At 51.4% G+C, this 57,430-nt stretch carries 61 protein-coding genes and 1 other annotated feature (2 of these 62 cut by a window edge); of the genes, 45 read left to right on the plus strand and 16 right to left on the minus strand.

Going from position 1 to position 57,430, the window contains the following annotated elements; genetic code table 11:
- The 3 genes from T488_RS0102630 to T488_RS16800 all read right to left on the minus strand — a co-directional run.
- A protein-coding gene (locus T488_RS0102630; protein ID WP_028519449.1) for an MBL fold metallo-hydrolase crosses the window boundary here: on the minus strand, nt 1-687 show its 5' portion. Its footprint begins 99 nt before the window's first position; 687 of the gene's 786 nt are visible here — the first part of the coding sequence; its start codon is at nt 685-687; the stop codon falls past the left edge of the window.
- A gap of 165 nt (nt 688-852) precedes the next feature.
- Nucleotides 853-2,274 carry a cysteine--tRNA ligase gene (gene cysS / locus T488_RS0102635; protein WP_028519450.1) on the minus strand — a complete coding sequence of 474 codons (1,422 nt, stop codon included), beginning with the start codon at nt 2,272-2,274 and terminating at the stop codon, nt 853-855.
- Between the two features lie 134 nt (nt 2,275-2,408).
- A complete protein-coding gene (locus T488_RS16800; protein WP_051536173.1) occupies nt 2,409-2,786 on the minus strand; it encodes a hypothetical protein in 378 nt (125 codons plus the stop codon).
- A 462-nt stretch (nt 2,787-3,248) separates the two neighbouring features.
- Between T488_RS16800 and htpG the strand changes: the two genes are divergently transcribed.
- Nucleotides 3,249-5,150 (plus strand): molecular chaperone HtpG, encoded by a 1,902-nt coding sequence (gene htpG, locus T488_RS0102645; protein WP_028519451.1) that lies wholly within the window; start codon nt 3,249-3,251, stop codon nt 5,148-5,150.
- A gap of 83 nt (nt 5,151-5,233) precedes the next feature.
- Here htpG and T488_RS0102650 read toward each other — a convergent pair whose 3' ends face one another.
- The 12 genes from T488_RS0102650 to T488_RS0102705 all read right to left on the minus strand — a co-directional run bounded on the left by T488_RS0102650 (nt 5,234) and on the right by T488_RS0102705 (nt 17,135).
- Entirely contained in the window at nt 5,234-5,965 is a 732-nt protein-coding gene (locus T488_RS0102650) for a dockerin type I domain-containing protein (protein ID WP_028519452.1), read from the minus strand.
- Nucleotides 5,966-6,197: 232 nt separating this feature from the next.
- Nucleotides 6,198-6,584 carry a metal-dependent transcriptional regulator gene (locus T488_RS0102655; RefSeq protein WP_028519453.1) on the minus strand — a complete coding sequence of 129 codons (387 nt, stop codon included), beginning with the start codon at nt 6,582-6,584 and terminating at the stop codon, nt 6,198-6,200.
- A 28-nt stretch (nt 6,585-6,612) separates the two neighbouring features.
- Nucleotides 6,613-7,197 carry a CDP-diacylglycerol--glycerol-3-phosphate 3-phosphatidyltransferase gene (gene pgsA, locus T488_RS0102660; RefSeq protein ID WP_028519454.1) on the minus strand — a complete coding sequence of 195 codons (585 nt, stop codon included), beginning with the start codon at nt 7,195-7,197 and terminating at the stop codon, nt 6,613-6,615.
- Nucleotides 7,194-8,525, minus strand: coding sequence for a 30S ribosomal protein S12 methylthiotransferase RimO (rimO, locus tag T488_RS0102665; RefSeq protein ID WP_028519455.1), 1,332 nt, complete (start codon nt 8,523-8,525; stop codon nt 7,194-7,196). Before rimO ends, pgsA begins: the two co-directional genes overlap by 4 nt.
- Nucleotide 8,526: 1 nt before the next feature.
- Nucleotides 8,527-9,168 carry a regulatory protein RecX gene (locus T488_RS0102670; protein WP_028519456.1) on the minus strand — a complete coding sequence of 214 codons (642 nt, stop codon included), beginning with the start codon at nt 9,166-9,168 and terminating at the stop codon, nt 8,527-8,529.
- Complete coding sequence (gene recA / locus T488_RS0102675; protein ID WP_082320413.1) at nt 9,168-10,355, minus strand: recombinase RecA; 1,188 nt, start codon at nt 10,353-10,355, stop codon at nt 9,168-9,170. The genes T488_RS0102670 and recA overlap by 1 nt, the downstream gene beginning before the upstream one ends.
- Nucleotides 10,356-10,381: 26 nt before the next feature.
- A complete protein-coding gene (gene prmC / locus T488_RS0102680) occupies nt 10,382-11,251 on the minus strand; it encodes a peptide chain release factor N(5)-glutamine methyltransferase (protein ID WP_028519458.1) in 870 nt (289 codons plus the stop codon).
- Nucleotides 11,245-12,240, minus strand: coding sequence for a DUF1385 domain-containing protein (locus T488_RS0102685; protein WP_028519459.1), 996 nt, complete (start codon nt 12,238-12,240; stop codon nt 11,245-11,247). Before T488_RS0102685 ends, prmC begins: the two co-directional genes overlap by 7 nt.
- A gap of 36 nt (nt 12,241-12,276) precedes the next feature.
- Nucleotides 12,277-13,680: a sensor histidine kinase gene (locus tag T488_RS0102690; RefSeq protein WP_028519460.1), complete on the minus strand. Its 1,404-nt coding sequence runs from the start codon at nt 13,678-13,680 to the stop codon at nt 12,277-12,279.
- Nucleotides 13,680-14,381: a response regulator transcription factor gene (locus T488_RS0102695; protein ID WP_028519461.1), complete on the minus strand. Its 702-nt coding sequence runs from the start codon at nt 14,379-14,381 to the stop codon at nt 13,680-13,682. The genes T488_RS0102690 and T488_RS0102695 overlap by 1 nt, the downstream gene beginning before the upstream one ends.
- 59 nt (nt 14,382-14,440) lie before the next feature.
- Entirely contained in the window at nt 14,441-15,763 is a 1,323-nt protein-coding gene (locus T488_RS0102700) for a hypothetical protein (RefSeq protein ID WP_155267147.1), read from the minus strand.
- Nucleotides 15,764-15,773: 10 nt separating this feature from the next.
- Nucleotides 15,774-17,135 (minus strand): citrate synthase, encoded by a 1,362-nt coding sequence (locus T488_RS0102705; RefSeq protein ID WP_196243258.1) that lies wholly within the window; start codon nt 17,133-17,135, stop codon nt 15,774-15,776.
- Between the two features lie 129 nt (nt 17,136-17,264).
- On the opposite strand from T488_RS0102705, the gene spoIID reads away from it, so the two are divergent.
- From spoIID to T488_RS0102880, 35 genes are all read left to right on the plus strand, one after another.
- Nucleotides 17,265-18,287, plus strand: coding sequence for a stage II sporulation protein D (gene spoIID, locus T488_RS16805; RefSeq protein WP_051536177.1), 1,023 nt, complete (start codon nt 17,265-17,267; stop codon nt 18,285-18,287).
- 179 nt (nt 18,288-18,466) lie between these two features.
- The gene (locus T488_RS16810; RefSeq protein WP_082320414.1) at nt 18,467-19,855 is read left to right on the plus strand and encodes a sugar transferase; all 1,389 of its coding nucleotides are present in this window, start codon (nt 18,467-18,469) and stop codon (nt 19,853-19,855) included.
- Nucleotides 19,852-20,916 (plus strand): mannose-1-phosphate guanylyltransferase, encoded by a 1,065-nt coding sequence (locus T488_RS0102720; RefSeq protein WP_028519464.1) that lies wholly within the window; start codon nt 19,852-19,854, stop codon nt 20,914-20,916. The genes T488_RS16810 and T488_RS0102720 overlap by 4 nt, the downstream gene beginning before the upstream one ends.
- Nucleotides 20,917-20,983: 67 nt before the next feature.
- Nucleotides 20,984-22,021, plus strand: coding sequence for a GDP-mannose 4,6-dehydratase (gmd, locus tag T488_RS0102725; RefSeq protein ID WP_028519465.1), 1,038 nt, complete (start codon nt 20,984-20,986; stop codon nt 22,019-22,021).
- A 33-nt stretch (nt 22,022-22,054) separates the two neighbouring features.
- Nucleotides 22,055-22,327 (plus strand): hypothetical protein, encoded by a 273-nt coding sequence (locus T488_RS0102730; RefSeq protein ID WP_028519466.1) that lies wholly within the window; start codon nt 22,055-22,057, stop codon nt 22,325-22,327.
- Nucleotides 22,328-22,353: 26 nt separating this feature from the next.
- Nucleotides 22,354-22,866, plus strand: a complete 513-nt coding sequence (locus T488_RS0102735) for a hypothetical protein (RefSeq protein WP_028519467.1) — start codon at nt 22,354-22,356, stop codon at nt 22,864-22,866.
- 76 nt (nt 22,867-22,942) lie between these two features.
- Nucleotides 22,943-23,452 (plus strand): hypothetical protein, encoded by a 510-nt coding sequence (locus tag T488_RS0102740; RefSeq protein ID WP_028519468.1) that lies wholly within the window; start codon nt 22,943-22,945, stop codon nt 23,450-23,452.
- Nucleotides 23,453-23,481: 29 nt separating this feature from the next.
- The gene (locus T488_RS0102745) at nt 23,482-24,633 is read left to right on the plus strand and encodes a glycosyltransferase family 4 protein (protein WP_028519469.1); all 1,152 of its coding nucleotides are present in this window, start codon (nt 23,482-23,484) and stop codon (nt 24,631-24,633) included.
- Nucleotides 24,626-25,750: a glycosyltransferase gene (locus tag T488_RS0102750; protein WP_028519470.1), complete on the plus strand. Its 1,125-nt coding sequence runs from the start codon at nt 24,626-24,628 to the stop codon at nt 25,748-25,750. The genes T488_RS0102745 and T488_RS0102750 overlap by 8 nt, the downstream gene beginning before the upstream one ends.
- A 12-nt stretch (nt 25,751-25,762) precedes the next feature.
- Nucleotides 25,763-26,698: a GDP-mannose 4,6-dehydratase gene (locus T488_RS0102755; protein WP_028519471.1), complete on the plus strand. Its 936-nt coding sequence runs from the start codon at nt 25,763-25,765 to the stop codon at nt 26,696-26,698.
- A 36-nt stretch (nt 26,699-26,734) separates the two neighbouring features.
- Entirely contained in the window at nt 26,735-27,070 is a 336-nt protein-coding gene (locus T488_RS0102760; RefSeq protein WP_028519472.1) for a hypothetical protein, read from the plus strand.
- A gap of 263 nt (nt 27,071-27,333) precedes the next feature.
- On the plus strand, nt 27,334-28,056 hold the full coding sequence (locus tag T488_RS16815; RefSeq protein ID WP_051536180.1) for a F0F1 ATP synthase subunit A: 723 nt from the start codon (nt 27,334-27,336) through the stop codon (nt 28,054-28,056).
- A 2-nt stretch (nt 28,057-28,058) separates the two neighbouring features.
- Complete coding sequence (gene atpE / locus T488_RS0102770) at nt 28,059-28,286, plus strand: ATP synthase F0 subunit C (protein ID WP_037296843.1); 228 nt, start codon at nt 28,059-28,061, stop codon at nt 28,284-28,286.
- A gap of 24 nt (nt 28,287-28,310) precedes the next feature.
- Entirely contained in the window at nt 28,311-28,538 is a 228-nt protein-coding gene (gene atpE / locus T488_RS0102775; protein ID WP_037296843.1) for an ATP synthase F0 subunit C, read from the plus strand.
- Between the two features lie 34 nt (nt 28,539-28,572).
- On the plus strand, nt 28,573-29,061 hold the full coding sequence (gene atpF / locus T488_RS0102780) for a F0F1 ATP synthase subunit B (protein ID WP_028519475.1): 489 nt from the start codon (nt 28,573-28,575) through the stop codon (nt 29,059-29,061).
- Entirely contained in the window at nt 29,058-31,088 is a 2,031-nt protein-coding gene (atpA, locus tag T488_RS0102785) for a F0F1 ATP synthase subunit alpha (RefSeq protein ID WP_028519476.1), read from the plus strand. Before atpF ends, atpA begins: the two co-directional genes overlap by 4 nt.
- Before the next feature lie 14 nt (nt 31,089-31,102).
- Complete coding sequence (atpG, locus tag T488_RS0102790) at nt 31,103-32,014, plus strand: ATP synthase F1 subunit gamma (RefSeq protein WP_028519477.1); 912 nt, start codon at nt 31,103-31,105, stop codon at nt 32,012-32,014.
- 33 nt (nt 32,015-32,047) lie between these two features.
- On the plus strand, nt 32,048-32,416 hold the full coding sequence (locus T488_RS0102795; RefSeq protein WP_028519478.1) for a four helix bundle protein: 369 nt from the start codon (nt 32,048-32,050) through the stop codon (nt 32,414-32,416).
- A gap of 58 nt (nt 32,417-32,474) precedes the next feature.
- Complete coding sequence (atpD, locus tag T488_RS0102800) at nt 32,475-33,869, plus strand: F0F1 ATP synthase subunit beta (RefSeq protein WP_028519479.1); 1,395 nt, start codon at nt 32,475-32,477, stop codon at nt 33,867-33,869.
- Nucleotides 33,870-33,881: 12 nt separating this feature from the next.
- Nucleotides 33,882-34,292, plus strand: coding sequence for a F0F1 ATP synthase subunit epsilon (locus tag T488_RS0102805; protein ID WP_028519480.1), 411 nt, complete (start codon nt 33,882-33,884; stop codon nt 34,290-34,292).
- 315 nt (nt 34,293-34,607) lie between these two features.
- Nucleotides 34,608-36,026, plus strand: a complete 1,419-nt coding sequence (locus T488_RS0102810; protein ID WP_242838290.1) for a preprotein translocase subunit SecD — start codon at nt 34,608-34,610, stop codon at nt 36,024-36,026.
- Nucleotides 36,023-37,003, plus strand: a complete 981-nt coding sequence (gene secF, locus T488_RS0102815) for a protein translocase subunit SecF (RefSeq protein WP_028519482.1) — start codon at nt 36,023-36,025, stop codon at nt 37,001-37,003. The genes T488_RS0102810 and secF overlap by 4 nt, the downstream gene beginning before the upstream one ends.
- Before the next feature lie 247 nt (nt 37,004-37,250).
- Nucleotides 37,251-38,405, plus strand: a complete 1,155-nt coding sequence (locus T488_RS0102820; RefSeq protein WP_028519483.1) for an FHA domain-containing protein — start codon at nt 37,251-37,253, stop codon at nt 38,403-38,405.
- A gap of 21 nt (nt 38,406-38,426) precedes the next feature.
- Nucleotides 38,427-39,194, plus strand: a complete 768-nt coding sequence (locus T488_RS0102825) for a PP2C family protein-serine/threonine phosphatase (protein WP_028519484.1) — start codon at nt 38,427-38,429, stop codon at nt 39,192-39,194.
- Nucleotides 39,195-39,214: 20 nt separating this feature from the next.
- Nucleotides 39,215-39,448, plus strand: coding sequence for a hypothetical protein (locus T488_RS0102830; protein WP_028519485.1), 234 nt, complete (start codon nt 39,215-39,217; stop codon nt 39,446-39,448).
- Nucleotides 39,449-39,521: 73 nt separating this feature from the next.
- Nucleotides 39,522-39,893, plus strand: a complete 372-nt coding sequence (locus T488_RS0102835) for a hypothetical protein (protein ID WP_028519486.1) — start codon at nt 39,522-39,524, stop codon at nt 39,891-39,893.
- A 39-nt stretch (nt 39,894-39,932) separates the two neighbouring features.
- Nucleotides 39,933-40,622, plus strand: a complete 690-nt coding sequence (locus T488_RS0102840) for a hypothetical protein (RefSeq protein ID WP_028519487.1) — start codon at nt 39,933-39,935, stop codon at nt 40,620-40,622.
- Nucleotides 40,623-40,792: 170 nt separating this feature from the next.
- Complete coding sequence (gene purB / locus T488_RS0102845) at nt 40,793-42,232, plus strand: adenylosuccinate lyase (protein WP_028519488.1); 1,440 nt, start codon at nt 40,793-40,795, stop codon at nt 42,230-42,232.
- A gap of 244 nt (nt 42,233-42,476) precedes the next feature.
- Nucleotides 42,477-43,082, plus strand: a complete 606-nt coding sequence (locus tag T488_RS0102850; RefSeq protein ID WP_028519489.1) for a helix-turn-helix domain-containing protein — start codon at nt 42,477-42,479, stop codon at nt 43,080-43,082.
- 36 nt (nt 43,083-43,118) lie between these two features.
- Nucleotides 43,119-43,877 (plus strand): hypothetical protein, encoded by a 759-nt coding sequence (locus T488_RS0102855; RefSeq protein ID WP_028519490.1) that lies wholly within the window; start codon nt 43,119-43,121, stop codon nt 43,875-43,877.
- A gap of 13 nt (nt 43,878-43,890) precedes the next feature.
- Nucleotides 43,891-44,394, plus strand: coding sequence for a ribosome maturation factor RimM (gene rimM / locus T488_RS0102860; RefSeq protein WP_028519491.1), 504 nt, complete (start codon nt 43,891-43,893; stop codon nt 44,392-44,394).
- Nucleotide 44,395: 1 nt separating this feature from the next.
- Nucleotides 44,396-44,986, plus strand: a complete 591-nt coding sequence (locus T488_RS0102865; RefSeq protein ID WP_347496274.1) for a hypothetical protein — start codon at nt 44,396-44,398, stop codon at nt 44,984-44,986.
- Nucleotides 44,987-45,040: 54 nt separating this feature from the next.
- Complete coding sequence (locus tag T488_RS0102870; RefSeq protein ID WP_028519493.1) at nt 45,041-45,766, plus strand: hypothetical protein; 726 nt, start codon at nt 45,041-45,043, stop codon at nt 45,764-45,766.
- Nucleotides 45,767-45,817: 51 nt separating this feature from the next.
- Complete coding sequence (trmD, locus tag T488_RS0102875; protein WP_028519494.1) at nt 45,818-46,516, plus strand: tRNA (guanosine(37)-N1)-methyltransferase TrmD; 699 nt, start codon at nt 45,818-45,820, stop codon at nt 46,514-46,516.
- 364 nt (nt 46,517-46,880) lie between these two features.
- On the plus strand, nt 46,881-47,153 hold the full coding sequence (locus T488_RS0102880) for an HPr family phosphocarrier protein (protein WP_019679940.1): 273 nt from the start codon (nt 46,881-46,883) through the stop codon (nt 47,151-47,153).
- 59 nt (nt 47,154-47,212) lie between these two features.
- On the opposite strand, the gene spoIVB is transcribed toward T488_RS0102880, so the two are convergent.
- Nucleotides 47,213-48,439: a SpoIVB peptidase gene (gene spoIVB, locus T488_RS0102885; protein ID WP_028519495.1), complete on the minus strand. Its 1,227-nt coding sequence runs from the start codon at nt 48,437-48,439 to the stop codon at nt 47,213-47,215.
- A gap of 282 nt (nt 48,440-48,721) precedes the next feature.
- Between spoIVB and T488_RS0102890 the strand changes: the two genes are divergently transcribed.
- The 9 genes from T488_RS0102890 to leuC form a co-directional block, all read left to right on the plus strand.
- Nucleotides 48,722-49,237, plus strand: a complete 516-nt coding sequence (locus T488_RS0102890) for a hypothetical protein (RefSeq protein WP_196243259.1) — start codon at nt 48,722-48,724, stop codon at nt 49,235-49,237.
- Between the two features lie 188 nt (nt 49,238-49,425).
- Nucleotides 49,426-50,409, plus strand: coding sequence for a biotin--[acetyl-CoA-carboxylase] ligase (locus tag T488_RS0102895; RefSeq protein WP_028519497.1), 984 nt, complete (start codon nt 49,426-49,428; stop codon nt 50,407-50,409).
- A gap of 57 nt (nt 50,410-50,466) precedes the next feature.
- Entirely contained in the window at nt 50,467-51,141 is a 675-nt protein-coding gene (locus tag T488_RS0102900) for a TIGR00266 family protein (protein WP_028519498.1), read from the plus strand.
- Complete coding sequence (locus tag T488_RS19765) at nt 51,141-51,284, plus strand: WxxxWxxW domain-containing protein (protein WP_196243260.1); 144 nt, start codon at nt 51,141-51,143, stop codon at nt 51,282-51,284. Before T488_RS0102900 ends, T488_RS19765 begins: the two co-directional genes overlap by 1 nt.
- Before the next feature lie 39 nt (nt 51,285-51,323).
- Nucleotides 51,324-51,584 carry a hypothetical protein gene (locus T488_RS0102910; RefSeq protein WP_028519499.1) on the plus strand — a complete coding sequence of 87 codons (261 nt, stop codon included), beginning with the start codon at nt 51,324-51,326 and terminating at the stop codon, nt 51,582-51,584.
- A 157-nt stretch (nt 51,585-51,741) separates the two neighbouring features.
- Nucleotides 51,742-51,992 (plus strand) — a binding site (T-box leader).
- A 74-nt stretch (nt 51,993-52,066) separates the two neighbouring features.
- On the plus strand, nt 52,067-53,734 hold the full coding sequence (locus tag T488_RS0102915; RefSeq protein WP_028519500.1) for a 2-isopropylmalate synthase: 1,668 nt from the start codon (nt 52,067-52,069) through the stop codon (nt 53,732-53,734).
- A gap of 346 nt (nt 53,735-54,080) precedes the next feature.
- Complete coding sequence (ilvB, locus tag T488_RS0102920; RefSeq protein WP_028519501.1) at nt 54,081-55,763, plus strand: biosynthetic-type acetolactate synthase large subunit; 1,683 nt, start codon at nt 54,081-54,083, stop codon at nt 55,761-55,763.
- Nucleotides 55,764-55,773: 10 nt separating this feature from the next.
- The gene (gene ilvN / locus T488_RS0102925; protein WP_028519502.1) at nt 55,774-56,274 is read left to right on the plus strand and encodes an acetolactate synthase small subunit; all 501 of its coding nucleotides are present in this window, start codon (nt 55,774-55,776) and stop codon (nt 56,272-56,274) included.
- A 49-nt stretch (nt 56,275-56,323) separates the two neighbouring features.
- Nucleotides 56,324-57,430: the 5' portion of a 3-isopropylmalate dehydratase large subunit gene (gene leuC, locus T488_RS0102930; RefSeq protein WP_028519503.1), read on the plus strand. Its footprint extends 162 nt past the window's final position; only the first 1,107 of its 1,269 coding nucleotides appear in the window; it begins with the start codon at nt 56,324-56,326; the stop codon falls past the right edge of the window.

A 57,430-nucleotide genomic window follows, 5' to 3' on the forward strand; every position in this document is an offset into this window, starting at 1 on the left:
GTCCGCAAGCTGCGGACGGTTATTGTCCTGACTGAGATGTCCCAGCAGGAAATGTGTAGTTCCCCGCTCTATGAGCCTTCCCACCTGCACAGCGCAGTCATCGTTGGAGAGATGACCGTTCACCGAGAGTATCCTCTCTTTCAGATACAGCGGGTAAGGTCCCGTGCGGAGCATATAGTCGTCGTAATTGGCTTCGATGAGCACCATGCGGCAGCCCGTCAGAGCCTCGTCCACCTCCTGTGTGACGTGCCCCAGGTCCGTGCATACAGCGCAGTACTTGTCATCGGAGGTATGTATGCGGTAACCGCAGCTCTGTATGGCATCATGTGGAGTGTTGAAGCAGCTCACCTCACTGCCGCCGCAGCTTATGGTCTTTCCCGTCATGTCTATAACGGGAGAGTTCACCGCGATCTTGTTGCCGTCGCAGAGCCTTTGCAGGGTGCGCTTCTGCCCGTATACGGGCATACCTGTCTTCTTTGTCAACATTGCCAGCCCTGCGATGTGGTCGGAGTGCTCATGGGTGATGAACACTCCCTGCACGGCGCTGAGAGGTATGTGGTTCACCTCCAGAGCGGTGCAGAGCCGTCTGAAGCTTACGCCGCAGTCTATAAGTATACCGCCTTTTTCAGTTCCGATAAACGAGGAATTGCCCTTGCTGGAGCTGAAAAGGGGATAGAGTCTTGCCATTGGATATTCTCCGTTCAGTTTTTAATTCATAATTCATAATGCATAATGCTTAATTGATGTGTCGGCTTACGCCGACCTGTTTACAAGATCAATACTATCTGCCATAAGGCAAAAACTTTAATTATGAATTATGCATTCAGCATTATGCATTCAGTCACAGAACTATTAATTGATCTTATTAATTTCAGTGCCCTGACGGGTCTCCTTTACCTCGTAGCCCAGAGCTGCTATCTTGTCGCGGAGCTCGTCTGCGAGGGCGAAATTCTTGTCCTTGCGTGCAGCCTTGCGCTGCTCTACAAGCTCCATGACCTCATCGGGTATGTCATCGGAAGCGGAGTCCGCATTGTCTGCAAGCTCCTTTGCATTGGCAATGAGGTCAAGTCCCAGTACCTCATCAAATTTCGCAATAAGAGCCAGCTTTGTAGCTCCGTTTGCCTTTGACTTCAGAACGTCATACACAACAGTAATAGCCATAGCTGTGTTGATGTCGTTATCCAGAGCGTCTTTGAAGCTCTGCATAAGGCGGTCGTATTCAGCCTTGTCAATATCGCCTGCACTGTCCTTTGTGAGGGGGGCTATCTTCTCGATAAGCTTGTTGTAAGCCACAACAGCGTTGTCAAGGTTCTCCCATGTGAACACAAGGGACTTCCTGTAATGTGACTGTAAGCAGAAGAAGCGGTATACCACAGGCTTGTAGCCCTTTTCCTCAAGGAGTGATACTGTCAGGAACTCGCCCTTGCTCTTGCTCATCTTGCCGCTGTTGGTGTTGAGGTGGAGCACATGGAACCAGTAGTTGCACCACTTATGTCCCAGATAAGCCTCAGACTGCGCTATCTCGTTGGTGTGATGAGGGAAAGCGTTGTCGATTCCGCCGCAGTGTATGTCAAGGTACTCGCCGTTGTTCTTCATGCTTATGCACGAGCACTCGATGTGCCAGCCGGGATAGCCAACGCCCCAGGGGCTGTCCCATTTCAGCTCCTGATCGTCGAACTTTGACTTGGTGAACCAGAGAACGAAGTCAGCCTTGTTGCGCTTGTTCTCGTCAGCCTCAACGCCCTCACGGACGCCGACTGCAAGGTCCTCCTCGTTGAAATCGTTGAAAACGTAATACTTCTCCAGCTTTGAGGTGTCGAAGTAGATGTTTCCGCCTGCCTCATAGGCATAGCCCTTGTCCATAAGGCTGCTGATAACGCGGATAAACTCGTCTATATAGGTAGTTGCGGGAACTACTGTATCAGGCTTCTTGATATTGAGCTTTTCGCAGTCGCCGAAGAATGCGTCTGTGTAGAACTTTGCTATCTCCATGACAGTCTTATGCTCACGCTTTGCGCCCTTGAGCATCTTATCATCGCCTGTGTCACCGTCGCTGGTCAGATGTCCTACGTCTGTGATGTTCATGACGCGGTTCACCTCATAGCCCTCGAAGCGGAGAGCCTTCTCCAGTATATCCTCCATGATGTAGCTTCTCAGGTTGCCGATGTGGGCGTAGTGGTATACGGTAGGACCGCAGGTGTACATATTTACCTTGCCCTCCACATTGGGCACGAATTCTTCCTTTTTGTGTGATAATGAGTTATATAACTGCATACTTTTTCCTCCAGAATCTATTTTGTAGGGACGCCCATCGGGCGTCCGCATTTATTCACATTTTACTGAGATGTGTTGGACGTCGAGGACGCCGTCCCCTACAGATCAATTATCGTTCATGCAGCAATTACGCATCAAAACGACCATATCTCGGGCGGGGGATTTTTTATCTTCAGCTTTGAGAAATAGCCCAGCATTACCAGAAACTCGGGGATAACGCGAAGCCCGTCGCGGTAGTAGGCTCCCATGCGCTCATTGTCCTGCGCGATGCCCTTGTAGCTCTTAGGGCAGGAGAAGGTCCAGTCCGCGGTGATACTGTCGAAGTTGAGCCTGAAAAAACCCGAGGGGCTCTCCTCGCCCACAGCTTCAAGAAGTGCGATATGGTCGCCCACGGTCTCTGCCGCCCCCACATAGGCTGTGCTGCCGTCAAGGCTGACTGCGCCGAGAAGCCTGCTGTCGGACTTCATAGCCTCATCGAAAGCCTCGTCAGAGGGATATTTAATAATATTCATCTCCGCCTCCTTACAATACAAAAGCCCCCGAGGGTATACCTCGGAGGCGCAAATGCTCGTTCCCACTCCGTCTTGAACTCATCTTATCCTTAACGCGGACGAAACGCCGTCAGATACACACGCTCATGCGCTTCCCTGCCGAAGCTGACAGCCGCACTTCACCTCTCCCGACCGTGTACTCACACCGACCGCACACTCTCTGAATGTCCGCAGAAAAGCTACTCTGACTGCTACGCCTTTTGGTTATTGACGGTCAGCCGTATAACTATGCACTACGCACTGACCACTTATCACTATTATATACCATAGCGCAGGGTTTTGTCAAGACTGAAAAGGGAAAGCGTAAATATGAACAAATTGTAAACATTTTCTCTTCCACTTGACTTTGCACCTGCAAAAGTTATATACTTGTTTTAGCACTCTAAGAGATAGAGTGCTAATTTCACTATGGAGATGTTATAAATGGAAACCAAACAGTTCAAAGCAGAGTCCAAAAGACTTCTCGATATGATGATCCACTCGATCTATACTCATAAGGAGATCTTCCTCCGTGAGCTTATCTCCAACGCCAGCGACGCTATCGATAAGCTGTATTTCAAATCACTCACCGACGACAAGGTCGGCCTCAATAAAGACGATTTCGCTATCTGGATCTCCGCCGACAAGGACAGCCGCACACTCAAGATAACCGATAACGGTATCGGCATGACCGAGGAGGAGCTGGAGAACAACCTGGGTACTATCGCAAACAGCGGCTCATTCAAGTTCAAGAACGAGAACAAGCTTGAGGACGATAACCAGATAATCGGTCAGTTCGGTGTAGGCTTCTACTCCGCGTTCATGGTAGCCAAGAAGGTCACTGTCATCACCAAGGCTTACGGCAGCGACAAGGCTTATCAGTGGGAGTCCGAGGGCGTTGACGGCTATACCATTACAGAAGCCGACAAGAAGTCCGCAGGTACCGAGATAATCCTGGAGCTCCTTGACGACACCGAGGATGAGAACTACACCGAGTTCCTTGACCAGTACAGGATCAAGTCACTCGTCACCAAGTATTCCGACTATATCCGCTTCCCCATCAAGATGGAGGTATCACACAGCCGTCCCAAGGAGCAGTCCGAGGAGGACAAGGAGGCTAACAAGCCCCTTGAATATGAGGATTACATCGAAGTTGAGACCCTCAACAGCATGGTGCCCCTGTGGAAGAAGAACAAAAACGAGCTCAAGGAGGAGGACTACAAGCACTTCTACACAGAGAAGTTCTTTGATTACAACGAGCCTCTCAAATACGCTCATATCAGCAATGAGATGCCCTCATATAATGCCCTGCTCTACATTCCCTCAAAGGCTCCCTTTGACTATTACTCAAAGGAGTACGAAAAGGGACTCCAGCTCTACTCAAACGGCGTCCTCATCATGGACAAGTGCGCAGACCTGCTCCCCGACTATTTCAGCTTCGTAAAGGGTCTTGTGGACTCCGAAGACCTGTCACTGAATATCTCCCGTGAGATGCTCCAGCACGACAGACAGCTGAAGGTCATCGCAAAGAGCATAGAAAAGACCATCAGCAACGAGCTGAAAAAAATGCTCAAGAACGAGCGTGAGAAGTATGAGGAGTTCTGGAAGGCTTTCGGCTTACAGCTCAAATACGGTATATACAGCGACTTCGGCATGAACAAGGAGAAACTCCAGGATCTGCTGATGTTCACCTCATCAAACGAGCATAAGCTTGTAACACTTGACGAGTACGTTACCGCAATGCGCGAGGATCAGAAGTACATCTACTACGCAACAGGCGAGAGTGCAGCCCGTATCGAGCAGCTCCCCCAGACAGAGCTTGTCAAGGACAACGGCTTCGAGATACTCTATCTCACCGACAATATCGACGAATTTGCAATAAAGTCACTGATGAAGTATAAGGACAAGGAATTCAAGTCCGTATCCGCTGACGATCTGGGGCTTGACACTCCCGAGAAGAAGGAGGAACTCAAGGCTAAGGAGGAGGAGAGCGCAGACCTGCTCAAGGAGCTCCAGGAGGCTCTGAACGGCAAGGTAACAAAGGTAGCTCTCTCACAGAGACTGAAGTCCCACCCTGTATGCCTCACCAGCGAGGGCGAGATCTCACTGGAAATGGAGAAGGTGCTCAACTCCATGCCCACCGACCAGAAGATACACGCACAGCGTGTCCTTGAGATCAATCCCGACCACGAGATCTTCGGCAAGCTGAAGTCACTCAGCGAGGGCGGAGACAAGGAAAAGATCGGCAAGTACGCAAAGCTCCTCTACGATCAGGCGCTCCTTATCGAGGGCATGAGCATAGAGGACCCCGTAGAGTTCTCAAACCTTATCTGCGAGCTGATGTAAGCAGACGTCATATAAAAATAAATTCCCCCTTTGCGGAAAACCTGCAAAGGGGGATAATTTATTATATTCGGTTGTAAAAATGATTATCTCCAGGTGAAACAACGGTCACTGATATAGCATGCCAGTATAATAAGATCATCACCATCAACATTTCCGTCAAGGTTGAGATCAGCTCTTCTCAGTCCTACATCACTTACCATTACAGTACTGTCTTCAGCAACAAATCTTCCTAAAACTATCTGGTCGGAAATGTCTACATATCCGTCATTTGTAACATCGCCCCAATTTACGTACAGAGAGCTGATGTCTCCCAGTGCATAGCGAGCGATAAGTACATGGTCGAATGAGTTGATAACACCGTCAGCGTTAACGTCTGCTGCGATAAGGTTGATCTGATCTGAGCCGAATCCTGTACCAAGTCCGTCATTAACATAATCATATACTGTATAGGCATCGTAAATATCAACTTCTCCGTCACCATCAGCGTCACCGTACAGATTATAACCTAATGTCTTTTTCCTTACATAGTCTTTCGCAAGAACTGTATCGGCAGATGTAACATAACCATCGCCGTTTACGTCTGCTTTGATCTTCTGTCTATATGTCAGATTTGCGCCATTGTTTCGTGCTGCATCGCGGATAAGATTAACATCTGCTGTGGTCACTTTCCTGTCACCGTTGAGGTCGCCGAAGTAGTACTTGGGCTCGTCCCAGCCTGCGGGAGCTGCGTTTGCTGTAAGAGAACCTGCCATGGGGATAGCTGCCATAACAGCTGTAGTAATTGCTGCTGCGATTTTTTTCATTGTCTTATTCATTGTCTTGATTCCTTTTCAGTTATTTAGTAAAACGTAAATTATAAATATAGTGTTGAGATTGCGCAGTCTCTATCTGCCATTGTACACCGCGGGAAAGAAAATGAGCAGAATGTTGCACACGGTTAACAACTATTTCGTACAAAATATATTAAACTGTTGAATTTATTTTCGCATAATCATCAAAAAATAAGACGGTATATAAAAAACGGTACACCTTCGTGTACCGCTTTTCTTATGCGCTCTTTTTTCTGAGTGTGCGTTTAACTATGCCCTTGAGGCGCTCACAGGTGTCCTGGGGGAAGTCCGTGATGAACTTTATCGCCTGCTCGTGAGCCTCCTCCTTGGGAAGCTTCAGGAACTTGTGGAAGAACATATACACCTCGTTGAATGATGAGAATATCTCGTTAACAGCCTTTTCGCCCTCGGGGGTAAGTACCACGCTGTTGCAGAAGTCCTCATACACATATCCGCAGTTTGCCAGGCACCTGAGCATCTTGCTGACGCTGGGTCTGGAAACTCCCAGATGACGGGATATAGTTACACAGCGGACATACTCCTCTGTGTCGGACAGTTCCTTTATAGCAACCAGATATTTTATCTGACCTGCACAGTGTTTCATTTTTTACTCCTTTCAGAAATACAACGGCTCATTTATCAGAGTCGATAAGGTGCCAGTAGCCCTTGAGATATACAGCTCCCGAGATAACGGTGAGAACGGTGGATATCCATACCAGAACGGGAACGAGGATATTGTCCACAGCGTTTCTGAAACCGTCGGGGAAGTCGATACTGAGATCGAAGCAGAGACACAGCCAGAACAGTATAGCCACGATAGCTACCATGGTAAAGGCTGTCTTCAGCTTGCCCCAGATACCTGCGGCAACCACCACACCGCTGTTAGCGGCGAGGAGCCTGAGTCCCGAGACCATGAATTCCCTGGCGATGATGATGATGAGCGGTATTGCTCCCATGTTCACCTCGCTAAGCTCCACAAAGACCGTAAGTGCGGCGATTACCAGGACCTTATCCGCAAGGGGGTCCAGGAACTTTCCGAAATTAGTTACCAGATTGCGTTTTCTTGCTATTTTTCCATCGAGAGCATCCGTAATGGAGGCTGCTGCGAATATCACCAGAGCTATACCATAGTGGAAGGGTATGTCGATGTACATAAAGAGCAGAAAAAACGGTATAAGTATGACTCTCAGCAGAGTCAGCTTATTTGGCAGATTCATTTGCTTATCACCTCTCCTATAAGGTCGTAATCAAGGGTATCGGTGATCCTGATCGTGACGTATTCACCGATCTCAAGGGGCGTTTCGGACGTAAAGAACACCTTTCCGTCAATGTCGGGAGCGTCCAGGGGAGTTCTGCCGAACCAGCACTCGCCGAACCTGTCGAAGCCCTCCACCACGGCGGTGAGCTCCGCGCCCATGAGTTTTTCGTTGTTTTCGCAGCTGATGAGCATCTGCTGCTCCATAATTATGTCAGCACGGTGAGAAGCGGTCTCCTCATCTATCTGATCGGGCATATCGTAAGCCTTTGTGCCCTCCTCACGGGAATACGCAAAGCAGCCCAGCCTGTCAAAGCGGACTCTCTTCACGAACTCAGCCAGCTCCTCGAACTGCTCCTCGGTCTCTCCGGGGAAGCCTGTTATGAGGGTAGTCCTGAGTATGATGCCGGGCACCTTTTCGCGGATATGCCTGAACAGCTCCTCCAGCTTTTCGGTGTCGCCCCAGCGGTTCATTTTACTGAGGATCTCCCCGTTGCAGTGCTGAATGGGTATCTCCAGATACTTCACCAGCTTATCCTCTCTTGCGATAACGTCAAGGAGCTCGTCGGTAATGCGCTCGGGATAGCAGTAAAGGGTGCGTATCCAGCGTATACCCTCAATTTTGCAGAGCTCGGTGAGGAGCTCCGGGAGCTTCTGTTCGCCGTAGAGATCCTTGCCGTACTGAGCGGTATCCTGAGCGATGACCACCAGCTCGGTAACGCCATTCTCTGCAAGATAGCGTGCTTCCCTGAGTATATCCTCCATGGGTACGCTGCGGAACTTTCCTCTTATCAGGGGGATAGCGCAGTAGGTACAGCAGTTGGAGCAGCCCTCGGCTATCTTGAGATATGTGAAGAAGGGCAGAGTTGAGATGACTCTCTCTCCGCTGAGCTCCGCGTCCAGCTTGGGCGCGAAACAGACGTATCTCTCACCTGCCATGACGCGGTCCAGGACGTCAACGATGTCCTTGGTATTTCCAATGCCTATAACAGCGTCTGCCTCGGGAAACTGCTCAGCAGCCTCCTCCTTGTACCTCTCAACGAGGCAGCCTGTGATGATTATCTTTTTAAGGGTGCCCTCCTCCTTGAGCTTGCCCAGCTCAAGAATGGTGTCGATAGCCTCCTCCTTTGCGGACTTTATGAAGCCGCAGGTATTGACTACTGCCACATCGGCAAGTCCGGGCTCTGTCACCAGCTGATAGCCGTGACTTCTCAGCTTGTAGAGCATACGCTCCGAATCCACAAGGTTCTTTGAACAGCCAAGAGAAACCATTCCCACCTTGATCGCCATATCAGTTTTCCTCCTCGGGGTCATATCCGTTCTCGAAGTATTCCTTCACGGCATGGTTTATGTCTGTATAGTCGTAGCCGTACCTCACAAGAGCGTTCTTGACCTTTTCAATTGATTTTCTGTCCTCACGGTCTGTCAGATAGCGTGAGTGCTTTGTCCGCAGAAGCTCGTCAAGGTTCTCGCGGAAGCTGTCGGCGTAGGGCTCAAGAGCGTCCTCAGCGATGAATTCGCTTATCCCCTTCTGCATCAGCTCTCTTTTTGAGCGGCGGAAGCCGTAGTGCTTTGACTCCACCAGCTTTCGCGCCATACGCTCGGCATATCTCTCGTCGTCGATGAAGCCGTGCTCGGTGAGCCTTTTCATGACTGCCGTGCACAGTGCCTCGCTTTTATAGTTATCCACCAGCTTCTCCAGCATTTCCTTGTAGGTGTAGTCCCTGTAATCCAGCAGGTACAGCGCCCTCTGATAGGCTCTGCGAAAGTTGGAGGCGTAAATTATCTTTCTAAGGGTGTCGCGGTCGGTCTCCATGCCTGAGCGTATACCGAAATCGGTGATTATGTCCGCATGGAGATAGAGCTTGCGCCCGTCGTCCAGCTCTGCCTCAAAGGTAGAGCTCTTGTATCGTTTGACCGATAATATCTTCATTATTCCTCAGCAGGAGTGAACTCCTCAAAGTTCTCATCGAAGTTTGCGAGAACGTCGTCATTTGCGCCGCCGTCCTCAGCGGGTGCCTTCCCGGCAGCAGCGGGAGCCGCACTGTCGGCGTCCTTCTTGCCCTTCTTCGGAGCAGCAGCCTTAAGCTCGTCCTTACGGGCAAGGATCTGCTCCTCGATCTCCTTCATGAGGTTCTCGTCGTTCTGAAGGAGCTCCTTGACGTTGTCACGTCCCTGTCCCAGCTTCTGATCCTTGTAGCTGAACCATGAGCCGCCCTTCTTGATGATGTCAAGGTCAACGGCAAGGTCAAGCACCTCACCTGTACGGGAAATTCCCGTACCGTACATAAGGTCGAACTCGCACTCCTTGAAGGGAGGAGCAACCTTGTTCTTAACTATCTTGCAGCGTGTGCAGGCGCCGATAACGTCTGTACCCGACTTGATGACCTCGCCCTTTCTTACCTCGATACGGACAGATGAATAGAACTTCAGAGCACGTCCGCCGGGGGTAGTCTCGGGGTTTCCGTACATAACACCGATCTTCTCACGGATCTGGTTGATGAAAATAGCTACACAGTTGGACTTGGATATAGCCGCCGTCAGCTTTCTCATAGCCTGGGACATAAGACGGGCAAGCTGACCTACATGGAGGTCGCCCATTTCGCCGTCGATCTCGGCACGGGTAGTCATAGCAGCGATAGAGTCAAGAACTATCACGTCGATAGCGCCTGAACGGATAAGAGCCTCTGCGATCTCCAGAGCCTGCTCACCGCTGTCGGGCTGTGAAACGAGGAGGTCGTCGATGTTGACGCCGAGAGCCTGTGCGTACACGGGGTCAAGGGCGTGTTCAACGTCGATGAAAGCAGCCTCGCCGCCTGCCTTCTGAGCCTGAGCCACGATGGAGAGAGCAACGGTGGTCTTACCTGAGCTCTCGGGACCGTAGATCTCAACGATACGTCCTCTGGGGACACCGCCTATACCCAGAGCCATGTCCAGTGTCATGGAGCCTGTGGGGATAGCGTCAACGTTGAGGGTCTTGGTCTGTCCCAGACGCATAACAGCGCCTGCGCCGTACTTCTTTTCTATCTGCTTGAGAGCGCCCTCAAGAGCGGTCTTCTTGTCCTCTTTTGTGGTAACTCTCACAACGGTAGGCTTCTTAGCAAGTTCCTTCTTAGCCATTGGGATTTCCTCCTGTCCTGCCTGCGTCACGCAGGTCTGTTTACTATTATATTCCTTGCGGCGGCAGTTCTGATGATACCTCCGCCGTCCTGTCTCAGCTCCACATCGGTGAAGCTGTTTTCTTCCAGAATGTCCTTTACGTCCTCATGCTGACCCATGCCGAATTCATAGGCGATGAAGCCGCCCTCCTTCACGGATACCTTCCAGAGCTGAGTCAGCGCCCTGTAGAAGCCAAGACCGTCCTCGCCGCCGAAAAGCGCCTCCGCAGGCTCGTAGGTGACCTCGGTCATGAGCTCGCTCATATCCTTTGAAGTGAGGTATGGGGGATTGCTGACCAGTATATCCAGTCCCATGAGGGAACGGGCGGTCTCCCGCTTCAGCACATCTCCCTGTATTATATGTATGTCGCCGCAGCCGTTGAGCTGCGTATTCTGTCTGAGATAAGTGAGCGCCTTTTCCGACAGCTCCACAGCGTAGACCTCAGCCTCGGGGAGCTCCTTTTTCAGAGCCACGGCTATACAACCGCTTCCGCTGCAAAGGTCGGCTATTTTAGGCGCCTTCAAGCCCTCTCTGCGGCAGATGTCAAGCACCTGCTCCACCAGAGTCTCGGTATCGGGACGGGGTATGAGAACTCCCTCCCCCACCTTGAAACGGCAGCCCCAGAACTCCCACTGTCCCAGCAGGTACTGGAGGGGATAGCCCTGAGCTCTGCGCTCTGCAAGGGCAAGTATCTCCGCCGCCTTTTCATCGGGGACGGGCGTTTTCGGTGCAAACATGGGATTGCGCTCTCCCAGAAGGTCCTGAAAGATACAGTTTGTATCGAAATCGGCAGTCTCCTCATCGCGCTGAGCGATAAGACTGCGGACCTGTGCAAAGAGCTCTCCCCGGGTCACCACCTGTCCTCCTCCTTATTCTCGGGGATACAGGGCTTCATAGCTGCAATTGCTATCTCTATCATGCTGTCATCGGGCTCGCGGGTGGTTATGCGCTGCATAGCCAGTCCGGGAGCGGACAGTATCCTTGTGAACAGATTATCGTTATTTCCCGCTATCCTTATGCACTCATAGGAAAGTCCCACAACAACGGGAAGGAGCACCAGTGAAGCCACTATCCTCTGCCATGTTACCGTAAAGGGCACAAGGCACATCACCAGTATGCTGATTATGAGCACTATGAATATGAAGCTGGTGCCGCAGCGCTTGTGGAAGCGTGTCTGCTTGCGGACGTTCTCCACTGTAAGGGGGAGCTCCGCCTCATGGCAGGCAATGGTCTTATGCTCGGCGCCGTGGTACATATACTGCCTCTTTATATCCTTCGTAAGGCTTACGATCCACATATAGGACACGAAAAGCACTATCTTCACTATGCCCTCAAGGAGCGAACGGAGTATCCTGTGCTCCTTTATGGAGGGGATAAGTCCCACCAGCCACTTGGGCAGGAACACGAAAAGACCGATAGCCAGGGCAACTCCCAGGAAAATACCGATATACATTATTATATCGTTTGCGCTGCTCTCCTTTTTCTCTGCGGGAGCCTTCGGGGCTTCCACAGCGGTAGCAGCGGCAGCCTCTGTCTTATCCTTCTTTTTCTTGTCCTCTTCCTCGTCATCGTCTGTCATCTGCTTCTCCGCAGACTTCATCATGTACTTATATCCTTTGACCAGCGAGGTGACGAAGTTGGTGCAGCCCCTTACAAGAGGAGTTTTCTTGTACCAGGGAGCGCTCTTTCCGTTATTCTCATCCCAGGTCTCAAGGTCTATGGTGCCGTCGGGAAGGCGGCACGCCATAGCTCCCGTATTGGGTCCCAGCATCATTATGCCCTCGATAAGCGCCTGTCCGCCTATCTTGGACTTGAATTTTTCCTGTGAACTGTTGTTTTTACTCATTTTTCCACCTTGTTGAATATGGTAATGTAATGTGCCTTACTGCTTTACGGCAGGGAGAGTTATGGTCACGGTAGTACCCTTGCCCTCGCCCTCGCTGTCGATGTCGACAGAGCCGCCGTGCATACTGATTATCTCGTCCGCAACGGCGAGACCTATGCCCGAGCCGCGGCGTGTGTGGTTAGCCTTGTAGAATTTCGTCTTTACCTTGGCAAGGTCAGACTGCTTTATGCCGCAGCCCGTATCGGCTACGGAAACTATAACGCTGTCTCCCTTTTCGTAAGCCTTGATGGTGACCGTATCCCCGTCGGAGGAGTACTTCACCGCGTTGTCTATAACATTGATGAACACCTGTCTGATGCGGTTCTTGTCTCCGAATACGAAGGGCAGCATCTCGGGCTCATCGTAGATTATCTGCTTGTTCTCGCGCCTTGCCTTGTCGCTGTATATGAGGACCGCATCGCCCAGCTCAGCCAGAATATCCATATTGGCGTTCTGGAGGGTGAAATGACCGTTCTGCATACGTGAGAAGTCAAGGAGCTCCTCTACCATCTGTGAAAGACGCTCTGTCTCGTTGACGATGACGCCGACGCCCTTCTTCATGGTATCGGGACTTCCGCCGCCGTCTATCATGAGGGTCTCCGCCCAGCCCTTTATGGCGGTGAGGGGAGTTCTCAGCTCATGGGACACCGACGATATGAACTCATTCTTCATAGCCTCGGCGGTAGACAGCTCGTCAGCCATATTGTTTATGGCGGTACACAGGTCGCCTATCTCGTCATCGCTGTCATTATCGATACGGGTGGTGAAGTCGCCCATGGCGTACTTCCTTGCGATACCGCTTATCTGCCTTATGGGGCGGACTATAGACCCTGCAAAGTAAAGTCCGGTGATGATGATGATGAGTATTATCACCAGGCAGACTATGGTTACTGCCGCCGTATAGGTCTTGATGGTGTTGTCTATCTCCGTAAGGGAGGTGACCATTCTCACGGCGCTGTACTCATTGCTCATTGAGTTTATGGGCACTGACACCGCAAGCACCTTTTCGCCGCCGCTGAGCCTGTAAACATGGGAGCCCTCGTTCTTTTCGAGAGCCTCCTGGTAATCGGGCATGGGGTCGTCCTCATCAGGCGAGAAGCCCGATGAGGTGAGAACAACTCTTCCCTTGGAGTTTATAGCCATCAGCTCTATCTTGTCCTTCTCATTGAAGGTCTCAAGCATTTTTCTCATCTCTGCGGAGAAATTCGCCGAGCTGTCCTGTGAGTGCATACTCAGGATACTGGTGACGGCGTTTATCTTTGAGACGAGATACTGCCTTGCAGAGCTGTAGAAGTAGTTCTGTATCGCATAGACAATGACCATGTCTATGACGAGGAGCGCCAGCACTACAACGCCAAGGTTGTTGAATATCCAGCGCTTTGTGATACTCTTTTTAGCCATTACTGCATATCATTCCATTTATAGCCGTAGCCCCAGATAGTTATGATATACTTGGGGTTTGAGGGCTCTTCCTCTATCTTCATTCTGATACGTCTGATATTAACATCGACTATCTTATCGTCGCCGTAGTAGCTCTCGCCCCAGATGTGGTTGAGGATGCTGGCGCGGTCAAGGGCTGTATTCTTGTTGTTCATGAAGAACTCAAGTATCTGGTACTCCACCTGAGTGAGCTCTATCTGCTCGCCGTTCTTGGTGACGGTGCGGCTCTTGAGGTTCAGCACGAAGGGACCGCTCTCAATGACGGACTGCTTTTCGTTCTTGATGAAGCTCATGCACACGCGGCGGTAAATAGCGTCCACTCTTGCGGTGAGCTCAGAGGGCGAAAAGGGCTTGGTGATGTAGTCATCGGCGCCTATCATAAGACCGCTGACCTTGTCCATCTCCTGAGTCCTTGCGGTGAGCATGATAATGCCTATGGTAGAGCTTTTCTCGCGTATCTTCTTGCATACGGTGAAACCGTCGATACCGGGCATCATTATATCAAGGAGGACTATATCGAAGTTGCCGTGCTCAGCCTCAAAGGTCTTGAGCGCAGCCTCTCCGCAGTTTACATCCACAACGTCATAGCCTGCACGCTTGAGGTTTATGACAACGAATTCGCGGATAGTGTCCTCGTCCTCGCAGATAAGTATACGTTTCATCGGTTTTCCACTCCTTTTTGTGTGAGTTTCCTGTTATATCAGCAGCACTTGCTGCGTGGTCAGTCTCTGTATCTGAATCCTACCGCGGCATCTCCCGCAGTGATGGAAAGTCCGTCTCCGCCGGTGTCCGGGTCTGACGGCAGATAAGCAAGATAAGCAGCTCCGCCCTTGGTGTGCATGAGCATATATCCGCCTGAGATTCTGTCATCTCTTGAGGGCTGGTCCTCCGCACAGAAGATATTGAGCAGCTTCCTGCCCATTCCCTCATCGCTGTAGGTGCAGAAGACTATCTCATCGTTGACTATATCTCGCTTGACGGTGACCTTGTTTTCCCACTTTTCGGGGAAAAGGAAGATATAGCCGTCATTTACGCTGTAATAGGAGGTATAGTTCCTCTCCAGCCTGAAATCGTCGCTTACCTGCATCCAGTCGGTGAGCCTGAGCTGTTCGCCCTCCTCCGAGTCCTCATAGCCGGGAGCTACATACTGGACAGGTATCTCGGGGCTTCCGTCCCCGTCCACATCGAAGCAGGTACAGCCTGCGGGACGAACGGTGGCTTCCGACTCCTCGGGGGTAGTGAACACCTTGTGGAGGGCGCCGTCGTCCATATATACCACATCGGTCTGAATGGAACCCGTGCCCGAGACTGCGTCGATATACAGTCCCGTTTTCACGCTTCCCACCTTGCCGTAGCTGATGTTGTCGATTTCCGTGAAGCTGCCGCTGAGGGGCTGCCACGCTCTGTGATAGGCTCCCTTATCGTCCAGCTTGTAAGCCTCTACCGCAGCCTCTCCGCCGCCGGAGGCTCCCGTGAGCCGCAGAAACTCCATCTCCCCGTCCATGTCGAGGTCCTTGACATCGAAAAAGGCATAGGAGTCAGAGAATGTGGGCTCCTCAAGAACGCCGTCAACGCAGTTGTAGATAGACACGTTCTTTTCAGAACGGTTTATCATACTGGTACCGATGATGATATTGATCCTGTCATTGGCGCCCAGCTTTGAGATCATTACCTTTTCGATCTCGCTTCCTGCCGCAGCAGTATCGTACACCGAGCTCCACCTGCCGCCCTCCTTCTCGAGAAGCTTTATGCGCAGCGGGTTTTCGTCCGCGGCATGGTTGTTCCTCTCGTAGAAGACCAGGGCTTCGTTATCGCCGTCGCCGTCGATGTCCTCTATGATGAAAGCCGAGAGATATTTTCCCGACTTGGGGTATTTAAGGCTTATGGAAGCGCCGATAGAGTTTGTCAGCGCAGAGTATATCTGCTCCTCCTCGACGCTCAGCTTCGGCGGTGACATGAGAGTATCTATGCTTGCGCCGAAGGTACAGCCCGTAAGCGCAGCCCCCGTCATGAGGGCTGTGAAGAAAGCCTGTATCTTTTTCATATCCGTAAGATCACTCACGCTCGGTGAGCTTTATGTATTCCTTTTCCTTGGCGATAGCCTTGTAAGCGGGACGGATTATCCTTCCGCCCGTGAGTATCTCCTCCATACGGTGTGCAGCCCAGCCTGCCATACGGGCAACTGCAAAGAGAGGAGTGAACAGCTCGTCGGGTATGCCCAGCATTCTGTAAACCAGACCCGAATACATATCAACATTGGCACACATAACCTTGGTGCTGCCCTTCATTTCCTTGAATATCTCGGGAGTGAGCCTCTCGATGGTCTCAAGGAGGCGGAACTCAGCCTCTATCTCTCTGCCCTTTGCAAGCTCGAATGCCTTTTTCTTGAGAATGACCGCACGGGGGTCGGAAACGGTGTATACCGCATGGCCCATGCCGTAGATAAGACCCGAATGGTCGTTGGTCTCCTTGCGGAGGGTCTTGCGCATATAGTCGGCGACCTCGCCCTCGTCCTCCCAGTTCTTTATGTTCTCCTTGAAGTTATCCAGCATATGTATCACCTGGAGGTTTGCGCCGCCGTGACGGGGGCCCTTGAGTGAGCATATAGCCGAGGAGTAAGCGGAATAGGGATCTGTGCCCGATGATGTCAGTACGCGGCAGGTGAAGGTGGAGTTGTTTCCGCCGCCGTGCTCAGCCTGGAGCATAAGGAGCCGGTCCAGCATCTGAGCCTCGTCCTTGGTGTACTGTCTGTCGGGACGGAGGAGGGAAAGTATACACTGTGCAGTGTTCTCCTCATAATTTATGGGATGCATTATCATGCTCTGGTTGTCGAATACTCTGCGCTTTACCTGATAGGCGTTAGCCATGATGACAGGCATTTTTGCGATAAGGCTTACCGCTGTGCGCATCTCGTTCTCAAGTCCCTTGTTCTCGCACTCGTCATCGTAGGAATACAGGGCAAGTACGGAACGTGCAAGCTTGTTCATGATATTCTTTGAGGGAGCCTTGAGTATCATATCCTCAACAAAGCCGTTGGGGAGGTCTCTCTTTACGGAGATATAGGAGCTGAAGGTCTTGAGCTCCTTCACATTGGGAAGATGGCCGAAAAGAAGGAGGAACGCAGTCTCCTCATAGCCGTAGCGGTCATCGGCTTCTACGTTCTCAACGAGGTCGTTGATATTATATCCTCTGTAGATGAGCTGACCGGGGATAGGCTCTCTTTCGCCCTCATTCATAACATATCCGTGTACATTGCAGATATTGGTGATACCTGCCATTACACCTGTGCCGTCGCTGTTGCGAAGTCCTCTCTTGACATGATATTTTTCATAGAGAGACGGTTCGATAACGGTATTATCCGCAAGTCTCCCGCATAAATCTGTAATATTGGCGCCTGAAATGTATGACGGCATCATGATCACACTCCTAAAACATATTCATTTTCAATTATACACCATATTCGGAGTGATGTCAAATGTTATTTCCAATATAATGGTATAACGCAAAACGTATGTTCTTGTACATTCTGCCGAAAGGAGAAGCTTATGAAAAAACACTTTGCCGCAGCTGCGCTGCTCATACTCTCGGTGACGGTGTTCCCTGCCCTTCCTGCTGTCATGGGGAAGGGTCCTGCGAAGGGAGTCGGCGTTGTCCCCGTTCTGCCCGTGAAATCGCCCTTAACAAGCGGAAAAGCCGTCGATATCCCTTCGTTTTCCGACAAGCCCTACAAGGTGCTTGACACGGAGAGCGGACAGGTCATGGAGGTGTCCGTCCGCGACTACGTTATCGGAGCGGTCTGCGCGGAGATGCCCGCCTCCTTCGGGGAGGAGGCTCTGAAGGCACAGGCTGTTGCTGCCCATACCTACGCCGAGCGTCAGCGCCTCCGCGAGAGCGAGTCCCCCACTCCGGAGCTCATGGGAGCGGATTTCTCCGACGATACCTCCAAATATCAGGGCTTTTTCACCAAAGAGGAGATAAAGGAGCGCTTCGGTGACCGCTTTAAACGGGACTACGGGAAAATATCCGCAGCCGCCGATGAGGTGCTGCCCTATATCCTCACCTATGACGGAGCCCCTATCATTGCTGCTTTCCACTCCATGTCAGCAGGCTTTACAGAAAGCGCCGAGAACGCCTGGGGCTCCCCTGTGGACTACCTTGTGGAGGTGGACAGCCGCTCCGACCTGACGGCACCGAAATTTCGCGAGGACAAGCGGTTAACGGCAGAGGAGCTGAAGACCGCTCTGGAGACAGCCTTTGAGGGCGTCAGCTTAGGGGATAATAAAGAAGACTGGCTGAAGGTGCTCACAGTCTCCGGCTCGGGGACGGTGCTGGAGGTCTCGGTGGGAGACCGCACCGTCACGGGAAACCAGCTCCGCACAGCCCTTGACCTGCGCTCCGCCGCCTTCGATGTGCGCTGTGAGGGAGACGAGATCATCATCACCACCAAAGGCTTCGGACACGGCGTTGGCATGAGCCAGTACGGCGCCGACGCCATGGCTTCCGAGGGGCACAGCTGGCAGGAGATACTGGCTCACTACTATCCGAACTGTACCGTATCGGGCAGCTGAGTATTTGTGCAATATGCTGCAAAAGATGTGCATTTATTGCCCTTTCCGCCGTTCCGTATTGACATAGCTCCGACGATTTGTTATAATAACTTTGTGCCGCTTCATGCGGCTGAGCAGAAAGAAACAAACAAAAAGAACTATAAGGAGACTGTGTCCGTCACGGTAAACGGATAAGGATTATGAACAAAAACAAGGACCTTTATAAAAGATTTGTCACCTTTATCTCCAGTATGCTGCTTCTGGGTATGCTCACGGGCATATTCGCCTTTGTGTGGTACCGCAACTACAGCGAGGAGATAATCCTCCCCTACTACAGGCGAGGAAACTGGGTGCTCATCGCTATCTACTGCCTGCTGGTATGGCTGTTTTTCAGAGCCTACGGCGGCTTCAAGCTGGGCTATCTCAAGAAAACGGATATGCTCTATTCTCAGATGATCTCCATGATCTGCGTCAACACGGTATCGTACTTCCTCATCAGCCTTATCGGCAGACATTTCATGGCAGTTTCACCTGTCATATTCATGTCCTGCGTGGATATGGGAGTCATCGCCCTGTGGACCCTGCTGGCGGGAAAGCTCTACTTCATGATATACCCGCCGCGAAAGCTGGTCATCATCTACGGAAGCCATCAGGCGGCAGCTCTGGTGCTGAAAATGAGCCAGCGTGTGGACAAGTACATGATATGCGAGTCCATAAGCATAACCGAGCCCCCCGAAAAGGTGAGAGAGCTCATAATGAAATACGAAGGCGCTATCGTCTGCGATATACCTGCCGAGCAGAGAAACGACTACCTGAAATTCTGCTTCGAGCACTCAAAACGTGCGTATATAGCCCCAAAAATATCAGATATTATAATAAGAGGAGCCGACGATATACGTCTTTTCGACACTCCCCTCATGCTGTGCCGCAACTACGGTCTGGATTTTGAGCAGCAGCTCATCAAGCGCACCTTCGACATCATATTCTCACTGATAGCGCTGATACCTGCCGCACCCTTCATGATAATAGCGGCTATAGCGGTAAAGCTCTATGACCGCGGTCCCGTATTCTACAAGCAGAAGCGCCTGACCCTCCACGGCAGGGAGTTCTACGTATACAAGTTCCGCAGCATGATCGTCGACGCGGAAAAGGACGGCAAGGCGCGTCTCGCCACCGAGGAGGACGAACGCATAACTCCCGTGGGAAAGATACTGCGAAAGTTCAGAGTGGACGAATTCCCGCAGCTCCTCAACATACTCAAGGGCGATATGTCCGTGGTAGGACCGCGCCCCGAGCGTCCCGAGCTCACCGAGGAGTATAAGAAGGAAATGCCCGAATTCGGCTTCCGTCTCAAGGTAAAGGCAGGACTTACGGGCTATGCCCAGGTAACGGGCGCCTATGACACCACCCCCTACGACAAGCTCAAAATGGACCTGATGTATATCGAGAATTACTCGATACGTCTGGACCTTCAGATAATACTCATGACTATAAAGACCATGTTCTTCCCGCCAAAGAACAACGCCGAAATAGACGAGAACGTTCTGGCGCCGAAGTTCACAGAAGAAAAAAAGGAGAACAGCAGATGAAGATTACAGCAGTTATCATGGCAGGCGGCAGAGGAGAGCGTTTCTGGCCCAAGAGCCGCAACGCAACGCCAAAGCAGTTCCTATCGCTGACAAAGGACGGCGAGACCATGATACAGAAAACGGTGAAAAGGCTCCGCCCCATTGTTGAGGCTGAGGACATTTTTATCGTGACCAATGCAGCATACACCGAGCTGGTGCTTGACCAGCTCCCCGATATACCGAAGGAGAATATCCTGGCTGAGCCCTGCGCAAGGAACACAGCTCCCTGCATAGCCTTTGCGGCGGCAGTCATCGGCAGGAAATATGAGGACGCCATCATGCTGGTGCTCCCCTCCGACCACCTTATCGGCTATGAGGACATCTACCTCAATACGCTGAAAAAGGCTATAAAATCCGCTGAGAAGGGCAAGCGCCTCGTCACTATCGGCATCACTCCCGAATACCCCGAAACAGGCTACGGCTACATCAATTTCGGCGAGGAAAAGGGCGACGTCTATGCCGTTGAGCGCTTTGTTGAGAAGCCAGACCTCCCCACCGCCAAGGAGTACCTTGCCTCGGGCAGATACCTCTGGAACAGCGGTATGTTCGTATGGAAAATATCCTCCATCATGTTCAACCTGAAGGAACTCATGCCCGACATCTATGAGGGCGCAATGCGCATAGGACAGGCTTACGGAACTCCCGATTTCAATGAGGTGCTGGTTAAGGAGTTCACCGCCTTCAGAAGCGAGTCCGTGGACTTCGGCATCATGGAAAAGGCAAAGCATATCTACACTATCCCCGGAAGCTTCGGCTGGGACGACGTGGGAAGCTGGCTGGCTGTGGAGCGCATAAACGAGACCGATGACGACAAGAACTACATCGACGGCGACGTTATCGCCATCGACTCAAAGCGCACCACCGTATGCGGCGGAAAGCGCCTCATCGCCGCCGTGGGCACAAGGGACATAATCATCGTGGATACCGATGATGTTCTGCTGGTTTGCTCGAAAAACAACACTCAGGACGTGAAAAAGGTCATCGCTCAGCTTAAAGAGCAGGGCAGGGACGATCTGGTATGATGACACATCGGAGGCTCAGGTCTCCGGTATGATATATACGCTTAATTGCAAAAAAGGAGTAATATAAATGAAAAACGCACTTATCACAGGTATCACAGGACAGGACGGCTCTTACCTGGCAGAGCTCCTGCTCGAAAAGGGCTACAATGTTTACGGTATATGGAGAAGAAAGGCTACCGTTGACTACGGCAATATCGCTCACCTCAAGGACAAGGTACACCTTATCTACGCAGATATGACAGACCCCGTGTCCCTCATCTCAGCAATGAAGATCTCTCAGGCTGACGAGGTATACAACCTTGCCGCACAGTCCTTCGTTGCCACAAGCTGGGACACTCCTCTCGGCACAGCCGACATCGACGCTCTCGGCGTTACAAATATGCTTGAGGCTATCCGCATAGTTAAGCCCGAGGCTCGCTTCTATCAGGCTTCCACATCTGAGATGTTCGGTCTGGTACAGGAGATCCCCCAGAAGGAGACTACGCCCTTCTACCCCAGAAGCCCCTACGGAGTTGCCAAGCTCTACGGCCACTGGATCACCAAGAACTACCGCGAGAGCTACGGTCTTTTCGCCTGCTCCGGTATCCTCTTCAACCATGAGTCCGAGCGCCGCGGAATAGAGTTCGTAACCCGTAAGATCACAGACGCAGCAGCCCGCATAAAGCTGGGCGTTCAGGAATACATGGAGCTCGGAAACATGGACTCAAAGCGTGACTGGGGCCACTCAAAGGACTATGTACGCGCTATGTGGCTCATGCTCCAGCAGGATAAGCCCGATGACTATGTTATCGCTACAAACGAGACAAGAACTGTCCGCGAGTTCGTTGAGACTGCCTTCAGGCACGTCGGAATCGAAGTTCAGTGGCAGGGCAGCGGCGTTGACGAGATCGGTATCAACAAGGAAAACGGCAAGACCATCGTAAAGGTGAACAAGAAGTTCTTCCGCCCCGCAGAGGTGGATATCCTCCTGGGTGACCCCTCAAAGGCTGAGAAGGTACTGGGCTGGAAGCGCGAGATCGACTTCTCACAGCTTGTTGAGCGCATGGTAAAGAACGACCTTGAGCTGGTACAGAACGAGATAAAGGTCAAAGAGATACTCGGCTGAGTTTTCAGTAATCAATAAAAAGGGGGCAGTATTATGAGACCTGAGGTACTCAGAAGCAAAAAAGGCGGCTATAACAAAACCGATGTGCTTACTAAGATCGACGCTCTGAGCGCTCTGCTGATGATGGCGGAGGAAGGCGTGGACAGCTCAAAGATACTCCCCGAGCTGGAAAAAGTCCGTCAGCGTCCCATGAGGAAAGAAAAGAGCGGATTTTTCGGTACTATCGGCTTTTCCGCCGAGGATACGGACAATTACATTGCCGATCTGGAAGGACAGATAGCTGCCGCCCTGGCATCAGCCCGATAAAAGCAGCATCAGAGGAATAAACGGCTATGGATGAACGCAGGATACTGTTCAAAGTCGAACACGGCTATGACAGGAACGACTTTTACGAAAGGTTTCACGAATACCGCGACCTTCTCACAGGTCTGACGTATGACGGTCTTACCGAGGAAGAGGTACGGAAAAGAGTTGAGGAGCTGAAGGCTGTGCCTCTGGCTGAAAGCATAGGCGGCTTTGATATGGAAAAGGTGGATTTTATCCTTGACGAATTCGCGACCAGGCTCACCATGTTCAGAGCTGCGGATTTCGCAAAGATCGGCCGCGTCAGATCAGGCTATGACTGCGAGAGCGTTGAGGCTAAGATCTATGCCTACAATATGGTGATAGCTTCCTTCAATGGCGGTATGAACAGGAGCCTTGCAATGAATGAGCTGGAAAAAGCAAGACAGCTTCCCCTGCGGAAAGCAAAATTCCACCTGCTCTGGAAAACAGGCTACGACCGCGGACGCATCGACGCTTTTATCGCCGATCTGGACACCCATGTTTACGATACTATACGATGAATCCCTGTCTTCCCTTGAGGAAAAGCTCCCGGAAGCGTTAATGGGAAGATAAAGGACTCATAAGGAGGTACTCATAATGGAAGCGATCATCCTGAACAAAGTTCCTAACGGCTACGATCACAGTACTGTATTAGTAAAAATAGGAAGGCTCAACAAGCTGGTAGCAGATGTCAAGGATGGAAAGATCCCTCAGGTCAATGCTATACATCAGGCTGACGCTCTTATAGCTGAGCCTATACCTGTGGTCGCTGTCGGCACAGACCCGCAGAAAGTAGATGAATATATCGCAAAATACCGCAGAGAGCTTGAGGGATACAAGCTGGCTGTATACGGCAGGCTGAAAAGAGTCAAGTGCGGCTATTCCCTGAATGATTTCGATGCTAAGATAAGCGCCTATAACGAGCTCATCTACAAGCTCAGGAACGGCGCCGACAAAGTCTTTGCAATGACAGAGCTGGAGCGCATAAGACAGCTCCCCCTGACACATGAAAAAAAGGGACTTTTTTCCAGATACGGCTATGACTGCGAAGCTGCTGACAGCTTCCTTGCCGATATAGACGGCTATGCCCTCAGCCTGACATACTGATAAATACTTTCAAAGGTGGAGAAGTTGATTTGAAAATAACCTTCGACGCTGTGCCCATATGCAGCGATAAGATAACGGGAATAGGCTGGTGCGAGGTGGGACAGACACAGGCACTGGCTGAAAACTTCCCCGAAAACAGATACGAATACAGCTTCTTTACCAGCGGCGACGCCGAGAGAGTAAAGAGGGTAAAGAAGTTCGCAGGCAAGAGCATAAAGCTCAATACCTCGGGCTTTTCGGGCTATCTCTACCGTGCTGTCAGCACATTCCTGCCCGTACCCTATTCATTCTTCTTCGGCAGAAAGTCCGATATAACGCATTTTTTCAACTACATCGTACCGCCCTTTGTACGCGGGAAAAAGGTAGTCACCGTCCATGACATGGTGTACAAGGCATTCCCCGATACAGTCCGCGGACGCACCCGTTTCATGCTCGAAATGGGGCTGAAGCGCTCAATGAAAAGGGCGGACATCATCATTACGGACTCTGAGTTCTCCAGGTCCGAGATAGTGAAGTATTTCCCTCAGCATGAGAGCAAGATAAGGGTGATCCCCTGCGGCGTGGACCTTGAAAGGTTCCGTCCCTGCGAAAATCCGGAGCGGATACCCGAGGTCAAGAAGTCCCTTGAGATAGAGGGCGACTACTTCCTCTACCTGGGTACCATCGAGCCCAGAAAGAACCTGGAGCGCCTTATCACAGCCTATGCGGCTTTTGCCAAAAAAGCAGGCGAAAAGGCTCCGAAGCTGGTGCTGGCAGGCGGCAAGGGCTGGCTTGACCACGGCATTTACAGCCGCGTAGAGAAGCTGGGCCTCACCGACAGGGTCATCTTCACAAAATACGTCCCCTCAGAGGACATGAACCCCCTTATGTGCGGCGCCCTGGCATTCGTTTTCCCCTCACTTTACGAGGGCTTCGGTATGCCCCCGCTTGAGGCTATGGCGTGCGGAGTTCCCGTACTGGCGTCGGGGGAGGCTTCTCTCCCCGAGGTAACAGGCGACTGCGCGGTCATCTGCGACGCATACGACCCCAAAAGCATTGCAGGCGGTCTTTACAGGCTCTGGAGCGATGAGGCTCTCCGCAGAGAGCTGAGCAGAAAGGGCATTGAAAGAGCAAAGGGCTTCACATGGAAGCGCTCCGCAGAAATGCTCATGGAGGTATACAGGGAGCTGAAAAATGAGTAAAAAGCTTGAAATTCTTGAAGTCAACAAGGCTTATTATCCCCATATAGGCGGCATAGAGACCATTATCCGCCAGTATTCCGAGGAGCTGAGCAGGAACGAGAATGCTCATGTGAGAGTACTGGTGTGCCGCGACGGCAGAGGCAGGACTATCCGCGAGAAGATGCGGGGCGTTGATATAACCCGCGCAGGTAGCCTCGGGACGTACTTCTCATGTCCCCTGTCCTTCTCGTTCTTCCGCTATTTCCGCGCTATGGCGAAAAAAGCCGACGTTGTACACATACACGTCCCCTTCCCCCTTGCGGACGCAGCACTGCTGCTGTCGGGCTTTAAGGGAAAGGTGGCAGTCTCATGGCACAGCGACATCGTTAAGCAGAAAAAGCTCATGCTGTTCTACAAGCCCTTCATGCGGTATCTGCTGAAAAGGGCTGACGTTGTACTGACAGCTACGGAGGGCCATGTGAAGCATTCACTTTATCTCCCCGAATACAGCGAAAAATGCAGAGTCCTCCCCTACGGCATAGTCCCCGGGGACTATCTTTCAGTGCCGAGAAAGCCCGTCCTCACGGAAAGAGCGACGGACAAGAGCCGCGTAAAGGTGTTCTTTACGGGCAGACTGGTCTACTACAAGGGAGTAGATGTGCTGCTGAAGGCATTCACAAAAGTGAAGGGCTGCGAGCTCTTCATTGCCGGCACAGGGGAGCTGGGCGATGAGCTGAAAGCCTACACCGCTGCTCACGGCATGGAGGAAAAGGTCCATTTTCTGGGATTTCTCCCCGACGAGGAGCTCCGTCAGGCTTATGCGGACTGCGATATATTCGTGCTGCCCTCAGTCGCTCCCAGCGAGGCATTCGGCATTGTACAGCTGGAAGCCATGGTCTACGGAAAACCCGTTATAAATACCGCTCTCCCATCGGGAGTACCCTATGTCAGCCTTGACGGCAAGACAGGTCTCACGGTGAAGCCCAGGTCACCCAAGGCTCTGGCAGAAGCCATAAACCGCCTTGCAGGAGACAAAGAGCTCCGCGAAAGACTGGGCAGAGCTGCCGCAGTCCGCGTGGCTGAGGAATTCAGCGAGGAGAGCATCCAGAAACGTCTTTACGATATACTCAGCGAATAAGGAGGCAGACTTTTGAGAGCATTGATAATCGGCGCCGCAGGCTTCGTGGGAGGCTATCTCATCAGAGAGCTAAGCGCCTTCGGCTGGGACGTCCACGCCACCTGTCTGCCAAATGAGACCGTGAGCGAGAGCTGTCCCGTACACCATCTGGATATACTTTCGGCGGAGGATATAGCCCCCCTGCTGAACGAGGTGAAGCCCGATGTGGTCTATCATCTGGCTGCCCAGAGCTCCGTGGCGCTTTCATGGAAAAAGCCGCAGCTCACCGCAGAGATAAATGTCATCGGCACTATAAACGTCCTGGAAGCCCTCCGCACAGCCGAAAAACAGGACATCAGGACCATTCTCATAGGCTCGGGAGAGGAATACGGCTATATCCGCAGGGACGCCTGTCCCCTTTCGGAGTCTGAGCCCCTCAATCCGGGTAATATCTACGCCGCCACAAAAGCCTGTCAGGGCATGATAGGCGAGATATACGCAAGAGCATACAAAATGGACATCGTCATGGTGCGCGCCTTCAACCACTCGGGACCCGCTCAGAGCAGTATCTTCGTTGTCTCCGACTTCTGCCGCCAGATAGCTGAGATAGAAAAGGGCATGAAGGAGCCCGTCATCAGCGTGGGAAATCTGTCCGCAAAGCGCGATTTCACCGACGTCCGCGACGTTGTCAGAGCCTACAGGCTCCTGGGTGAAAAGGGCGTAAGCGGTGCCGTCTACAACGTGGGCAGGGGCAGGGCTGTGGATATACAGTTCATTCTGGATACCGCCCTTTCATTCGCAAAGCTGCCCATTGAGGTGAGACAGGACCCCGCCCGCATGAGAGCCTCGGATATACCGATAATAGAGCCCGATGTTTCGCGCATCGCCGCCGACACAGGCTGGTCCGCAGAGATAACCATGGAGCAGACAGTGGAGGATACCCTCGGTTATTGGAGAACCAATATATAACTATATAGACGATACAAAAGAAAAGGAGTGAACGGAATGTCCGATATGAAGCTTACAAACGAGAAAATGCTGACCTTTACGGGACATGAGAAGGTAGGCACCTTCAAGGCAGGCGAAAAGCTCATGGAATTCGGCGAAAAACAGAACGCCGCCAACGAAGCCCTCGCCGCAAACGTCAACGAACTTATCAAGAGAGTCTGCGCTCTGGAGGACAAACAGCTCCAGAATGAGGACATAATGAGGCGCATTGCCAATGAGCTTGCAGGGCTCAAGAAAGAGCTGGACAGAGTAAGACTGACAGAAAAGCTGAATTCAGGCGCCATAGAGCGGCTTGACCGCGCTGTAAAGCTTGCTGAGGGCGACGGAAAGTAATCTGCCTTTTTATATATAATATCATTCCCAATGATTATGCAAAATTTTTCGTCAGACTCTTGACAATGTAACCGTTTTGTTATATTATTATTATAGTGTGGACAGGGTATGCCCCGCAGCTTGAAAAAGTCCGTCGGACGTATATCTTTACCCATCAAGACTCAATCAACGGAGATTTGTGTAATTGCAGTCTCCGTTTTATTATTTTGGCACACAGAACTGTTTTCGCAAGTTCCTGAGCCATACTGAAAGAAGGTGTTATCATGGCAGAAGAGTTAATGGAACAGCTGGATAATCACACCGCCTTTGTCATACCCATTCTCGGCGGTATCCCCGTTCCCGATTCCTGTGTGGTGACTTGGATAATAATGGCGGCGCTTGTGCTGCTGTCGATAATTTTCACAAGGAAGCTGAAAAAGGTGCCCACGGGCTCACAGTGCATACTGGAAGCCATAATGGACTTCCTCGACAATTTCTTCATCAATATACTGGGAGAAAAGGGCAGGAAGTACGTTCAGATACTTGAGACCTTCATCATCTACATAGGCGTCTCAAATATCATCGGCGTATTCGGCTTTGTGCCCCCCACCAAGGACATAAACGTCACCGCAGGTCTTGCGGGCATGGCGATAATCCTGGTACAGGCGTCCTTCATCATCGAAAAGGGACCGCTGAAATGGGCAAAGAGCTTCCTCAACCCCATAAACCTGCTGGATCTGGTCACCCGTCCCCTGTCGCTGTGTATGCGACTTTTCGGTAACGTACTGGGCGCATTCGTTGTTATGGAGCTCATCAAGCACGTTGTCCCCGGCGGCGTACCCGTTATCGCCAGCGCTTACTTCGACCTTTTCGACGGCCTGCTCCAGGCTTATGTATTCGCCTTCCTCACCTCTCTCTACATGGCAGAGGCTCTTGAGGAGGAAGAGCATGAGGGCAAAAAAGTAAAAAAAGCGAAAAAAAAGCCACAACTTCACGGAGGTAAATAAATATGGGAATCATCGCATTAGGCGCTGCTGTTGCCGTTCTTACGGGCGCAGGCGCAGGTATAGGTATAGGTCTTGCCACAGCTAAGGCTACCGAGTCCATCGCTCGTCAGCCCGAGGCTAAGGGCGATATAAGAACAGCTCTCCTTCTGGGCTGTGCCCTTGCAGAGGCTACCGCTATCTACGGTTTCGTTATCGCACTTCTCATTATCCTTTCCCTCGGCGGAAAGTAATCAAAATACACGGAGGTAAATATCATGGGAATCATTGCATTAGGCGCTGCTGTTGCCGTTCTTACAGGTGCAGGCGCAGGTATAGGAATAGGTCTCGCAACTGCAAAGGCTACTGAGTCCATCGCTCGTCAGCCCGAGGCTAAGGGCGATATAAGAACAGCTCTCCTTCTGGGCTGTGCTCTCGCAGAGGCTACCGCTATCTACGGCTTCGTTATCGCACTCCTTATAATCCTTTCTCTCGGCGGCAAATAAGCCGTAAACAAAAAACATCCAAGGAGGGCATAGAATGCTTGATTTTAGTTTCTGGAGCATTTTCTGGGCAGTTTTCAACGTTATCGTGCTGTTCATACTGCTCAGGATATTCCTTTTCAAACCCATAAATAAGATCAGGGACGAGCGTACACGCACCATTCAGAACGATCTGGACTCCGCCCGGAAGTCTAAGGAGGAGGCTGAGGAGCTCCGTCAGCAGTATGAGGACTCTATCAGCGAGGCAAAGGAACAGGCTAACCAGATCATGATGAAGGCGCATGAGGACGCTGAGTCCGAGAGAGCTGCCATCATCAGGAAGTCTCAGGAAGAGGCTGACAGGATCGTTGCAGACGCTGACAAGACCATCGAAAACGAGAGGAAGCGCGTGCTCCGTCAGGCTCAGTCAGAGATCGCAGACCTGGCTATCGAGGCTGCTTCCAAGATCATCGGCGAGAACGTGGACGACGAGAAGAACCGCAAGCTCGTTGATAAGTTCCTTTCCGAAGAGGAGGGAAATAAATGAGAGATTCAGACAGAGAGTTCCTGAAGGAGCTTGTCCGTCTGGACGTTTCTCAGACAGACTGCTCCACAGCCAGAAAGGTCCTTGAGACCTGCGGCGACGTGGGAGATACACTTGCAAATCCCCTTGTTACCCACGACGAAAAGCGCGGTATCATAAATAAGCTCTTCCCCGAGTCCATGCACAAGTTCCTGCTCAATGTAGTCCGCGGCGGCGCCATTGAACGCCTTGAGGAGATACTTGACGAGTACGAAGAGCTGCTCCTGGACAAGCAGGGAAGCATCAAGGCGGTAGTCCGCTATGTTACGCCCCTTACAGAGGCTCAGCAGGCAGACCTCCGTCAGTTCATCATGGACAAATTCGTGAAAGAGGACGTTGACATAGAGTACAAGCATGACCCCGACATCATCGGCGGCTTCATACTCAATGCAGGCGACCTTGAATACGACAAGAGCTACCGTACAAGCCTCCGCCTTATGAAGGACAGCCTCCAGACAAAGGCTGCGGAGTACGTTGACGGCGGCGCTTCCGGAAATACAGGCAAGAACAGCGATATAATCTCAGTCCTCAAAACAGAGGTAAGAGACTTTGAGGTAAAGTCGGGAGCCACCGAAACAGGCTTCATTACCCGCCTCGGCGACGGTATCGCAAGAGTACACGGAATGAATTCCGTTATGTACGGTGAGCTGGTAGAGTTCGAGACAGGCATCAGAGGTATCGTTCAGAACCTTGAGGAAAAGTCGGTGGGTGTAGTTCTCCTGGGCGATGACCACGGTCTCACAGAGGGCTCATCGGTCATCAGAACAGGCAAGAGAGCAGGTATCGGCGTAAGCGACGAGCTCCTCGGACGAGTTGTTGACGCTCTGGGCTCCCCCATAGACGGTCAGGGACAGATAAAGGCTGACGATTACTTCCCCATCGAGCGCGAGGCTCCGGGCGTTATCGAGCGTAAGCCCGTAAGCACTCCTCTCCAGACAGGTATACTTGCCATAGACTCAATGTTCCCTATCGGCAGAGGTCAGCGTGAGCTCATTATCGGCGACCGCCAGACAGGCAAGACCTCCATCGCCGTTGATACCATTATCAATCAGAAGGGTCAGGACGTTATCTGTATCTATGTTGCCATAGGTCAGAAGTCCTCAACAGTCGCTCAGATAGTCAATACTCTCAAGAAGTACGGCGCTATGGACTATTCCGTAGTCGTATGCGCTTCTGCCAGCGACCCTGCGCCCTTCCAGTATATAGCCCCCTATTCGGGCACTGCTATCGCAGAATACTTCATGTCAAAGGGCAAGGACGTCCTCATTGTATACGATGACCTGTCAAAGCACGCTGTCGCATACAGAGCCATGTCACTTCTGCTCCACCGTCCTCCGGGACGTGAAGCCTTCCCCGGCGACGTTTTCTATCTCCATTCGAGACTTCTTGAGCGCTCCAGCCGTCTTGACGACGAGCACGGCGGCGGTTCACTGACAGCTCTCCCCATTATCGAGACACTGGCAGGCGACATCTCCGCTTATATCCCGACCAATGTTATCTCTATCACAGACGGTCAGATATTCCTTGAGAGCGAGCTCTTCAACTCAGGTCTCCGTCCTGCGGTGAACTACGGACTCTCCGTATCCCGTGTAGGCGGCGCCGCTCAGACAAAGGCAATGAAGAAGGCTTCGGGAAATCTCCGTATCGACCTTGCCCAGTTCAAGGAAATGGAGATATTCACACAGTTCTCATCAGAGCTTGACCAGTCCACAACAGAGCTGCTGGAGCACGGCAGAATGCTGACCGAGCTTCTCAAGCAGCCTCTGTACAATCCCCTGCCCCACTATGAGCAGGTAATACTCCTCTATGCGGCTCAGCACGGCTTCTTCAAGGGTATCCCCCTCAAGGAGCTGAGAGAGCACCGCACCGACCTGATGACCTATATCAGGAGCTACGGACAGGATATAATCACCGAGATAGAGGAGAATAAGGTCCTCACAGACGACCTTATGGAACGTATCGAAAGAATACTCACAGCTTTCGAGGAATAAGGCGGTGATCCTCTGTGCCTAATATGAGAGAGATCCGTGAAAGGATCGGAAGCATCCAGCAGATCCTGAAGATCACCAACGCCATGTACCTCATGTCCTCTTCCAAGCTGAAAAAGGCAAGGAAGTCGCTGGAGTGTACAGAGCCCTACTTCTACAAGCTCCAGTCAACTATCGAGAGCGTTCTCGAGCATACTCCCCATACCCGTCAGCAGTACTTCGACAGGCGTGAGGATATACCCGAGGATAAGCGTAAGAAGGGCTATATCGTCATCACAGGCGATAAGGGACTCTGCGGAAGCTATAATCACAACATACTCAAATATACCGAGCAGAAGCTGAAGGAAGCCGCCGACATCGACAACTGCTACCTCTTTGTAATGGGACAGGTGGGAAGAATGTACTTCCAGCGCCGTATCCAGAACGACAAGAAGGGATATGTTGACGGCGAGTTCCTCTACACCACTCAGAATCCCACCCTCTACAGAGCCCGTGAGATCGCAGAGCAGGTGCTGGAAAAGTTCGAGAAGCATGAACTGGACGAGGTCTATGTCATATACACGGATATGGTAAACTCCAGCCTCCAGGAAACAAGGACCCTGCGTCTGCTCCCCTTCGAGAGAAAGCACTTCGGAAAAGCAGCCGACGGTACGATGAAAAAGCTGCCGAAGGCGTCCTTCGTCCCCTCTCCCGAGGAAGTTATGAACTATCTTATCCCTCAGTACGCCAAGGGAATAATCTACGGCGCCATGGTGGAGGCATTCTGCTGCGAGCAGCAGTCCCGTATGACCGCTATGGACGCTGCTACCAACAGCGCCAAGGACATGATAAAGGAGCTTTCCCTCATGTACAACCGCGCAAGACAGGCGGCTATCACTCAGGAAATAACTGAGGTCTGCGGAGGCGCTGCCTCCATCAGTGAAGAGTAAGTAGTGAGTAGTTAGTAGAAAGTAGTAATATCCATGAACACTGATACAAACTATTACAAAAATCTCATTGTCTGGCAAAGATCAATGGATCTTGTCGAGGAAACATATCGTTTGATAAATTTCCTTCCGTCAGATGAAAGATTTGCTCTCGCTGATCAGATGCGCAGATCTGCTGTTTCAATTGTATCCAATATAGCAGAAGGCGCAGGCAGAAAAACCCAAAATGACTTTATACAATTCCTTTCAATCGCTCGCGGCTCAAAATATGAGCTTGAAACGCAGATCCTTATTTGCGTAAGATTGAATTATTTTAATGAAGAGCAATCGGGACTTGCACTTCAACTTTGTAGTGAGATAGGTAAAATGCTTAATTCTCTTATCAAGAAACTTACGGTGAGTTGATATAACTACTCACTACTTTCTACTCACTACTTACTCTTTTCCCTGAAAGGAGAAAAAAATGGAAAAAGGCAGGATAACTCAGGTCATCGGACCTGTTATAGATGTTGAATTCGGCGCGGGCAAGCTCCCCATGATAAAGGACGCTCTCACTGTCGAGGTCGACGGAAAAAAGCGCGTTATGGAAGTCGCCCAGCACATGGGCAACCACATCGTGCGCTGCATCATGCTGGCGTCCAGCGAGGGACTCAGCAAGAATATGGAGGTAACTCCCACAGGCTCCTGTATCAAGGTGCCCGTAGGCGAGCAGACCCTCGGACGTATGTTCAACGTCCTCGGCGAGCCCATCGACAAGAAGGGCGACGTTGAGACAGAGGAAAAATGGGAGATACACCGCAAGGCTCCCACATTCCAGGACCAGAGCCCCGTTGTTGAGGTGCTTGAAACAGGTATCAAGGTCATCGACCTTATCGCCCCCTATGCCAAGGGCGGTAAAATAGGTCTCTTCGGAGGCGCAGGCGTCGGAAAGACCGTCCTCATTCAGGAGCTTATCAGAAATATCGCCACCGAGCACGGCGGCTATTCAATATTCACAGGCGTAGGAGAGCGTTCCCGTGAGGGTAACGACCTCTGGAACGAAATGCAGGAGTCGGGAGTTATCTCCAAGACCGCTCTTGTTTTCGGTCAGATGAACGAGCCCCCCGGATCCCGTATGCGTGTTGCCCAGACAGGTCTTACCATGGCTGAGTACTTCCGTGACCGCGAACACAAGGACGTTCTCCTCTTTATCGACAATATCTTCCGTTACGTACAGGCAGGCTCAGAGGTATCAGCCCTTCTGGGACGTATGCCCTCTGCCGTTGGCTATCAGCCTACACTGGCAAACGAGGTCGGCGAATTACAGGAGCGTATCACCTCCACTAAGAACGGCTCCATCACATCGGTACAGGCTGTTTACGTCCCTGCGGACGACCTTACAGACCCTGCCCCTGCGGTGACCTTCGCTCACCTTGACGCCACAACGGTTCTTTCCCGTAAGATAGTTGAGCAGGGTATCTACCCCGCCGTTGACCCGCTGGAGTCCAATTCCCGTATCCTTGAGCCCGAGATAGTGGGCGAGGAGCACTATACCGTGGCAAGACGCACTCAGGAGCTTCTCCAGAAATACAAGGAGCTTCAGGACATCATAGCCATCCTCGGTATGGAGGAGCTGGACGAAGACGATAAGCTGGCTGTATACCGCGCAAGAAAGATACAGAAGTTCCTCTCACAGCCCTTCAACGTTGCCGAGAACTTCACGGGACTCAAGGGCAAGTACGTTCCCCTCAAGGACACCATCGAGGGCTTCAAGGCTATCATCGACGGCGATATGGACAAGTACCCCGAGGCAGCCTTCCTCATGGCAGGAACTATCGATGACGTTATCATGAAGGCTCGTCAGATGGACGAGGACTAAAGGAGGCGCCCTATGGCTAAGACCTTTCACCTTGAGATAATCGCTACCGACCGCATTTTCTTCAGCGGAGAGGTGGAGCACCTCGTCATCACCGCCATAGACGGTCTTCTCGGTATCATGGCAGGACATGAGCCCCTTGTTACCTCGCTCCCCACAGGAGAGCTGAAGTACCTTGTGGACGGCGAGTGGAAGTACGCCGCCATATCCGAGGGCTTCATACAGGTAATGCCAGATTCTTCCATAATCCTGGCGGATACCTGCGAGCTTCCCGAGGAGATAGACATCAAGAGAGCCCAGGAGGCGCGTGAACGCGCCGAGGAGCGTCTCAGACAGAAGCAGAGCATAAAGGAGTACTATGAGACTCAGGCTGCGCTGAACCGCGCCATGAACCGCCTGAAAATATCCCAGAAGCACTTCAAATAATATCAGAAAGCACTCCTTCGGGGGTGCTTTTTATTATTCCCGTGCAGGGGGCGGCTGTTTCATTATCCGCGTGCGCTCCATGGTCGTCTTTGCAAGCTAACGGCTAAGGGCTAACGTCTGTTTTGTTAATAACTCCGAATTTCGTCAGGTGTAATTGTGCATATTCTTGAAATGGGAATATTTTCAGCTCATATACTTGACTTTTTTATAAAAATATAGTACAATAATTGTAATTGTCAATGAGACAGGAATAAAGAACTCATGCCTTTTCCCCCTATGAGGATTTACGGCTCAAAGAGTTCGGAAACAGGAGGCATGACTGTGAAAAAGACAGGCAAATCAACTTTCTTCATTGTCGTTGCTTTTATCGCATTGTTCGCTGTTACGGCGGTGTTTGGTATTGACAAGCTCTTCGCCGACAAGAGGACTACTTACGTCAAGGGCGTTGACGATATCCGCCTTGGTATCGACATCAAGGGCGGTGTTGACGTTACCTTCGGTCCTGCCGGCGACTTTGACGCTGATGCCAATCAGCTCGACGCCGCTACCGCGATCATCAAGACAAGACTTTCGTCTCTCGGTATCACCGATAACGAGGTCTACAGCGATGAAAAGAGCGACAGAATCATCGTTCGCTTCCCCTGGCAGGTAGGCGAGACAGACTTCGACCCCGAAACGGCTGTCAAGGAGCTCGGCGAAATGGCTGAGCTGACTTTCCGTAAGGGCACAGACACAACAACTGACGCAGACGGCAACGAGGTCCCCTCAGGCGAGATCGTTCTCGTGGGTGACGACGTGGCAAACGCTTCAAGACAGCTCCAGCCCGACAGCGACGGAAAAAACTATGAATATGTAGTTGCTCTGGAACTCAACTCTGAGGGCGCAAAGAAATTTGCTGCCGCTACTGCTGAGCTTTCAGGTTCCGAGACACCCATCTCTATCTGGATGGACAATACAATGGTATCTGCTCCCTCTGTAAAAAGCACTATCACAGACGGACACGCAGTTATCTCAGGAAGCTTCGACGCTGACTCTTCAAAGAGACTGGCTGACCAGATAAACTCGGGTGCTCTCCCCTTCAAGATGGAGACCAAGAGCTTCAGGACCATTTCTCCTACAATGGGTGAAGGTTCACTGGACGCTATCCTCCTTGCAGCACTTATCGCATTCGTTTGCATCGCGATCTATATGATCGTTCTTTACAGACTCCCCGGCGTTGTGGCTGTTATCGCTCTCGGCGGACAGATCGCAGGCTCTATCGCCGCTATCACAGGCTGGTTCGGATTCATGAACGGCTCTACACTGACTATCCCCGGTATCGCAGGTATCATCCTCGCCGTCGGTATGGGTGTTGACGCCAATATCATCACAGGCGAGCGTATCAAGGAAGAGCTCAGAACAGGCAAGTCACTTGACGCCGCTATCAAGATAGCTTACAAGAGAGCATTCTCAGCTATCCTCGACGGTAATATAACAAACGTTATCATCGCCGTTATCCTCATGGGAGCTTTCGGTGTACCCGACAGCTTCTTCTCGAAGATCCTCAACAAGACTATCTTCTTCGCATTCGGCGCTACTGCTGAGGGCGTTGTTTACTCCTTCGGATTTACCCTGCTCGCAGGCGTTATCTGCAACTTCATCTTCGGAGTATTTGCTTCAAGACTTATGGTAACATCACTCTCCAAGTTCAAGTGCTTCAAAAACAGAAAGCTTTACGGAGGTGACGAGAAATGAGTAAGAAGAACACTCAGAAGGAAAACGTAACACTTCCAAAGAAGGTTTATAACTTCTGTTCAAAGAAAAAGCTTATCCTCGGCGTTGTGATCGCTGTCATCGTCGTATTTATAGCAGGCGCTATAATAAGAGGCATTCACCTGGCTATCGAGTTCAAGGGCGGTACTCTTATCACCTATACTTACCAGGGCGACATCAACACCAACGACGTTGCTTCAAACGTAAAGGACATCGTGGGCTCATCCGTTATCGTAAGAAAGGGCGAAAGTCTTGATTCCGGCGGAAAGCAGATCACCATCTCCTTCACCTCCGAGGAGGGACTCACTGCCGACAGACAGACAGAGCTCACCTCAACTCTCAGAGAGAAGTTTCCCGATAACGCTCTTGAGATCTACGATTCAAACGATGTAAGCCCCACTTCGGGACATGAGTTCCTGCTCAAGTGCTTCATCGCAGTGCTCTTTGCAGCCCTCATCGTTATCATCTACATCGCTATCCGCTTCAGAAACATCGGAGGCTGGTCCGCAGGCGTATGCTCCATCTTCGCACTCTGCCTGGACCTCCTGGTAGCGTTCACAACTACCGTTGTATGCGGTTTCAGCATCGACTCAAACATCGTTGCCGTATTCCTCACCATACTCGGTTACTCTATCAACAACACCATCGTTATCTACGACAGAATCAGAGAGAACCGCAAGCTCATGCCCAAGGCTTCTCTTAACGAGCTTATCAATGTAAGCTGCACACAGTCGCTTACACGTTCTATCAGAACATCGGTAACAACTATCGGCACAATGCTCATCGTTACTATCGTAGTTCTGGTAACAGGATATGATTCGCTACTCAGCTTCTCTGTACCGCTGATGATGGGTCTTATCTCAGGTACCTTCTCGTCACTCTTCGTTGCACCTGTTACATGGTCATGGTGGAAGAACAAGAAGGCAAAGAAAGAAAAGGAAGCAAAGAGCAGCAAGTAATGCTCCTTCCGCAATACAGGATCTCAGCCCCGGACGTCCGAAAGGTCGTTCGGGGCTATTTGTTTTTACGGGAGAGTCCGTGGGTGAGGCAGAACGCACCCCCGACGTGGGGCAATGCTGCTTCTGAGTCGGCTGCGGACGCCCCCTGAATTTTCAACTCATTTGTTATATATTGCTCCTTTCCCTTGACTTGACGGGAAGAATATTGTATAATTGTTGTATAAGAATGAGCAGAAGGGAGAAGACTATGGCTAAGCTGAAATTTTCAGAAAAGACCGACGGCGTCTGCATACACTGCCGCTTCACAGGCAGCGAGACCCTCAATGAAGCAGAATACAGATACTTTACCGATAACCGTATCAAGGGCTGGCTCACGCCAAGGTTCTCAGCTCCCGATAAGATAGAGTACACGGGCGCTCAGGGCGTCCCTCTCATAAACGTGCTGAAGCACGGCGTGGACAAGGAGCTTTACTACCGTATCGTTGCGGAGCTCCTGACTATAATGGACACCGCCGCCACCTGCGGCTTCAATATGCCCAATATCGTCCTTGACCCCAACTTCATCACCTTTGACACCGAGAGGAAGGAGCTTTGGCTTTTCTACCTTCCCCTCTGGTACAATGAAAGCACCAATGACGGCATCGTCAACTGCCTCAGAAGGATCTCCACCTATGCGGAGTACAAGTCCAAGGCGGACTTTCACAGCGTTGACGGCTTCATGAACTTCATCTGCCGCGCCGACGGCTTCACAGTGGGCGAGGCCATGGAATATATACGCAGAGAGGCTCCCGACGCGGTGCCTGCACCAAAAACGGCAGCAAGACCTGCATCACCACAGCCTGCGGCAAGACCTGCGGCACCCAGACCCGCTGCAAGACCCGAGTTCAGCCGTCCCGAGGCTACGAGAGTGGCTGAGCAGCCCCGTCAGGCAGCTCCGCAGAACACCGCTCAGGCTATCATCAACGAGATAAACCGCGGCTCACAGGAGTACCTCCACACTCAGGAGCCAAAGCTTCCCGAGCCAAAGGTCATTCCCTCTCTCAGCGAGGAGAAGCGGAGTGCAGTCCCCGAGCTGAAAAAGCGTGATATTCCCAGACCTGCGGTAAAATATCCCACACTTACAAGACGTGCCACTGGCGTTACCGTCAACATCGACAAGCCCGTTTTCAGAATAGGCAAGGAGCGCGACCGCGTTGACTTCTGCGTCACAGAGAACAGAACTGTCAGCCGCCTCCACGCCACTATCTACACCCGTAACGGCTCCTGCTTCGTCGAGGACAACAACTCTACCAACAGGACCTACATAAACGGCACTCCCGTTCTTCCCGACAGAGAGATAAAGCTGAAAAGCGGCGACGTGCTGAAGCTTTCCGACGAGGAATTCGACTTTATCGACGGTTGATACCGCCCTATGGGGGTAATTATGGATTACATCACAGCCTGCGATACCGACATCGGTATCTCAAAGAAAATAAATCAGGACAGCGTCTGCGTCAAGACCGCCAACACCGCCACGGGCAAGGCGGCTCTGGTACTGGTGTGCGACGGCATGGGCGGTCTCTCACGGGGAGAGCTTGCCAGCGCAGAGGTGGTCAGAAGCTTCGCTGAATGGTTCGATGCGGAGCTTCCCTTCGAGCTCCCGGACTGGGACTGGAAGACCGCCGCAAGAAACGTCATCAGCCGCCTGAGAAGGCTAAACGCCATACTCATGGACTACGGCGCCCACAACGGCATACAGCTTGGCACCACCGCAACAGGACTCATCGCCGTAAACGAGGGCTTCATGACCTTCCATGTGGGCGACAGCCGTATATACAGAATATCCGACAAGCTCAGCCAGATAACCGACGACCATACCTTCGTCAACCGCGCTGTGAAAATGGGAAAAATGACTCCGGAGGAGGCTCTCACCGACCCGAGAAGGAACGCCCTGGTGCAGTGCATAGGCGTAACAGGCGAGGTAGCTCCCGAGGTGAGACTGGGCACATTTGAAAGCAACACCAACTTTATGATATGCTCCGACGGCTTCCGCCATGTTCTTACGGAAAAGGAGCTTTTTGAGGAGCTGTCTCCCGAAAAAACACCCGACAGAAAAGCAATGAAGTCACAGCTCCGCGGACTTATCGAGACAGTCAAAAGCAGGAACGAAAACGACAATATCACCGCTGCATTGTTCCGTGCAGAGCTGTAACGGCAAAAAGGAGTGATCCTATGACAAGAGACGAATTGCTGGTCATCGCAGCAGCCGCTGCGGCTTTCGTCATTATAAACATCATCATGTGGAGCATTATCGCTGCAAAAGAGCGAAAGGCAAAGGGAATCGCCGCTCCGCAGACCGAGACTGCTGAGGACAACGTCAGCAGCGTACCTGCGTCAGCTGCCGCAGAGGGGTTCGTATTGGTAGACAATACGGTCATCGTCCACACCAAGGACAGGATCATCTGAGGATATAACCGTTCCTGTAACAAGGATGACGGTTTATCATATATTTTTTCATGATATAGGAGGAAAATCAAACATGAAACTGGCATTCAAGATCATGACTATCTTTATCCTGGTAGTCAACTGCATCGCCGCTGTAGCGGGTATAATCGCAGCAACGGCAGCAAACAAGGCAACAGAGGGCAAATCCGCGGGAGAAGCAGCTGTGGGAGGCTTCGCTGTTCTCCTGATAGTTCTCTCCCTCATACCCGTGGGGCTCACCATTTATATGGCGATATGCGGTCTGAGACGGGATTACAGCCTTTGCTTCAAGCTCTCGGCGGTACTTATGGTGCTCAACATCATCTCATTCATCGCTGCCGACAACAAGGGCTCAGCCATATTCTCGCTCATTCTTTCCGTGGCATACTGCTTCCTTTCAAAGAAAATGGACGACGGTGCCTATTAAAAACGCGCAATACATACACATCGCTGAAAGGAGAGACTAATGTATAATCAGTCTGAGGCAGAACAGATAGCAAGACAGCGCGAACTCGCCTTCAACAGAAATGCAAGGGGACAGGAATTCGCACACAATCTCGCTATCCTCAACCGCTGTAAAAAGAGCTATTCCATAATGGGCATAGTATACTTCATACCGCTCATCATATACTTTATCGTGAGCCTTGCCTACGGCTTTATCACAGGCTCATTCACAGCATCCGTAATAGCTGTCTTTGAATGTCCCCTGCTGGGATACCTGGCTCTCAGGAGCTTTTACAGCCATAAGGACATCACACTGATACTGATACTGGCTATACTCGGCGTAGTTCAGCTGATACTGTTCGTAGTGGCTCCACTTGAGCCGCAGGGCATATTCAAATTCAACATCGCAGGCAAATGCGGCTGGTTACACCTTATAATGGCTCTTATCGAGGGCAGTCTGGCGGTCTGGAACATGGTCACCAACATAGCCTATCACAAGCTTGAGGAAGCCGACGGCTTCCCCCACTTCAATGAGAGATTTTTCGAGCAGGAAATGGATATTCGCGGAAGCGCCATTAAGGACCCCTATCAGCAGAAGTTGGAGGACCGCATGAGAACAGCCTCCGACGCCATGAATGACGCCGGCGCTTCGGGTCAGGAGCTCAGCAGGTATACCGAGGTACACACTCCCAGCGAAATGGACAGTATATAGCGTACAGGCATCTGTCAATGTGTATTTTTCACAGAAAATCAGCAAAAATTTCTGTAAAGAAAGGCGGCACGGAGCCGCCTTTTTTATTGACATGGGCAGGTTATGATGATATAATTAAATTGATATTTTATGCGAAAAACGCAAATGAATTTTAAAGGAGAACATTTCAAATGAGCGGTAATATCAAAAGCTATGAAAGCCCTTTCTGTACACGTTATGCCAGTGAGGAGATGCAGTATGTCTTCTCTGCCGACAAGAAGTTCACCACCTGGAGAAGGCTGTGGGTGGCTCTGGCAAGAGCCGAAATGAAGCTGGGTCTCCCCGTTACCGAGGCTCAGGTAAAGCAGCTTGAGGAGCACATCAACGATGTGGACTATGAAATGGCTGCCGAGCGCGAAAAAATAACACGCCACGATGTTATGGCTCATGTTTTCACATACGGTCAGGCTTGTCCCGACGCCGCAGGTATCATACACCTGGGTGCTACATCATGCTATGTAGGCGATAACACAGACGTTATCATCATGCGCGACGCCCTGAAGATAGTCCGCAGAAAGCTCATCAACGTCATGAACAACCTGGCTAAGTTCGCAGAGGAGTACAAGTCTCTCCCCTGCCTGGCATATACTCACCTTCAGCCCGCCCAGCTCACAACCGTGGGCAAGAGAGCTACACTCTGGCTCAACGAGCTCCTCATGGACTTTGAGGACTTAGAGTACCGTATGTCCACACTGAAGCTCCTGGGCTCAAAGGGCACCACAGGCACTCAGGCTTCATTCATGGAGCTTTTCGAGGACGACACAGACAAGATAAAGCAGCTTGAGAAGATGATAGCCGAGGAAATGGGCTTCGATGCAGTAGTTCCCGTTTCGGGTCAGACCTACTCCCGTAAGGTGGACTCAAAGGTACTTGAGCTCCTCAGCGATATTGCTCAGACCGCAAGCAAATTCTCAAACGATATGCGTATCCTCCAGTCCTTCAAGGAGATGGAGGAGCCCAGAGAGAAGAAGCAGATAGGCTCTTCCGCTATGGCTTACAAGCGTAACCCCATGCGCTGTGAGAGAATAACCTCCCTCGCACGCTATGTGATGATAGACAGCCTCAACCCTGCATTCACAGCAGGTACACAGTGGTTCGAGAGAACTCTCGACGACTCCGCAAACAAGCGTATCAGCGTTGCCGAGGCATTCCTTGGCGTTGACGCTATCCTCAACATCATGATGAACGTCACCAACGGCATTGTGGTATATCCTGAGATGATACGCCGCCGCGTCATGGCAGAGCTTCCCTTCATGGCAAGCGAGAACATCATGATGGACGCTGTAAAGAAGGGCGGAAACCGTCAGGAGCTCCACGACCGTATCATGGATTACTCCATGGAGGCAGGCGCTAACGTAAAGGTAAGAGGTCTCGACAACAACCTCTGCGAGCTCATCGAAGCCGACCCCATGTTCATGGTAACAAAGGAGGAGCTTGACGCAGTTCTCAAGCCCGAGAACTACACAGGCAGAAGCTCACAGCAGGTGGACGAGTTCCTTGCTGAGTACATCAATCCTATCCTCGAAGCCAACAAGGACATTCTCGGTGAAAGCTTTGAGATGAAGAACTGAGCGCGGAGCCCGCGCTGCCTTGCCACGATGCCGCTCGTAAACTCGCTCACCTGTCATAAGAGGGCTTACCTGTACATCGCTTACGGTACAATCATATGGGACAGCTAAGGGCTAATGGCTCAGAATCGGCTATTTCACGCACTCTACGAAGCGTAGACTCCGCTTTTTATCATAATTCTACGGCTCATGGGTGTACTTTTTCTCCGCAGCATGATACACTTTTCTCAGAAAGGAGGACACATGAATGGATCAGGTAAAGATCGGTAAATTCATCTCTCAGATGAGAAAAGAAAAAGGACTTACACAGAAACAGCTTGGGGAAGAACTCCTTATCAGCGATAAGACAGTTTCCAAGTGGGAGACAGGCAAGGGTATGCCCGAGGTGTCCCTTATGTTACCCCTCTGTGAAAAGTTAGGTATCAATGTCAATGAGCTCCTCACGGGCGAGCGTATCCCCGACGAGGACTACAAAAAGAAAGCGGAGGAAAATATTATGAATATCATGCGTGAAAAAGAAGAAAGCATCAGAAAGATAATTGTTTCTGTTATTGCGGGAGTTACAGGTATACTCGCAGGCTGTACACTCATACTCGTTTCAGGTGTATTCAATATGGAGACATGGCAGAGAGGTCTGCTCTTAGCCATAGGCATTATAGTTATGATCGGCGGAATAGCCGTTGCAGCCATCGAGGATATGACCGCAGGCACTTACGAGTGCAAGTACTGCGGAACTCGCTTCGTACCGTCTGCAGCGAGCTATCTCTTCGGTGTTCATACAATAACAAGGAGAAGTCTCACCTGCCCCAAGTGCGGCAAGCGTTCTTACTGCAAGCGCAGACTTACACATTAACTACGATATATCCGTCCCTATGACCAAGGAGATAAAATGAAAAAAGCACTCACCATCGGCGGCGCCGTGCTGGGCGTCCTGCTGGCAGCTGCACTTGTTATATTTATATTCTTCCCGGGACTTCCCACATATTTAAAGGTAAAGCATAAATATGAGCATATCGACGACAGGGTCGCCGAATTCAAAACCGTATCCGCAGATGCGGATCTCGGAAGCTTTACTTTAAACGGCGTAAAGCTCAAAGCTCCCGCCGACTGGGAACCGAATACGACCGGTCACGGTCTTAGATCGTCAAGTGAAAAATCGTCGCTGCTGGTAATTAAAAACGATTATCAGAGCTACGAGAAAACTCTCAGCGATCTGGAAGCTCTCGGGTCCGAATACGATCTCGACCCATGGAGCGGCTATAAATATACCGAAGAGGATTACAGGCATTTCTACAGCACTATCGGCATTGAGCCCCCTCAATACGGCTTGAATCTCCGTATGCTGTGGTATATGCGTGACGATGTCACTGCAAAGGACTGCCTAAGGCTCCGAGGAAAAGACAGAAAGGTGTTCCTTGAGGTAGCCGAGAGCAAGGAGGAATCCGCAAAGCTCGAAAATATGTGGAAAATAAAGGGCAGCGGCTTCCTGGCTTATGTAGGACAGATAATGTACCCGGGCTTTGACGGGAACACATGGACGGTGAACATTTTTCCCGACGGAAATGAAAACGAACACTATACCGTGACCGTAAAATGCTCGGACGAAGCCCTGATAAAACAGATAATAAGCTCCATAGAGCTTGAATAACAGAGGAAAACCAATGAAAAAGGAATATCTGGAAGCGGGCAAGATAGTCACTACCCACGGTATACGGGGTGAAGTGAAGATAATGCCCTACACCGACAGCCCCGACCTCCTTGCGGAGTTCGACAGGCTTTTTATAGGAAAAAATCACGAGGAAGTGTTCATTGAGCGCTCACGCGTGTTCAAGAATACAGTCATTGCCAAGATAGAGGGCATTGATACTCCCGAGGCGGCGGAGAAGCTCCGCAACAAGGTGCTGTATATGCACCGCGATGACCTTGAGCTGGACGAGGACACCTACTTCATTCAGGACCTCATCGGTCTTGAGGTACGCGACGCCGATACGGACAGGGTCTACGGCAAGATCGCCGATGTCATGCAGACAGGCGCCAACGACGTATACGTCATCAAGGGCGAAGACCGCGAGTACCTTGTGCCTGCTATCGGAGATGTGGTCATCTCAACGGACATTGACGGCGGCGTTATGACTATCCGCCCTCTGGACGGGCTTTTCGACTGATATGAAAAAGAGCAATATCATCGCCATGACAGCGCTGTGCGCGGCTTTTGCAGCTATTGCAGCATGGTCTCTGTCAGTAAACGGCGGTCTCCCCGAAAGCTGGTACAGACTGCCCAAATGGGGTATTTCGGTTGTGGGGATAGTTTTCCTGCTCATGCTGTTCATACCCAATATCATCTGGAGCAAAAAGCAGCCCGAGGGCTACGAGGAGGCTTCAAAGCGTGAGAACAAGGTGCTTCTGGCACTTGAACGGGCAGGAGAAGCGCTGGTATCAACTCTGGTGCTTATCGACAGACGCCTTGACAGCTTCTCAATCTCGCCGAGAACGGGCTACATGATACTTGCGCTTATACTGATGATACTCTACGAGCTCTACTGGCGGAAATATTTCCGGAGCAGCCGCACTCTGGCGGATATGTACTCGGACTACTGCGGTTTCCCCCTGGCAGGAGCTTCACTTCCCGTTTTTGCTGTATTCCTTCTGGGAATATACGCCTGCAGCGTCTTTCTTACTGCGGCGGCAGTCGTACTCGGCATAGGTCATATAGGCATTCATCTCATGCATAAAAAAGATATAGAAAAAGAGATATAAAGAACAAAGAACAAAAGAAAAACGGCGGTATTCCGCCAAAAGGAGGCACTCATCATGAAAAAATTCTTAGGCATACTGTTTCTGCTCATCGTTATCGCTGTCGGGATCACGGCATATTTCTTCCCGGGCATACCTTATTACTATAAGTGTACCCACGATCTTGAGCTCCGCGATAACATCACCCATGAGCTGCCCGCAGACCTTGCTCCCCTGCCCGATGACTTTGCGGACTATGCAAATCTTGGTATCCGCATGACTGCGTGGGGCGATATGGAAGCTCAGCACACCGGTGACAAAAATCAGGCGCTCTGGGAAAACAAGGACAAAAGCCATTCAATATCAATATACGCCGAAACTCTCAGCGAAAACTACGATTTTCTTGACAGAACGGGCATTTCCCATGAGGACCTTGACCGCTACTGCAAGGCTGTCAAGAAGACAACTCCCGAGACCGGCTATGAATTTGTAAAGCTGGTAGGCTCAATTACCATGGACGACTTCGATATACATGATATGAAGAACTCCAAGACCTTCTACAAAATGATGAGCATAAAAAATGACCTGTACATGGGCGTGGAGCACCCTGTGGATCTGTACATCGTTGACGGCGTGGGCTATCACGGCTACATGGTCACCGCAGAAGCTCCCGAAAACCATAAGGAAGCCATTATCAATATCTATCCCGATAAGAACAAGCGCAAAAGATACGTTATCGATCTCAGCTTTACCGACAGGGACGAGATACTTTCCATTGCAGGAAATATAAAGCTTACGGAATAAACTATAAAAGGACCGCTTCGGCGGTCCTGTGTTCTTGAAAAGGAGAAAAAAATGCATATTGAGATAGCAACTCTCTTTCCCGAAATGTGCGAAGCCGTTCTCGGCGAGAGCATAGTTGGACGCGCACGACGTGCGGAAAAGCTCAGCCTTCACTGCCGCCAGATAAGAGAATACACCCAGGACAAGCACCGCCGCGTGGACGATACTCCCTACGGAGGCGGCATGGGTATGGTAATGCAGTGCGAGCCCATTTACAACTGCTACAAGGCGGTCTGCGAGGAGCTGGGTGCAAAGCCCCATACTATATATATGTCCCCCAAGGGCAGAGTTTTCGATCAGAAGCGTGCTGTGGAGCTGTCAAAAATGGACAATATCCTCATCATCTGCGGCCACTATGAGGGCGTGGATCAGCGTGTTATCGACAAGATCGTGGACGAGGAGCTGTCCATCGGCGACTATGTGCTTACAGGCGGCGAGCTCCCTGCAATGGTGGTGGCTGACGCTGTTGCCCGTATGTGCGAGGGCGTCCTCTCCGACGAGGTGTGCTTCACCGACGAGAGCATTTACAGCGGTCTGCTGGAGTATCCTCAGTACACACGCCCCGAGGTCTGGGAGGGTGAAGCCGTCCCCCCTGTGCTCCTTTCGGGTCATCACAAGAACATCGAGACCTGGCGTCATGAACAGAGCCTTAAAATAACAGCTGAAAGAAGGCCCGATCTTTTAGCTAAATATAAAGCAGAAAATGGCTGACCAAAATTTGCGGTGGAAAAATTCTCCTTTCATTTATTGCTGTTCCACACATTAACTGGCTGTATATACAAAAAAACATTCTCCGCTTAGAAGAATTCAACATATTCCTATGTTGAAAAATATGCACTTTCAACAATTACTGTCAACAATTTTTTGTGGTGATAATAAACAAGCTTGTTGATAAAATTTCATTCACATTTAATCTAAATGTAGAATTTAACGAAAAGATAGCTTTTAATCGCAAAAATCCGTTGACGGGGCGAAAAAATGATTGTATAATGATATCAGCAAGTGAAACATATTTGCAAACGGCAACGCAGTCCTGTTGAGAGGGGCTGTAATACAGAGAATAGGAGAGTTGTATATGTTTGTAAGAGAAGTAATGGTTAAGAATCAGGTTGGACTTCATGCAAGACCTGCAACCTTCTTTATTCAGAAGGCTAATGAGTTCAAGTCATCAATCTGGATCGAAAAAGAAGAACGCAGAGTAAACGCTAAGAGCCTGCTCGGAATTCTTTCTCTCGGTATCGTAGGCGGTACAAATGTAAAGGTTATCGCTGACGGAGCTGACGAGAAGGCAGCAGTTGACGCTCTTATCGAACTCGTTGACAGCGGTTTCAGCGAAGAAAACAGATAATCAACACAAAAAACTTGGGGCGTTACTTTCCGTAACGCCCGCTTTTATTCCCGAAAGGGCTATTTCATGCCCTCCGCCATATTTTCCGCAAAAATACCATAGCCCTGAGCAGGGTCGGCTACAAATACATGGGTAACAGCTCCCGCAAGCTTTCCGTTCTGGATAACGGGGCTGCCGCTCATGCCCTGCACTATGCCGCCTGTGCGCTCAAGAAGCCTCTCATCGGTTATGCGTATCACCATATTCTTGGAGGTCCCGACGCTGCCGTAGTCAACACTGACTATCTCGGCTGAGTACCTCTCGGGCGTATCACCATCGACCGTGGCGTATATCTCCGCCGCTCCCGTGCCGACCTCCTGTCGGCGTGCCATTGTGAATTCCTCACAGCTTTCAGAGATCCTGGCAAGTGCCTCGGGAGAAAGACGGCCGTATATGCCGCTTGACTTGTTACGGTCAAGGATACCGAAGCTTCCGCTCTTTGAGAATGCTCCCCGGAGCTCTCCCGGAAGTCCCCGCGCACCGCGCTTTACTTCGGTAATATCAACAGGAACAGCTTCACCGCTGTGTACAGGAACTATCCCTCCTGTGTCGGAATCGCATATGGGGTGCCCAAGTCCGACAAAGCTGCCTGTTTCCTTGTCAAAAAAGGTCATGGTGCCTATGCCTGCAATACTGTCGCGGACCCACATACCGCCCTTCCAGCCTCCGCTCCGTCGGGACATAACAGGCTGGAGGTATGCGGTAAAGCATTCTCCGTCACGATCTGCGGAAAGCTCTATGATTTTTCCGCAGGAGGACGAGATCAGCTCCTGAAGCTGGTCATTGGAGGTGAGCTCAACGCCTTCTGCACGGCGTATGACATCACCTTTCTGTATCCCTGCTTCCTTTGCAGGACAGATGCAGACACCATCGGCGGTCTCAACGTCCCCCAGACCTGTGACCATGACGCCCTCCATAAGGAGCTTTATGCCGAAGGGACGGCCTCCCACAGCAAAAACGGGAGCTTCCTCCCTGTGAACTTCAACATTTTTAACGGGAATTGCCCCGAAAAGCGAGAGCGTGACCCGTTCCGTATCCGAACAGGTCTGTGCGGCAGGTATAGCCGCCTCTGTGTCAGTACAGCAGCTCAGCTCGGGAAATCCCGCTATTTTTATATCCTCCGACCGTTCCGCAGTGATCACGTCGGGCAGTCGGGCGGAATAATAGCCTGCTGTGCCGTATAATCCTAAAAAAGCCGCAGATAATAGTGCCGCAGCAGTTTTTATAATTTTTCTTTTCAATCGCATTTTTCTTTCCTTTCATGTTCCCGCGGGAACTCATGGGCATCTCTGAAAACCCGCTTTGAGAAAAAACAGCTATGCACGACATACGCTGTGTCAAACTCCCTCGGAGTGCGTCAGCACGCCTTCGGGAGCTTTCCTTGCATCTGCCGCACCTATCCGTTTTTTCCTGACCAAATAGGTTTTCAGAGATGCCCATATCTATTATGCGGCGGCGGACTGTGTTTATGTCTGAGAATTACACACAGCCGTAATATTCATATGGAGTAAAAAATGAACGCAAAAAATATGAAAAAATTGCCGCGTAAGCGCTCTCCCCTTATGACTGCCGCAAAAGCGGTGATGCTGGTGCTGAGTCTTGTTTTCTCCTGCGCCATGCCTGTCCTTGCAGGCTCGGGACTTCTATATAACCGCGAAAGCTACGGAGAAGACCTGGCAAAAACAGGAATATTCATGATAATTTCTGCCATACTTATGACAGCAGGGGCAGTTTTGTGCCTTTTCAGGAAAAATCTTCCCAATTTGCTATCGGCAGTCCTCTCCGTGGGAGGACTTATCCTCTGCCTTGCCATGCTGAAAATACTCACAGACCACGCCGACGCAAGCGGCTGGACGGACAAGTACACCCTATCCCCTGTCAGCGGAATGTATACCGCAAGGATACTGCCATGTATCCTGCCTGCCGGCATGGCAGTCATCATAGCGGTGGTCCAGCTCTGCTCCTACGACCTGAGAGAGCAGCGCCGCGCCAAAAAAGCCCGTAAGCTTGCAGAGGAGAACGCTCCATCGCCGCCCATCGTCTGAGAGCCCGAACTGTGTATCCCCGGGATATGACTGCTTCTGATAAAATTATATACCATAAAGGACGGGAAATCCGTCCTTTTTTGTTTGGCATAACTGTTTTTTACCCTCTTTTTTCTGTATCTATCTTGCATTATATATTTTTTTGTGGTAGAATATTGTTAATAATACCGAAAGGAACATCCTACATCATGAACGTGAAAACCGAATTGCTCTCAACCCTTGCCGGTGCAGGCGATCAATTCATTTCGGGAGCAGCCCTTGCCGAGAAGCTGGGCGTAAGCCGAAATGCCGTCTGGAAAGCGGTGAAATCCCTGGAGGCAGAGGGTTTTTCTATCACCTCAGTTACATCAAAAGGATACAAACTCAATAACGACAACAATATTCTTTCGGAAAGCCTTATCGCGCCCTATCTCAATACCAAGGAGATAGGAAGGAATATGAAGGTGTTCGACACAGTTGACTCCACAAACAATATCTGCCGCGAACTGGAGACGGAAAAGGCTCCCCACGGTACCACGGTCATCGCCGACAGGCAGACTGCGGGAAAGGGCAGGATAGGCAGACAGTTCGTTTCCCCGTCGGGAAAGGGCATATATCTCAGTGTGCTGGTGCGTCCCAATTTTGACCTTAGCTTTGCACCCATGATAACTGCGGCTGCTGCCTGTGCGGCGGCTGAAGCCGTTGAGACCTTCTGCGGCGGTCAGGTCATGATAAAATGGGTCAACGACCTGTATATGAACGGCAAGAAGATATGCGGCATACTCACGGAAGCCTCTCTGGGTCTTGAGATGAGAATGCTTGACTGCGCCGTCATTGGCATCGGCATCAACGTCAGAAAGGTGGGGGACAGCTTCGACAGCGACCTGAAAAAGACCGCTACCTCCATCGAGGACGAGACGGGTCTTGTAATAAACAGAAACAGGCTATGCGCAGAGCTCCTCAACAAGCTGGAAATATACCTGGGCAGGATAGAGGACAGGAGCTTCCTTATCCGCTACCGCGAAAGGGAAATGCTCACGGGAAATATCATCACAGCAAATGTGGGCACGGAGACTATCGTGGGGGAAGCCCTCGGTATAGGCGATAACGCCAACCTTATCGTAAGAATGCCCACAGGCGAGATAAGAGAGCTCAGCTCCGGCGAGGCAAATCTTTGCAGGATAAAAGTGTGAAGGAGCTCAGCTCCTCCGCTTTAATATAATTTTATTTAATAAGGAGGGTATGTCCGTATGAGATATACTATCATCGGTCAGACAGTTCCTGCTGTTGAATGTGAACTCAACGCAGGCGAATCCATGTACACACAGTCAGGCGGTATGATCTGGCAGTCACAGGGTATCAAGATGACAACAAACGCAAGAGGAGGCCTCGGAAGAAGCCTCGGAAGAATGTTCACAGGCGAATCGATCTTCATGGCTAATTACACCGCAGAGGTAGCAGGAGCTAAAATAGCTTTCGGCTCAACAGTTCCCGGCTCTGTGGTCCCCGTTAATATATCTCAGGGCGGTCTTGTATGCCAGAAGGGTGCTTTCCTCTGCGCAGAACAGACCGTTGACCTCAAGGCTGTATTCACAAAGAAATTCACAGCAGGTCTTTTCGGCGGAGAGGGCTTTATCCTCCAGCAGCTCTTCGGACAGGGCATGGCTTTCCTGGAAGTAGACGGCGATATGGTAGAGCGCTTCCTTAACCCCGGCGAGGTCCTCAAGGTGGATACAGGCAACGTTGTTGCCTTCGAGCCCACTGTTCAGTACGAGATCGAGACCGTAAAGGGCCTCGGCAATATCTTCCTGGGCGGCGAGGGACTCTTCCTCACACGCCTTACAGGTCCCGGAAAGGTAATTCTCCAGACCCAGAACTTCAACGACTTCGCAGGAAAGATCCTTTCACTGGCTCCCAAGCGCTGATGAAACACTGGCTCATAGCCGTTGCAGTTGCGGTGATATACCTGCTTTTCAGCGTATTCACAGGACTCTGGGCGATCTCATGGATCATCTGGGTGTTCTATGGAGTATACAGGCTGGTGGACTACATAAAGTCACAGCAGTAGTTCCGCCCTGCCGTTTTCAGCTCAAGTGAGGTGAAGCTTATGTTTATCTATGGTTTTCCCGTTGTGGGACTTCAGTATATGACACGAGCCGACGACCTGTTCCGCATGGCGGCGGAAAACCGCACTCCCCCCTCATGGACGGGCAATGTGTGGAACTGCTCCTGCGGCAGGACGAACGAGACTAAACTCTGTCCCGACTGCGGTGCAAAGGCGCCCGTAAAGCCCTGGAAATGCACCTGCGGAAAGGACTGCACTACAAATTTCTGCCCCGACTGCGGCTGCAAAGCCCCTGAAAAATAAAGGAGCTCCGCTCCTTTATCAGAGCCGACAACCTTCAGCCCCTTCTTCTTCGCGGCTTGCCGCCTTTTTGCGCTGAAGGCTGTCGGCTCAGTATTTTTTCGCAGAAAATCACCTCAGGTACTTGACAAAAGGGATTTTTCGTTGTACAATGAAATCAATAAATGCGATGAAGGGAATAAAAGCTTGTATCATGGCTTCACAGAGAGCTGCCGTTTGGTGAAAGGCAGTATGCAGGTATGAGAAATAACTCCTCCCCGAGCAGCCGACCCAAAGAAGCACAGCTTCAAGTAGGCTCGGACGGGCGCTCCCGTTACAGAGATATGCGTTGATCCGACGCAGATGAGTGGGTGTATACTTACATCAAGAAGAGTGGTACCACGGAGTATTGCAAGTAACTTCGTCTCTTCCATGCCGCGCATGGAGGAGGCTTTTTTATTACCCTTCATACAGTCGGCAAAACGGATCGGAATGGAGGTTTTTATATGAATAACGTAAGCAAGTACACAAGACAGTTTTTTGAAGCACCTGCAACGGAGATGAAATGGACAAAGCGTTCCTACGTTGACAAGGCGCCCATATGGTGCAGCGTAGATCTCCGCGACGGCAATCAGGCACTGATAATCCCCATGAGCCTGGGTGAGAAGCTGGAGTTCTTCCAGATGCTGGTGGACATCGGCTTCAAGGAGATCGAGATTGGCTTCCCTGCGGCTTCCGAGACCGAATATGACTTCTGCCGCACCCTCATCGAGCAGGACCTCATACCCGACGATGTGACCATTCAGGTGCTGACGCAGTCAAGAGAGCACATCATCGAAAAGACATTTGAGGCGCTGAAGGGCTGCAAGAACGCCATCGTCCACCTCTACAACTCCACCTCTGTGGCTCAGCGAGAGCAGGTATTCCGCAAGAGCAAAGAGGAGATAATCGACATCGCTGTCAGCGGCGCAAAGCTCTGCAAGGAGTACCGCGAGAGGTACGAGGGCAATTTTCGCTTTGAATACTCTCCCGAGAGCTTCACAGGCACCGAGCCCGAGTTCGCTCTGGAGATATGCAACGCCGTGCTGGACGTATGGGAGCCCACTGCTGAGGACAAGGTGATAATCAACCTCCCCGTAACGGTGCAGCTGTCCATGCCCCATGTCTACGCAAACCAGATAGAGTATATGTGCGATAACCTGAAATACCGTGAGAACGTCATAGTCTCCCTCCACCCACACAACGACCGCGGCTGTGCAGTTGCGGACACGGAAATGGGACTGCTGGCAGGAGCCGACAGAGTCGAGGGAACTCTCTTCGGAAACGGCGAGCGCACGGGCAATGTGGATATAGTTACCCTGGCTATGAATATGTACTCACAGGGCGTTGACCCTCAGCTGGAATTCGGTGATATACCCTCCATATCCGAGCTGTACACCCGTGTGACCCGAATGAACATCAACGAGCGCCAGCCCTATTCGGGCAAGCTGGTGTTCGCAGCCTTCAGCGGCTCTCATCAGGACGCTATCGCCAAGGGCATGAAATGGCGGGAGGAGGGGCACACTCAGTACTGGACCGTCCCCTATCTGCCCCTGGACCCCGAGGACGTGGGCAGAGAGTACTCCGCAGACGTTATCCGCATCAACAGCCAGTCGGGCAAGGGCGGTATCGGCTATATCCTGGAGACCCGCTTCGGCTACGACCTTCCCAAGAAAATGCGCGAGAGCGTGGGCTATCTGGTCAAGAGCGTTTCCGACCACAAGCACAAGGAGCTTCTCCCCGACGAGGTCTACGAGATATTCAAGACCAACTATGTGGACATAATCACTCCCATAAATATCACCGAGACCCACTTCGTTCAGCGTGACGGCATCGAGGCTACCATCAGCTTCAGCTATAACGGCAGGAACGTCACCGTCACCGATATGGGTAACGGACGTCTTGACGCCGTCAGCAACGCTATCCGCTCATATACGGGAGCTGAATACAGCCTGAATACCTACTCCGAGCACGCCCTTGAAGTGGGCTCGGCTTCAAAGGCTGTGTCCTATGTGGAGATAATCGCAGGAGACGGAAAGAGCTTCTGGGGAACAGGCATAGACAACGATATTATCACCTCCTCCGTAAAGGCTCTCGTCAGCGCGGTAAACAATATGCTGACAAAAACTCGTTAAATCGCACAAATAGAACCGTTGAAAATCACATACACAGAGAATATTCCCCGAAAAATACCGCTTCTTATTGATTTTGCACCTGCAAAGTGTTATAATTCAGATATATTATCAGAAGGGAGCGAAGAATAATGAAGATCGCTGTTATGAAAACAGGTCATGTCATTATTTCGGGCGCAGTCAGCACTATTTATGACTGTAGTCTCTTTTCGTTCTGTCCGAACGGCGCTCTTGCCTGATATATAGCTGTATATCAGTTGTTACAAAGAAGCCTTGCCCTCCGACAGAATGTCGGAGGGCTTTTGTTTTTCATCAGATACAAGACATTAAAGTAAAGGATTTTGATACTATGAAAATTTCAGGTGCAAAAATCGTTGTTGAGACACTTATCGAGCAGGGCTGTGATACTATTTTCTGCTATCCGGGTGGTCAGGTCATCGACCTGTTTGACGAGCTCTACACCGCCCGCGACCGCATAAAGCAGATACTCTCCGCCCACGAACAGGGCGCGGCTCATGCCGCAGACGGCTACGCAAGGGCTACCGGAAAGGTGGGTGTTGTCATCGCCACATCGGGCCCCGGCGCTACGAACCTCGTAACGGGCATAGCTACGGCAGCTCTGGACTCTGTCCCCATGGTAGCTATAACGGGAAACGTCCCCTGCGAGCTCATCGGAAGGGACAGCTTCCAGGAGGTGGACATCGTCGGTGTGACCATGCCTATCACCAAGCATAACTTCATCGTAAAGGATATAAGCGAGCTTGCGGACACCCTCCGCACAGCCTTCAAGATAGCCAAATCGGGACGTCCCGGTCCTGTACTGGTGGATATTCCCAAGGACGTTCAGACTGCACTTTTTGAATTTGAGGCAAATCCGCAGCCCGTTATCCCCTATCCTATCACCTTTGCCTCAGAGGAAAAGCTGAAAAAGGCTGCCGAGATGATAAACAACGCCGAGAGACCCTATATCTACTTCGGCGGCGGAGTCATCAGCGGCAAGGCTTCCGCTCAGATAATCGCTCTGGCGGAGCAGATAGACGCGCCTATGGGCTGCTCACTTATGGGACTTTCCGCAGTTCCCTGCGACCACCCGAAATTCCTGGGTATGCAGGGTATGCACGGACATTACGCCTCCTCCATCGCCGAGGACGAAGCCGACCTGGTAATAGCTATGGGAGCTCGCTTCAGCGACAGGGCTACGGGAAACAAGTCCCGCTATGCAAAGCATTTCAGCATAATCCATATTGACATAGACGGAGCGGAGCTCCACAAGAACATCAACGCAGACCTTGCCATAAGAGGCGATATAAGGGACGCCGCAGAGCGCCTTATCGCCATGACAGAGGAGAAAAAGCGCCCTCAGTGGGCTCAGCGCATCGAGGAGCTGAAAAAGGAGGAGGCTGCAAGGACTACCTCCGCAAGGAAGAACAAAAGCGGCTTCCTTCACCCCTATGACATCGTTGACATCATAAGCGCTCACGCAGGAGATGATACCATAATCTCCACCGACGTAGGTCAGCACCAGATGTGGACCGCCCAGAGATACCCACTGAAAAAGCCCCGCACCTTCCTCACCAGCGGCGGTCTCGGCACCATGGGCTACGGTCTGGGTGCAGCCGTCGGAGCCTGTGCAGCTACGGGAAGACGCGCTGTACTTTTCACAGGCGACGGCAGCTTCGGCATGAACCTCAATGAGCTGGCTACTGCCGTATCACAGCAGACTCCCGTTACCATCGTCATCATGAACAACGGAGTGCTGGGCATGGTGCGCCAGTGGCAGACACTTTTCTTCGACAGACACTACTCCTGCACCACTCTCAACAGAAAGACCGACTTCGTAAAGCTGGCTGAGGCTTTCGGCGCAGAGGGCGGCAGAGCCGCGACCAAGGAGGAGCTTGAAAAGCTGGCGGAGAGGGCCTTCGCCTGCAAGGGACCATTCGTCATCGACTGTGCAGTTGACTGCGACGAGTTCGTTCTTCCGATGCTTCCTCCCGAGGGCTCGGTGGACGACATAATTACTGAGGTAAAGTGAGGTGACAGTTATGGATCAGTATGTAATAGGAGTTATAGTTGCCAACGTTTCGGGTGTTCTTTCACGAGTTTCGGGAATGTTCACCAGACGGGGCTTCAACATCGACAGCCTTACCGTGGGAGAGACTGAGTCAAGCGGTTTTTCCCGTATCACCATAGCCTTCCACGGCGACGAGGACATCAAGGAGCGCATACTCCAGCAGCTCCAGAAGCTCCATGACGTCAGAGAGGTAGAGGTGCTGGACAGCAAGGATACCGTTATCAGGGAGCTCCTCCTCATCAAGGTAAGGAACAAAACAGAGATAAGACAGGACATCATGACAGCAGTTGAGATATTCCGCTCAAAGATAGTTGACTATTCCCCCACGGCTCTCGTATGCGAGCTCACAGGGGAGACATCAAAGATAGACGCTTTTATCCAGCTTCTCAAGCCCTACGGCATCATGGAGATGTGCCGCACGGGTATCGTGGCTATCGAGAGGGGCGAGAACTGCCTCAAGACAGTGAAATAACAAAGTGGAACAGCTCCGCGGCAAATATATACGAAAGAAGCGTGTAAAAATGGCAATGACAATGACGCAGAAGATACTTGCGGCTCACTCGGGCAGAGAGTCCGTCAGCCCGGGAGAGCTTATCTTAGCCGACTTAGATCTGGTCCTCGGCAACGATATCACCTCTCCCGTAGCTATAAAGGAGTTCGCAAAGCTTGGCAAAGACAGCGTGTTCGACAAAGATAAGATCACCATGGTCATGGATCACTTCGCGCCAAACAAGGACATAAAGGCGGCAGAGCAGTGCAAAATGTGCCGCGATTTCTGCGGAGAAAAGGAAATAACCCATTTTTACGATGTGGGAGAAATGGGCATTGAACACGCCCTGCTCCCCGAAAAAGGACTGGTCACCGCAGGAAATGCAGTCATCGGCGCCGACTCCCACACCTGCACCTACGGCGCTCTGGGAGCCTTCTCCACAGGCGTCGGCTCCACGGATATGGCCTGCGGCATGGCAACAGGCAAGGCGTGGTTCAAGGTGCCCTCTGCCATTAAGTTCAACCTTACGGGAAGCCTCCGCAGATACGTTTCGGGCAAGGACGTTATCCTCCACATCATTGGAAAAATAGGCGTTGACGGCGCCCTCTACCGCTCTATGGAGTTCACAGGCGAGGGACTCTCCTCACTGTCCATGGCCGACCGCCTCTGCATCGCCAACATGGCTATAGAGGCAGGCGCAAAGAACGGTATCTTCGAGGTGGACGAGATAACCCTTGACTATATCCGTCAGCACGGCGGCGCAGAGCCCGTTGTGTACAGTGCCGACCCCGACGCTGAATACGACGAGGTCATGGACATAGACCTTTCGGCAATTGAGCCCACCGTGGCTTTCCCCCACCTCCCCGAAAACGCAAAGACCTTCGGCGAAATAGGCGATGTGAAGATAGACCAGGTGGTCATCGGTTCCTGCACCAACGGCAGACTTGAGGACCTTATCGCCGCCGCAGAGATAATGAAGGGCAGAAAGGCGGCAAAGAACGTCCGCGTCATAGTTATCCCTGCGACTCAGCAGGTCTACCTTGACGCTATGGAAATGGGACTCCTCCGCACATTCATCGAATTCGGCGCAGTAGTCTCCACCCCCACCTGCGGACCATGTCTCGGCGGATACATGGGC

The organism is Ruminococcus flavefaciens ND2009 (assembly GCF_000621785.1).
In the GTDB taxonomy this organism is placed as follows: domain Bacteria; phylum Bacillota; class Clostridia; order Oscillospirales; family Ruminococcaceae; genus Ruminococcus; species Ruminococcus flavefaciens_C.

Coding starts and splice junctions, on each gene's coding strand:
- cysS (WP_028519450.1), bottom strand. CDS start 2,274: ATGCAGTTATATAACTCATTATCACACAAAAAGGAAGAATTCGTGCCC.
- T488_RS16800 (WP_051536173.1), bottom strand. CDS start 2,786: ATGAATATTATTAAATATCCCTCTGACGAGGCTTTCGATGAGGCTATG.
- htpG (WP_028519451.1), top strand. CDS start 3,249: ATGGAAACCAAACAGTTCAAAGCAGAGTCCAAAAGACTTCTCGATATG.
- T488_RS0102650 (WP_028519452.1), bottom strand. CDS start 5,965: ATGAATAAGACAATGAAAAAAATCGCAGCAGCAATTACTACAGCTGTT.
- T488_RS0102655 (WP_028519453.1), bottom strand. CDS start 6,584: ATGAAACACTGTGCAGGTCAGATAAAATATCTGGTTGCTATAAAGGAA.
- pgsA (WP_028519454.1), bottom strand. CDS start 7,197: ATGAATCTGCCAAATAAGCTGACTCTGCTGAGAGTCATACTTATACCG.
- rimO (WP_028519455.1), bottom strand. CDS start 8,525: ATGGCGATCAAGGTGGGAATGGTTTCTCTTGGCTGTTCAAAGAACCTT.
- T488_RS0102670 (WP_028519456.1), bottom strand. CDS start 9,168: ATGAAGATATTATCGGTCAAACGATACAAGAGCTCTACCTTTGAGGCA.
- recA (WP_082320413.1), bottom strand. CDS start 10,355: ATGGCTAAGAAGGAACTTGCTAAGAAGCCTACCGTTGTGAGAGTTACC.
- T488_RS0102685 (WP_028519459.1), bottom strand. CDS start 12,240: ATGAGTAAAAACAACAGTTCACAGGAAAAATTCAAGTCCAAGATAGGC.
- T488_RS0102690 (WP_028519460.1), bottom strand. CDS start 13,680: ATGGCTAAAAAGAGTATCACAAAGCGCTGGATATTCAACAACCTTGGC.
- T488_RS0102695 (WP_028519461.1), bottom strand. CDS start 14,381: ATGAAACGTATACTTATCTGCGAGGACGAGGACACTATCCGCGAATTC.
- T488_RS0102700 (WP_155267147.1), bottom strand. CDS start 15,763: ATGAAAAAGATACAGGCTTTCTTCACAGCCCTCATGACGGGGGCTGCG.
- T488_RS0102705 (WP_196243258.1), bottom strand. CDS start 17,135: ATGATGCCGTCATACATTTCAGGCGCCAATATTACAGATTTATGCGGG.
- spoIID (WP_051536177.1), top strand. CDS start 17,265: ATGAAAAAACACTTTGCCGCAGCTGCGCTGCTCATACTCTCGGTGACG.
- T488_RS16810 (WP_082320414.1), top strand. CDS start 18,467: ATGAACAAAAACAAGGACCTTTATAAAAGATTTGTCACCTTTATCTCC.
- T488_RS0102720 (WP_028519464.1), top strand. CDS start 19,852: ATGAAGATTACAGCAGTTATCATGGCAGGCGGCAGAGGAGAGCGTTTC.
- gmd (WP_028519465.1), top strand. CDS start 20,984: ATGAAAAACGCACTTATCACAGGTATCACAGGACAGGACGGCTCTTAC.
- T488_RS0102730 (WP_028519466.1), top strand. CDS start 22,055: ATGAGACCTGAGGTACTCAGAAGCAAAAAAGGCGGCTATAACAAAACC.
- T488_RS0102735 (WP_028519467.1), top strand. CDS start 22,354: ATGGATGAACGCAGGATACTGTTCAAAGTCGAACACGGCTATGACAGG.
- T488_RS0102740 (WP_028519468.1), top strand. CDS start 22,943: ATGGAAGCGATCATCCTGAACAAAGTTCCTAACGGCTACGATCACAGT.
- T488_RS0102750 (WP_028519470.1), top strand. CDS start 24,626: ATGAGTAAAAAGCTTGAAATTCTTGAAGTCAACAAGGCTTATTATCCC.
- T488_RS0102760 (WP_028519472.1), top strand. CDS start 26,735: ATGTCCGATATGAAGCTTACAAACGAGAAAATGCTGACCTTTACGGGA.
- T488_RS16815 (WP_051536180.1), top strand. CDS start 27,334: ATGGCAGAAGAGTTAATGGAACAGCTGGATAATCACACCGCCTTTGTC.
- atpE (WP_037296843.1), top strand. CDS start 28,059: ATGGGAATCATCGCATTAGGCGCTGCTGTTGCCGTTCTTACGGGCGCA.
- atpE (WP_037296843.1), top strand. CDS start 28,311: ATGGGAATCATTGCATTAGGCGCTGCTGTTGCCGTTCTTACAGGTGCA.
- atpF (WP_028519475.1), top strand. CDS start 28,573: ATGCTTGATTTTAGTTTCTGGAGCATTTTCTGGGCAGTTTTCAACGTT.
- atpA (WP_028519476.1), top strand. CDS start 29,058: ATGAGAGATTCAGACAGAGAGTTCCTGAAGGAGCTTGTCCGTCTGGAC.
- T488_RS0102795 (WP_028519478.1), top strand. CDS start 32,048: ATGAACACTGATACAAACTATTACAAAAATCTCATTGTCTGGCAAAGA.
- atpD (WP_028519479.1), top strand. CDS start 32,475: ATGGAAAAAGGCAGGATAACTCAGGTCATCGGACCTGTTATAGATGTT.
- T488_RS0102805 (WP_028519480.1), top strand. CDS start 33,882: ATGGCTAAGACCTTTCACCTTGAGATAATCGCTACCGACCGCATTTTC.
- T488_RS0102810 (WP_242838290.1), top strand. CDS start 34,608: ATGACTGTGAAAAAGACAGGCAAATCAACTTTCTTCATTGTCGTTGCT.
- secF (WP_028519482.1), top strand. CDS start 36,023: ATGAGTAAGAAGAACACTCAGAAGGAAAACGTAACACTTCCAAAGAAG.
- T488_RS0102820 (WP_028519483.1), top strand. CDS start 37,251: ATGGCTAAGCTGAAATTTTCAGAAAAGACCGACGGCGTCTGCATACAC.
- T488_RS0102825 (WP_028519484.1), top strand. CDS start 38,427: ATGGATTACATCACAGCCTGCGATACCGACATCGGTATCTCAAAGAAA.
- T488_RS0102830 (WP_028519485.1), top strand. CDS start 39,215: ATGACAAGAGACGAATTGCTGGTCATCGCAGCAGCCGCTGCGGCTTTC.
- T488_RS0102835 (WP_028519486.1), top strand. CDS start 39,522: ATGAAACTGGCATTCAAGATCATGACTATCTTTATCCTGGTAGTCAAC.
- T488_RS0102840 (WP_028519487.1), top strand. CDS start 39,933: ATGTATAATCAGTCTGAGGCAGAACAGATAGCAAGACAGCGCGAACTC.
- purB (WP_028519488.1), top strand. CDS start 40,793: ATGAGCGGTAATATCAAAAGCTATGAAAGCCCTTTCTGTACACGTTAT.
- T488_RS0102850 (WP_028519489.1), top strand. CDS start 42,477: ATGGATCAGGTAAAGATCGGTAAATTCATCTCTCAGATGAGAAAAGAA.
- T488_RS0102855 (WP_028519490.1), top strand. CDS start 43,119: ATGAAAAAAGCACTCACCATCGGCGGCGCCGTGCTGGGCGTCCTGCTG.
- rimM (WP_028519491.1), top strand. CDS start 43,891: ATGAAAAAGGAATATCTGGAAGCGGGCAAGATAGTCACTACCCACGGT.
- T488_RS0102865 (WP_347496274.1), top strand. CDS start 44,396: ATGAAAAAGAGCAATATCATCGCCATGACAGCGCTGTGCGCGGCTTTT.
- T488_RS0102870 (WP_028519493.1), top strand. CDS start 45,041: ATGAAAAAATTCTTAGGCATACTGTTTCTGCTCATCGTTATCGCTGTC.
- trmD (WP_028519494.1), top strand. CDS start 45,818: ATGCATATTGAGATAGCAACTCTCTTTCCCGAAATGTGCGAAGCCGTT.
- T488_RS0102880 (WP_019679940.1), top strand. CDS start 46,881: ATGTTTGTAAGAGAAGTAATGGTTAAGAATCAGGTTGGACTTCATGCA.
- spoIVB (WP_028519495.1), bottom strand. CDS start 48,439: ATGCGATTGAAAAGAAAAATTATAAAAACTGCTGCGGCACTATTATCT.
- T488_RS0102890 (WP_196243259.1), top strand. CDS start 48,722: ATGAAAAAATTGCCGCGTAAGCGCTCTCCCCTTATGACTGCCGCAAAA.
- T488_RS0102895 (WP_028519497.1), top strand. CDS start 49,426: ATGAACGTGAAAACCGAATTGCTCTCAACCCTTGCCGGTGCAGGCGAT.
- T488_RS0102900 (WP_028519498.1), top strand. CDS start 50,467: ATGAGATATACTATCATCGGTCAGACAGTTCCTGCTGTTGAATGTGAA.
- T488_RS19765 (WP_196243260.1), top strand. CDS start 51,141: ATGAAACACTGGCTCATAGCCGTTGCAGTTGCGGTGATATACCTGCTT.
- T488_RS0102910 (WP_028519499.1), top strand. CDS start 51,324: ATGTTTATCTATGGTTTTCCCGTTGTGGGACTTCAGTATATGACACGA.
- T488_RS0102915 (WP_028519500.1), top strand. CDS start 52,067: ATGAATAACGTAAGCAAGTACACAAGACAGTTTTTTGAAGCACCTGCA.
- ilvB (WP_028519501.1), top strand. CDS start 54,081: ATGAAAATTTCAGGTGCAAAAATCGTTGTTGAGACACTTATCGAGCAG.
- ilvN (WP_028519502.1), top strand. CDS start 55,774: ATGGATCAGTATGTAATAGGAGTTATAGTTGCCAACGTTTCGGGTGTT.